Genomic DNA, 54,878 nt, shown 5'->3' with positions numbered 1-54,878 from the left:
CGGTCGCTTCCCGCGCAGTTCCCCGCGCCCCTGAAAACCCGTTTTCGTCCGCACGCCGTGCGTGGCTGGGCGCGCAGTTCCCCGCGCCCCTTAACCACTCGGTGCGGGGGCACCTACAGCCCGTCCGGCGATTGAGGACGAGCGCCGTTCAGGCGCGACCGGGGTTTGGGGCGGAGCCCCAAGGCGTTTCGGCGGGCCGGGGCGACGGGGTGTCAGTTGCCTTGGGGAGCGATCTCGTTCGGGGCCTTGATCTGTCGTGCCCATGTCGCCACCCTGTTACCTGGCGCCCATCCCCAGGCAACCCGGCGCCGCCACGCTGACCGAGCCGCCCGTCCTGTGGCCGGTCAAGTTCCCCCCACGTCAAGGGAGTTCGGATGTCAGCCGCCATAGAATCGCGCACGCCCCGCGTCTACGCGCGTCGCTCGGCCGTCCTCGCCGCCGCCGCCGCGCTCGTCGCGGGTGCCGCGCTCGTCACCGCGCCGGCCGCCGAGGCCTCCCCGCCGACCCCGGTGAGCGCCGCCACCGCCCGCACCTACCTGGGCGAGTTGACCGTGCGGGCGGAGGGTTCGCTCACCGGTTACAGCCGCGACAAGTTCCCGCACTGGATCACCCAGTCAGGCACCTGCAACACCCGCGAGGTCGTCCTCAAGCGCGACGGCACCAACGTCTCGACCGACTCCAGTTGCGCCGCCACCAGCGGCAGTTGGTACTCCGCGTACGACGGCGCCACCTGGTCCGCCGCCGCCGACGTGGACATCGACCACATCGTGCCGCTCGCCGAGGCCTGGCGCTCCGGCGCCAACACCTGGACCACGCCCCAGCGCCAGGGCTTCGCCAACGACCTGACCCGCCCCCAGTTGATCGCGGTCACCGACAACGTCAACCAGGCCAAGGGCGACAAGGACCCGGCCAAGTGGCTGCCGTCCCTGACCTCCTACCGCTGCACCTACGCCCGGATGTGGGTGGACGTGAAGCACTACTACAGCCTCACGGTGGACTCCGCCGAGAAGTCGGCGCTCCAGGGCATCCTCAACGGCTGCTGACAACCGTCGGCCCGGCCAACTGCCTTGCAGCACACAGGTGTTGAAACCTGTCGCACCCCTCCGTCGTTCCGTACCGTACGAACGGACCGGCGACGGAGGGGGCACCACATGGCCGGGCTTCGACTGGGGCCGCTGCTGCGACACCTGGACCCGCAGGGGTCCGCCACGGTGTGGGTGGAGGCCGACCGGCCCTGCACCGCCCGGGTGCGCTGCGCCGACGGCACCACGGGCCTGGCCCCCACGTTCCAGATCGCCGGGCACCACTACGCGCTGGTCCCGCTGGCCGGCCTGACGCCGGGCACCGCCACCGCGTACGAGGTGCTGCTCGACGAACGACCGGTCTGGCCGCCGCCGCACTCCCGCTTCCCGCCGAGCACGATCCACGTCCCGGCGCCCGACGCCGCGCTCCGGGTCACCTTCGGATCCTGCCGCCGCGCCCCCGACGCCACCGCGACGGACGCCCTGGACGCCCTCGCGGCGGGCCTCGCGGCCGACGCCGGGGCCGAGCGGCCCGACATCCTGCTGCTCCTGGGAGACCAGGTGTACGCGGACAGCGTCTCGGCCGGCACCCGCCGCTGGCTGGCCGCGCGCCGGGACCTGCGCGAGGCCCCGGGCGCCGAGGTGGCGGAGTACGAGGAGTACACCCGGCTCTACTACGAGTCCTGGCTCGACCCCGAGGTGCGCTGGCTGCTCTCGACCGTGCCGAGCTGCCACCTCTTCGACGACCACGACGTGATCGACGACTGGAACACCAGCGCCGCCTGGCTCGCCGAGATGCGTGCCACGCCCTGGTGGCAGGAGCGGCTGGTCAGCGGCCTGATGTCGTACTGGGTCCATCAGCACCTCGGCAACCTCTCCCCCGCCGAGCTGGCCGCCGATCCGCTGTACGCGGCGGTGCGGGGCACACCGGACGGCACGGAGGCGCTGCGCTCCTTCGCGGCCCGGGCCGGTGCCGATCCGGCGGCGGCGCGCTGGAGCTACCGGCGCGACATCGGCCGCACCCGGATCCTGATGGTGGACAGCAGGGCCGCCCGCGTCCTGGACGAGCGGCGGCGGGCGATGCTCGACGAGGGCGAGGAGCGGTGGCTGCGGGCCCAGTTGCCCGGTCCCGGAGCGTGCGACCATCTCCTGATCGGGACCTCCCTCCCGTGGCTGCTCCCTCCGTTCATCCATGACGCGGAGGTCTGGAACGCGGCCCTGTGCGCGGGTTCCCGGGGCGCGCGCTGGGCGCGGGTGGGCGAACGGCTGCGCCGGCGGGCCGACTTGGAGCACTGGGCCGCCTTCCCCGGCTCGTTCGCGTTCCTCACCGAACTGATCACCCGCGCGGGCTCCCGTCCCGGGGCGCCGGCCACCGTCAGCGTCCTGTCGGGTGATGTACACCACGCCTATGTGGCGGAGCCCTTCTGGCCAATTTCGGGGCCCCAACCCACCGCATGTGTACGTCAGTTGACGTGCTCGCCGATCCACAACTCGGTACCGGCCCCCGTACGGGCCGGATTCCGCCTCGGCTGGAGCCGGATGGGGCGCGCTCTCGGCCACGCGCTGGCGCGGCACGGAGGGGTGGTACGGCCGCTGTTCGAGTGGCGCAGGGCGGGCGGACCCTGGTTCGGCAACCAGCTCATGACCCTTACGCTGCAAGGCCGTTCGGCCCGGCTGCGGCTCGATCAGGCACGCCGGTCGCGCCGTCCGCGCGGTGGTCCAGTCCGCCTCACGACCGTCATGGACCGGCCGATCACCCCCGAAGCCACACCTGGCTCAATTCACCGAGCCGAAACAAGACATTAAGAATGTTGAACTTGCAAGCACTACTGAGGCCTGCCTAACCTGTGCACCCCATCGGTCACGTCCCCCACCGAAGGAGCCCCCCATGGCCTCCCCCACGCTCGACGCCGAGCGCGCGCGCCCCTACGCGCTCGCCCTGTTCCGCATAGTCATCGGCCTGCTCTTCGCCTGCCACGGCGCGGCCTCCCTGTTCGGCGTCTTCGGCGGCGCCATGGGCGGCGGCTCGATCCCGGCGGGCACCTGGCCCGGCTGGTACGCCGCCGTGATCCAGCTCGTCGGTGGCGTCCTGGTGCTGACCGGCCTCCTCACCCGCCCCGCCGCCCTGATCTCCTCCGGCTCGATGGCGTACGCCTACTTCAGCGTCCACCAGTCGAACGCGCTGCTGCCGTTGCAGAACGGCGGCGAGGCCTCCGCCCTGTACTGCTGGGCGTTCCTGCTGCTGGTCTTCACCGGTCCCGGCGCGCTCGCGCTCGACCAGCTCCTCGGCGCCCGGCGCACCGCCCGGCCGGCCGCCGACGCCCAGCGCGAAAGCGTCGCCGCCTGAGCCGACGGCCCCGCACCCGGCACCCACCAGCCCGTACCGCGAGGCTCGTACCGCCAACGCCCGTTCCGCTGCCCGGAGTTCAGTCCCCGAACTCCGGGCAGCGGCATGTCATGACGCGGGCCACGCCGACCCGACCGCGCGCTCGACCGTCTCCCCAGCGGGACACCACCCGCCCCTGGCAGAAACGTCCCGAGGCCCGGGCGTACGCTGTACGGCTGTACCGCCGCCCCCTGCCGCTTCCCCGCGACACCGCGGTATTCACCGTCCGGGGAACCGACAAGCCGCAGAGGAGCGCACGTGTTGGAGAGTGTGGGGGCGTTGACGTCCAGCCCCTGGATCTACGCCGTCGTCACCCTCTCCGTCCTTCTCGACGTCTTCCTTCCCGTGCTGCCCAGCGGGGTGCTCGTGATCACGGCGGCGACCGCGGCCGCGGGGTCGGCTACGGTGGCCGGCGCCGGAGCGGTCCCGGCCACCGGCCACGCCGACCTCTTCGCCCTCGCCGCCTGCGCCGCCACCGCCTCCGTCCTGGGCGACCTGATCGCCTACCGTCTCGCCCGACGCGGCGGCGCCCGCCTGGAACGCGCGATCGGCCGCTCCCGCCGGCTGACCCGGGCGCAGGAACGACTGGGCCTCGCGCTCAGCCGGGGCGGCGGCGGCCTCGTCGTCATCGCGCGCTTCGCGCCCGCCGGGCGCTCCGTCGTCTCGCTCGGCGCGGGCGCGGCGCAGCGCAAGATCCGGGAGTTCCTGCCCTGGTCGGCGTTGGCGGGCGTGGCGTGGGCGACGTACAGCGTGGGGCTCGGCTACTTCGGCGGCCAGTGGCTGGGCGCGACCTGGCTGGGCACGGCGGTGTCCCTGCTCGCCCTGTTCGCGGCGGGCGCGCTGGCGGCGTACGTCGTCAAGCGCCCGATACCGGCGCCGGCCCCGGCTTCCTGACCGAGGCCGCCGGTGTCTCCCGCCCCGCGCCCCCGAGCGGGCCGGTCACGCGGGCTTCCGCGCGCCCGCGCCGCGCACCTCCAGGTGGGCGAGGAGGGCGCGGGTGGCGTCGGCTATCTCGTCCACCGCGCGCTCGAAGACCTCCCTGTTGTGTTCGGCGGGCGCCCGGAAGCCGGACACCTTGCGCACGTATTGCAGGGCGGCGGCCCTGATGTCGTCCTCGGTGGCCTCCTCCGGCATGGCCGGCGGCCTCAGCGTCTTGATGCTTCTGCACATGCCCTCAGTGTGACCGACACCACTGACAACGGGCCCGGAACGCCTTGTCCGCCCGCCCCTGCCGGGGCCTACACCCCCCGCTGAGGCCCAGGACGCTGCCGCCGTGCCGCGCGACGATCCACCGTCCGTGTCCCAAAACCGCGAGGCTCCGCCGCGCCCGCCGATTAGAGTCGGGGGCATGGCCCAAGCAGCGAACGGCACCACCACCGGCACAGGTACCGGCCCCGTGCGCGTCGACAGCTGGATCTGGTCGGTCCGGCTCACCAAGACGCGCTCCCAGGCGGGCACGGCCTGTCGGGCCGGCCACGTCCAGGTCAACGGCGAGCGCGTGAAGGCCGCCCACCAGGTGAGGGTCGGCGACGAGGTGCGGCTGCGCATGGACGGGCGGGAGCGGATCGTCAAGGTCGTCCAGCTGCTGCGCAAGCGGGTCGGCGCACCGGTCGCCGTCGAGGCGTACATCGACAACAGCCCGCCGCCGCCCGCCCGCGCGGACGTCCTCGCCGCCGGCGTACGCGACCGCGGCCTCGGCCGGCCCACCAAGCGGGACCGGCGCGAGATGGAGCGTCTGCGCGGCCTCGCGGAGAGCCGCCGCACCGCGGGCTGAGGGCCCCGAACGGGGTGGGGACCAGGCTCGCGGTGACGTCCAGCGGATTCGCCCCGCAGTAACTCGGAGGCCAACTCCCCCTGGGGCGGAGTAGCTTGGAGGCTTGAAATCGGCGGCCAGGGGAAGCCGCCGGTCCGTCCCTCAAGGACCCACCATGATCCTCTGGATGATCCTTCTCGCCCTGATCCTGTACGGATTCGGCCTCAGCCTCGGCAGTGTCCTCCTCTGGGTGGCCGTCGCGGCCCTCCTGATCACCTTCCTGCGTCCCTCCCGCGGCGGCTCGGCGTCGGGCTCGGGCGGCCCGGCCGGAGCCGGCCGGGCGGACTCCGACTACCGCTCCTACCGGGCCCGCCGGGACCGGATGGAGCGCTGGGAGCGGCGCTACCGGCGCGAGCGCCAGGGCCTGTTCTCCCGCCACCGCAACTGACGCGCCCTGTACGGCAGTTGCCGTGCGGGCCCGCACCGCCCGGCCCCGTACCGCCGCCGGACCCCGCTCTACAGCCAGCCGTTGCGACGGAAGCCGCGGTGGATGACGAAGCAGGCGACCGCCATGAGCCCGAGCGCCATGAAGTAGCCGTAACGCCAGTGCAGTTCGGGCATGTTCTCGAAGTTCATGCCGTAGATCCCGCAGACCATGGTCGGCACGGCGACGATGGCCGCCCACGCCGTGATCTTCCGCATGTCCTCGTTCTGGGCCACCGTGACCTGGGCGAGGTGGGCCTGGAGAATGGAGTCGAGCAACCCGTCGAAGGCCGCTATCTGTTCGGTGGTGCGGAGCAGGTGGTCGGTGACGTCCCGGAAGTACGGCCTGACCTCCGGGTCGATGCCGGGCACCTCCTCGCCGGCGAGCCTTTGCAGGGGCCGGGCCAGCGGCGCCACCGCCCGCTTCAGTTCGAGGAGTTCACGCTTGAGCTGGTAGATCCGTCCGGCGTCGCCCCGGCCCGCGTTCTCGGCGAAGACGGCGGTCTCGACCGCGTCCATGTCGCTCTGCATGGCCTCGATGACGGCGAGGTAGTCGTCCACGACGTGGTCGGCGACGGCGTGCAGCACCGCCGACGGCCCCTTGGCCAGCCGCTCGCGCTCACTCTCCAGCTCTTCCCGCAGCGGTCCGAGCGAGCCGTGGCAGCCGTGCCGCACGGTGATGACGAAGTCGGTTCCGGTGAACACCATCAGCTCCCCGGTGTCCACCACCTCGCTGGTCGCGGTGAGTTGCTCGTGCTCGACGTAACGGCACGTCTTGAAGACCGAGAACAAGGTGTCGTCGTACGGCACGACCTTGGGGCGCTGGTGCGCGGTGACGGCGTCCTGCACGGCCAGCCGATGCAGCCCGAACAGCTCCGCGAGCCCCGCGAACTCCTCCTGGGTCGGCTCCTGGAGCCCGATCCAGACGAAGGCCCCCTCGCCCAGCCGGCGCACCCGCCGCAGCGCCTCCTCGGCGGGGCAGTCCTCCTTCTGCCGTACGCCGTCGACGTACACGGCACAGTTGACGACGGCGCTCCCCAGGGGCGAGCGCACCGGATGGCTGAGGTCGACGGTCCGCCGGTAGGAGCGGCGCACCGCCCTCCGCAGGTTCCGCATCATCGCCACGACCAGCTTCCCTTCACCGAACGAGCGGCCAGTGTGTCACCGCCTCCTGTACGTCCTCGCACCTCCCGGAGAGACGAGGTGGACCCCGCTCGCGTTCCCTTCAGTGGGCTCGCTCACGCACGGCGGCGGCCACCGCCCGGAGATAGCGCCGGGTGGCGAGGTCCTGGAACAGGCGGGTGAGGGGCCCGCCGAGGCGGGCGTACCAGCGTGCGGGCCGGGAGAACGCGGCGACCTCGAACCAGACGAGCCCGTCCGCCTCGCGCCCCACGACGAACGACTCCTCGCCGCGCTCCGGGTGACCGGGCAGGGTGCCGTAGGCGAAACCGATGCGTTCGGCGGCGCGTACGGTCCACACCACGCGGCACGGGATGACCAGGCGGGGCCACGGCAGCCCGGGCGGTCGCAGCACGACCAGAGCGGTGGCGCCGGGCACGGCGGGCACACCGGGGTACACCCCGAACCCGGCGCCGCGCTGAACCCCCCAGCCCAGCACGTACGCGCCGGCCCGCTCGAAGGCGTCCTGCCCGCACCCGACGCGGATCCGCCGCCGGAACACCCGGTACCCGCCGGGCAGCGCACCCTCGCCGGTGGCGCCGACCTCCCGGTAACTGGGCGCGTCCCCGCACGCCCGGGCATACGCCCGCCGCAACGCCCTCTTCCCGCCCACCCCGCACCCCCTCCACTCGCCCGCCCGCCGCCACGGCCCACGGCTCACCGATCGTCCGCCCCGGCGTCCCGTCAACCCATCGGGGCCTCATCATGCACAGGGGTTACGTTCCAGCCAAACACGGGCGTAATCTCAGCCATCCGGCGGAGTCCTCCCCGCTCCTGACCCGCCGGACCCCGGCGCCGGGCGTGAACCCCGAGCACGCCACGCCGCCGGCCGAGAAGCCCCGTCCGCACCCGACGGGGCTTCCCGCTGCGGGCCGGCCGGCCGGGCCGTACGACACGGAGCAGCCCTAACCGGCGACCCCCGGCTTGACGGCCACGATCGAGTACGCCGCGTCGCGAGGCGTCCGGGGCGGCCCGTCGGCCGTGTAGTGGAGGTGCAGCACGGTGAAATAGGCCTGGCTCTGCTGCCCCGGCCTGGCGCGGACCGTGTCGAGGCGGACCGTCACGGGGAACGTGTGGAAGTGCCCGGCGGCGCAGTAGGGGAGGCAGTCGTTCACCACGTTCGAGCCCCGGGCCTCGGCGGAGGTCGCCCCCCACCGCGTCCAGTGCAGCGAGACGAGCCCGTTGTTCCCGTCACCGCAGGCGATCAGATAGCTGCCCGGCCGGACCTGGGCATCCCCGGAACAGTCGACCACCACGGTTGGGGACGCTCCCTGTCGGCCCTCGGGGGCGGCGGCCCCGGCCGGCAGGGGCGCCCCCTGTCGGCCCTCGGGGGCGGCGGCCCCGGCCGACCCGAGGGCGGCGACCGTGGCCGCGACCGCGCCGATGAGGACTGCTGACTTGACCTTCCGCCGACGCATGTCTGCTCCTCGGACACTTCGGCTCAGCTAAGAGCGGGTACGCCGCGCGGTGCCGTGCCGACGCACTTCCCATTGTCCGCCTCCCTCGCTACGCCGCGACCGCAGTACGCGGGGTGGTCGCGCGGCACGGGCCCCCACTGAACGCTGGGCCGCCGAAACGGTGCCGAGAGCGTTCGCGTCCAACCCGCGCTGTAGCCGCACGCACGAGCGCCCACTGCTAGGCCTACGGGTCCGGCAGATGGCGCTTCGTCGTGGCCGATTGCTCGCAAGCGGCAGCCCCGTCAGCCGCTTCGCAATCTGCCGCAATCATCGAGCGCTCGCCTCCCAGCTCCCGCATGCTGGACCTCCAACAAGCGCGGATGGAGGGCGAGATGACGCTCAGGTTCATCGGCACCACCAGCGACGACGGCGACTGCCCCACGCTGTACGAAGTCGAGGGGACCGGAGAGATCCTCGTCCAAGGCGAGCGAGTTACCGACCCCGAGCACCTGGCCCAACTGCGCGACGTGAAGGAGTCCGAAACCTTCGTCACTGTGCCACGGGACCTGCTGACCCGGTTCGCTCCCCGAGCCATGACGAATGCCTTGATCCCGTTCGCCGAAGTGGCCCACATGTTCGCTGACTTCAAGCACACAGCCTGGCGCCTGGAGACACGACGCGGCTACGCCTCCGACCGCAAGAGCCGGAAGTGGCAGCGCTGGCAGGCTGGCGAAGGCATCGCCGACGAGCCGTTCGACGCCTGGCGCAGCAATGTGCGCAAGCAGACGGAGCAGGGCAAACGCTTCGAGCGCGTCCGGCTCGTCGACGAGCCGGCCACCGAGGGGCAGGCGTACCTCCTGGCCTCCGGGCTCGGAAACGTCGCGGCCGGCGAGGACATCCGCAACATGACCCGGGCAGAAGCCGGTCGGCTCGGACTGCCCGACTGGGACTTCTGGCTCTTCGACTCCCGCGTTCTGGTCCGCTTCGTCTTCGACGACGAGGACAACACCCTCGGTGTGATCGTCAGCGAAGATCCCGCCGAAGTCCTGGCCGCCTGCCAGGCGCGGGACAGCGCATGGCACTGCGCGACCCGTACCGAGGAGTTTCAGAGGCAGGTACGTTCCCCCGTGTGAGCACGGACTTCCAGAACGCGAGGGTCGCCTTGGGTGCGCGGCTGCGTGAGCTGCGCATCGCGGCCGGCCTCGACGGGAAAGGCGTCGCGGAGCGGCTCGGCTGGCAGCGCTCCAAGGTATCCCGCCTGGAGCTTGGGAAGCAGACCCCTACTCCAGGTGATCTCGGCGCATGGGCGCAGGCCGTCGGGCGGCCGGAGCTGACGGCCGAGCTGACCGGACGCCTGTCGGGGGTGGAGACCAAGTACCGGTCCTGGCGTCGCCAACTCGTAACCGGGCACCGTGCCAGACAGGAGCTGGCGATCGCGGAAACGGCGGACACCAAGGTGATCCGCGGGCTGGAAGTCGCCCGCATCCCGGGGCTGTTCCAGACGCCGGACTACGCGCGGGCGACCTTCGCAGCGAACTCCGAGTTTCGGCAGGTCGTCAAGGACATCGACGACGCCGTGCGAACCAGGATGCGCCGCCAGCAGGCACTGTACGAACCGGGTAAGAGTTTCCGCTTCCTCGTATGGGAGGCCGCCTTGTACGTGCGCATGTGCTCGCGCGAGGTTCACGCGGCTCAACTGGATCGGCTCGTCAGCCTGATCGGTCTCGACACGATCGAGCTCGGCATCGTCCCTCTCGGCGCGCAACTGCGGCGCACCCCGGCCCACGGGTTCTGGATCTACGACAGGCGTCTCGTGATCGTTGAGACGATCGACACCGAGATGTGGCTCGACGACGAGGATTCGATCCGACTGTACGAGCGCGCATGGGACTGGCTGGCCGAGTCAGCCGTGTATGGGCCGCAAGCGCACCGCGCCATCGCCCGGGCCCGGGCATCTCTCGACACCATGTGAGCAATCCCCACGAACGCGCCTTCCCCCGTGCGCAATTGCGCGCAATCGCCGAGCGAAACCGCCTCCTGCCTCCTTACTTTGCTGGTCACGACGGCGCACGCGCCGCTTCACCAGCCGACCGCGGAGGCCCCCATGAGCACCCTGCCCCACCCCCTCACCACGTCCGAACGGGACGCGATCTCAGACTGGCTCGCAGGCAGTCTCAACCGGCCCCACCTGGCCAAGGAGCAGTGGAAGCAGGGCGGCATCGCCACGCTGGCGCTCGGCCGCCGCTTCTCGGCCGTTCGCCTCACCGAGACCCTGGTGTACGCGATCACCAAAAGCACGCTGCCCGTCCAGGTGACCCGGGTGCTGGCGGGCACCCTGCAAGGCCCCGTCCTCCACGCCCCCTCGACGCGCAGGTTCTACGCCCTCACTCCCCCCGCCGCACCAACCTGGGGGCACAGTCCGCACGCCGAGTACCTGGGCCGCGACCACTACCTCGGCGTGCCCCCCATCGAACTCCGCGATCCCGATGAGGGCGTCGACGGTTACTGGGCTGTCCCCCTCACCCGCCCCGGCGACCTGTGCGATCCCTCCCGGCTGGCCGCCTTGGTCGCAACCGGCTCCCTGGAGTTGCAGGGGGCCGAGTCGTGAAGCAGTGGGACTACGTCGTCGTCGTGCGCGAGGGCCGGACCGGGCTCATCACCCGGGACCTGGACAGCAGCGCGTACTTCCCCGGGGACGACATGAAGCGGGTGGCGTTCGTTCCCTCCACTCGGCCCGGTGAGCTCCCCGACGCCACGTTCAAGACCCGCGAACTGCGGCATGCGACAGCCGAGGAGGCCGCCGCCGTCAAGGCTCAGGGCCTCACTCGGGAATCACAGTCCTTACGAATTCCTGGGACACGCCCATCGCGTCGGCGATCAGGATGAGACTGTCGAGGCAGGGCGAACCAGGAGGCAGGCATGGAAAACCAGGAGTGGACGGACCCGCGATACGCCGAACTCGTCAAGCAGTGGCACCGCCAACAAAGTTCCGAGGACCGCCCGGTACGCGGCTTCCTCGTCCCGCGGACCGAAGCCTGACGTTCACCACCCCGGCCGGCCGACGAGCCCGCCGGGGCATCCTCCCCCCGTGGCGCTGGTGGACTCCGATCACGGAAAAGACCGCTAGTCATGATCGACTGGAGGGCGGCGCCAACAGGCTCGCACCTGCTGCATACCACCGGTGGGATGAACGGTTTCGAACCGCCAACATCTGCTTTGTAAGTTCTCCCCGTACCCCGCTCCAGCCGCGCGCCCGCCTCGACTGTGACCCTGCGGCGAACCGCCGAGACCGCTCCGGTCCGCCTTCGTTGATGTCACCCGTGGACGTCAGCCGAGCGGGTCGGCGCCCCGGCTCACCGCTTCTTGCGAAGCTTCTTCAGCTTCGCCTCGGCTTCCTTCTTCTTCCGCTGCTGGACCCCGTAAGCAGACAACGGCCCCTGGTGCTTGGAGCACCGCGAGGTCCCAATGACTGCCTTGTTCTGGCACCGCTGCCCGCTCTGCGTCGGCGCTCCACACTTCGACTGCGTCACGTGCCCCTCCTGCGTACGGATCGCTGTGGACGGAACACGCATCGTCCCAGGGAAGACCGTCGTCGGGTAGGCGCGCATGAGAGGCACCGGCGCACGGGCGAGGGGCACCTAGGACGGCTGGACAGCGAGCCGCATCATCCAGCACTAGGGCCTGTCCGGCGGATCTGGTCGCCGTCGGGGTGCCTTGGCCTTGTGGTGCTGGTGAGCGGGGGGCTGGTGCGTCCAGCTGCAAGGCGGAGGAGGGCGGCGACGCGGAGCGTCGGCAACCGACGACAACGCCGCAGATGGGCGTGGCAGCCCCCCGCGTCCCAGACAAGATCCGCCGGACAGGCCCTAGGGCTCGGGCCCACCCCGAGGGGGTCGCCGGACCACCCTCGCGCGGGATCTCACGGAACCGATCACCGGATTGAACGGCCACGTCCTGGATTCCCCGGGCCTACGTCTCGTACTGGTCCGAGCGGAACGGCAAGACGTTCGGCGCCACCCGGACCACCAGCGGCGACGCGAAGCCGAGCACCGTCGGTCGCGCCATCTGGGACGCGGTGAACCGATGACCGAGAGGCCGGACGCCTGCTCCCGCTGCACTCGGGAGCAGGCACAGCTGCGCTGCCGGATCTGCCACTGCCCGCTCTGCCCCGGCTGCTTCACCGACCACCACCACGAGGGCTACGGAACTCCTGCCTCAGAGGCGTGAGTTCGCATCCGAACCAGCCCGAGAAGGGGACAATCAGCCCATGACCACTACGCTCGTCTCGGCCGCCGCGCGCCCCGCCGCCACCCCGCAGGCCCGCCGGATCCCGCTCGCCGACCGGGCCGCAGCTCAGCACACCGGCCGCATCCCGGGCGCCCTCGACCGCATCACCACGGCCGCCGACAACGTGCCGAGCGCCTCGACGTTTCAGTCCGCCCTGTAGCTACCCACGCGCGAGTGCGCCCCCTGTCTGGCCTCCGGGCCGGCAGGGGGCGTCTTCGTCATTCCCGGCCAGCGTGTCCCGCCGTACGGTGGGCGTATCGCATTGTCACGGCACTGCATTAGAAGGGGCACCATGGACATCCCCGCAGACCTCAGCGCTGGTGAGCGCATCCGACTCCTCCGTGAATCACGAGGCAAGACCCGCGAGATGCTCGCGAGCATGTGCGGCCGCGGACCTGACTGGCTGAAGAAGATCGAAAGCGGCGAGCGCGAACTGCACAACACTTCGTTGACGCTGAAGATGGCGGCCGCGCTCCAGTTGTCGGACGCATCGATCCTGACGGGAGCGGCTACGCCGATGACCGTCCCGACGGGGCGCCTTGAGCACCCGGGGATGCCTGCGGTGTGGGACGCGGTGATGACACGGCGGCTCAGCCCTCCCCCGGCGGGCGGGCCGGTGAACGTCGCCGATCTGCAAAGGCGCGTGGACCGTACGTGGATTCAGTGGCATTCGACCGGCGAGAACCGCACCGAGGTGTCCAAGGTGCTTCCGCGCATGATCCGGGACGCTGAGGCGGCCGTACGCCTGACGACAGGAGAGGACCGGCGGGCTGCGCTCGTCGCTCTGTCCGACGTCTACCGTCTCACTGGGCAGGCGACGGCCTACGTGGCGCCGGCCGAGATGGCGTGGGTCGTTGCGGACCGGGCGATGTCTGCCGCGCAGGACGCCGACAACCCGGCGGCCATCGCAGCCGCGGCCTGGAACATGGGCAACATCTTGCGGGAGACCGAGTATCCGGAGGAGGCGCTCCGTGTGGTCTTGGAGGCCGCGGACCTCATCCGGCCGCACCTGGACACGGCGCCCGACGACTGGCGTGGCGTGTACGGGGCGCTGCAACTGCACGCCGCAGTCACGGCGGCGCGGGACGCTCGCGCTGGCGACGCGTGGCGGTACTGGGAGGCGGGTGACCAGGTCGCCAAGTCGTTGCCGACCGCGTACGTCCACCCCTCTACGGTGTTCGGCCGCGCGAACGTCGACTTCCATCAGGTCAGTGTCGCGACGGATCTGCGCACCGCTCGGGCCGCGCTCGCGGCGGCCGACGAGATCGACCCGGACTCCATGCCGTCGATCGAGCGGCGGGCCCGGTTGTGGGTCGAGGTCGGCCGCGGGCATCTCCAGCGCGGCGACCGCACGGCCGCCCTGCACGTCATGAAGTTGGCCCACGAAATCGGCGCCGAGACGGTCCAGTTCACGCCGTCCGCGCGGACCGTGATCGCCGAGCTGTGGCGGCAGGCTCCTCGGGCACTGCGGCCCGAGGCCGCTCAGCTTGCCGAGAAGGTGGGGCTTCGCGAGGTCAGCTAGGGGGACAGGGTGGGACACGGGGACAATCTGTCCCAGTTACCTACCAGCATCTCCCTTACGGTGGCGCCTCCTGACGGATCCTCACCACCCGGGAGGCACCATGCCCCGTCGGCACGCGTCACCGCGCGACGCGAAACCCACATGCGACGACAGCACCGGCGAGGTCCGCGTGCCGCTCGGCGTCTGGAACGTCGACCGCCTCGACGAGGACGTCGACCTCGTTCTCTCCTACGGTGAAGCGCAGCGGCTACACGCTGCCCTCGACGTGCTGCTCGACCGTTGCGCCCGAGCCCTGCGCCGAGCGGTGCCGGTCCAGTGATGCGCACAACTGCCGATCGAGACGCCGCCGTTGCGGTGTGGCTGGCCGACAGCCTCAACCGCCCGGCCGGCGCGCGTGAGCAGTGGGAGGAGTACCACCTTGCGGTCCTTGCGTTGGGGCGCCGGTTCTCCGCCGTCCGGCTGGCCGATGATCTCGTGTATGCCGTGGCGGCCACCGCGGGGCCGGTAACTGCGACCGCCGCGCTCCGGCGCCTGCGAGGCCCTGTCATCCACGATGTCCGCGGGCACCGCTTCTACGCCCTCGTGCCGCCTTCTCCGCCGAGTCAGAGCCTCGGCCCGTACGCCACGTACCTCGGCCTCGGAAACTACATCGGGGTGCCCCGGGTCGGGGACGCCGAGCCGGTCGAGCGGCTCGCGGCTTACTGGGTTGTACCCATGGCCACGCCGGGTGCGCTGTGCGATCCGATGCAACTTGCCGACCTGATCGAGACAGGCACGGCCATCCTTGGAGTGGAGACCACGGCATGAAGCAGTGGGACTACGTCGTCGTCGTCTGCGAGGGCCGGACCGGACTTATCCCCCGCGATCTGGACAGCAGCGTCACGTCGCCCGGGGACGACATGAAGCGTGTGGCGTTCGTTCCTTCTGCTCGGCCCGGCGATCTGCCCGACGCCACGATCAAGACCCGCGAACTCCGTCGCGCCACACCTGAGGAGGCCGCGGCCGTCAAAGCGCTGGGCCTCACCCGGGAATCGCAGCGCAGCTACCTCTCGCCGCGCAGCTGAGACTCCGGCCCCTGCCGCCGCCGACCCGGCAGGGGCCGGACCCCCAAAGCCACTGACTCCCCGCCCTGGCTGACACTCCCTGGCAGGACCGCGGCCGGGGCGGGGGCGGAGCCAGCACGGGCGCCGCTCATAGACTGGCGCATCCGCCGCGACGAGAAGGAATGATCACAAATGCGCATCGAGAGGTTCCACGCGTTCGCCACCGAGGCACTGGCCAAAGCACCCGACGTCCAGACCGTGGACCGCTGGGACCGCGGCGAAGACCACCTGTACGGCTGGCAGATCACCCTCACGTCCGGGGCCCGCATCTGGGCAGGCCTCACTGCCGTGGCGCCCCCCGGCGAAAAGAGCGACCAGCCCGAGACGCCGGTCACTGGCGAGGCCCCCGCAGAGTCGCCGTACCCGGAGCTGTACACGAACGGCAAGACGACCCCGCGGGTTGCTGCGCACTACCTCGCCGCCGCTCTGACGAACTCGGGGAACACCGAGATCCTCCGGGCCGAGGCCTACGCGGAGGACGCACAGAACCCCGGGTTCGGCGTGATCTTCCACTCGACGGGCCGGGCCCACTGCCTGTTCCACCACACGGCCCGGCCTGGGCAGGACAAGGGGACCAACGCGTTCTCCCTGCAAGGCGAGTTCTGATCTTCCCCGGCCGACAGTGGCCGGGGAGTGCACCATCACCAGCACCACCCCTATCGAAGGGATGTGTCGAAATGGAATGCACCTGTCGTCACCGAGGAGAGCGGTTCGATCCGGCCCGGGTCGCTGGCGGCTGCCCCGTCTGCGGCTCGATCAACGGCGCAGAGCCGGGCCAGCCCACGCCATCGCACCAGGCGGAGGGAAGCCGGGAAATGTGTCCGGGATCGGGGCAGCCTGCCAGCTGAGTAGCGCCTGAGCGCCCCGGCCATCAGCGCTCCCCCGCGGTGGTGGCCGGGGCTTTCTACTGCCGCACTAGGTCTGCCAGGGGTACGCCGATGGCGTCGGCAATCAGGATGAGGATGTCGAGGCCCGGCGAACTGTGGCCCTGCTCGATGCGGTTGTACGTCGCCCGGTCTATGCCGGCGCGCAAGGCGACCTTCTCTTGCGTGAGGTTCGCGTAGAGACGTGCGGCGCGGATCCGGTCGCCGATGGCCCGGCGGCGGGTGTACTACCCAGTCGGGCGATGGAGCGGAGCGTGGCACGTGTCCACGCTTACGGCGCCATGATCGAATGTATGTCCGCCCGTCGGCGCCGCCTCGTGCGCGCCCGGCCGGGCGGGACGGTCGACGGCGTACGTGGATCCGCCGTAACTGACCGTCCTGCGTTCTGATTCAGTCAGAGCGCGCCGCCTCGCCCCTCCCGAGGGGCGACGCGGTTTACTGTGCAAGAAGGCCCCCCGCCGACTGATGCGGCAGGGGGCCTCTCCCCGTGGACCGGACCTCCCCGTCGCGGCACCACAGGATCTGACCGGCGTAGATCTGGCGCGCGTGGGGGAGACGCGCCGGCCCCGGTCGGACTGCACTCTAACCAGTTGTTGACGCCACGCAAGCCCCCCGAAAGAGTGATGGCGGAGGCCTCGACTAGCAAGATCGCGGGGGGATGTGGACTCTTTGTGGACTTCGATCACAGAGAAGGCCCTCCAGTCGATCATGACTGGAGGGCCAAAGCAGGCTCTCACCTGCTCCTATCTCGTCGGTGGGCGTGGACGGTTTCGAACCGCCGACATCTGCTTTGTAAGAGCAGCGCTCTACCCCTGAGCTACACACCCGTGGATGAGGGACCAGCGTACATGGCCCACGGGGTGCCGCCGCAAACCCGATTGCGGACCCGATTGCGGGCGGGGGGAAGGAGGGGGTGGGGGTAGCACCCCCTCGGATTCGGTAGCAGGCTCCAGTCCGTGTTCACGTGCGGCTTCGTACCGTGGAGAGGTACGGCCATCGCACGTCATCGGGGGATCATCACCATGGGTTTTCACTGTCGCACCGCGCTGCTCGCCACCGTCGGGGCCGGCGTCGTCGCCCTTGCGCTGACGGGGTGCGCGAGTTCTGATCCCGCGAACGCGCCCGTGGAGCACAAGAACTTCGCCTTCGCCGGGAAGGCGCTGACCATCGAGGGCAGTAGCTCCACCGTCGTGGTGCGGTCGGCGGACGTGCGGGACGTCGAGGTCGCGCGGCAGGTCGACGGCTGGGTCGCCTTCGGCAGCGGGCCCGATGCCGACTGGCGGCTCGAACAGGGCACGCTCAGCCTCTCCGTGAAGTGCAGCGGGGCCGTCAAGGACTGCGGCGCCCGCCACGAGGTGACCGTGCCGCGCGGGGTCGCCGTGACCGTGCGCAGCGACGACGGACGGATCGAGGCCAGCGGGTTCGACACCCCGCTGACGATCGCCTCCGACAACGGGCGGGTCAGCGTCACCAACTCCTCCGGCCCCCTGGACCTCACCTCGCACAACGGGCGGATCGAGGGCGAGGGCCTCCGAGCGAAGACCGTCCGGGCCGCCTCCGACAGCGGCCGGGTGAGCCTGGCCTTCGCCGTCGTACCGGACAGCGTGGAGGCCACCAGTGACGACGGGCGCGTCGACCTCGCCGTGCCGAAGGACACCTACAAGGTCACCGCCGGCTCCGACGACGGCCGCGTCGCAGTCACCGTCGCCCGCTCCGATTCCAGTACGCATGCCCTGACCGCCCGCAGCGACAACGGCCGGGTCACCGTTCGCAACGGGTAAGCCGCGACGGGTGAGCCGCAACGGGTGAGCCGCAACGGGTGAGCCGCAACGGGTGAGCCGCAACGGGTGAGCTGAAGGTGGCCACCTCCGAGGCGGCCCCCTTGGCGGCGGCCACCATGGCGGCGGCCACCTTCGACGTGGCGGACGCCGCCGGCTCCCTGGGCCGCGAGGAGAACCCCGAGGAGAACCCCGAGAGGAGCCCTCAGAGGAACCCCCGAGAAGAACACCCCCAAGAACAACAGGGAGAACCGTGAACTGACCGGGCCGTGTGTTCGTCCTTCCCTGGTGGGAGAATGGACCCGCAGGGCGACACAGCACGGGAGAGGGATGTGACGGGGACACACGCGCGGCCTGACAGCAGAGCGGGTGCCACCGTCCGGGACGTGCTGGCGCTGATCGCGTTTCCCGTGGTGCTCGGCGCCGTGGCGCTGCCGGGCGCCTTCGCCGGGGGCGGTACGCGCCGCTGGTTCGGGGGGCGCGGCGAGAGCGTGCGCGCGGACGCGCAGGCCGCCAAGGACGCCGCGGCGGCCGCCTTCTACGAACTCGACACCGCCCAGCGCGATCTGCGGATCTCCATCGAGACGATCATGGCCGTGGACAGTTCGCCCGGCGCGCGCCGGGCCGTCGACGACTTCGCCGCTCTCGGGCGCCGTATCGACGAGGTCTCCAACCAGTACATCAACGCCGTGGACGCGCACGACCTGGACCGGGACGACCTGGACGCCTCCGTCGCCGCACGGGCGCGCACGGAACTCGCCGCCGCCAAGGACGAGCTCGTCCGGGTCAAGGGCGAGCTCGACCGTTTCGAGCAGAACCTGCGGCCGCTCCTGGACACCGCCGAGACCCAGCTCGCCCGGCTCGCCCCCGCCGTCGAGCGGGCCCGGCACGCGCTGCTGGGCGCCAGCACCGCCCTGGACGCGGTACGCGCCTCGGGGCTGCGCGCCGACGACCTCGCGGCCCGGCTCGCCTCCCTCGGACCGGAACTGACCAAGCTCAACCAGGGCGCGGGGCAGCACGGTGTGCCCGAGACGCTCCAGCGCGCGGACCGGGTGCTGCGGGACGCCGAGGCGGTGCGGGCCGAGGCCGAGCAGCTGCCCGCCAGGGCCGCCGAGATCGACCGCAGGCTCGTCTCGCTGCGCACCCGCGCCCAGGCGCTCACCACCCGGGCCGGCAATGTCGACCCGATCCTGAGCGAGCTGCGCCGCCGCTTCACCGCCGCCTGCTGGCAGGACCTCCAGCAGGTGCCCGAGCAGGCCGCCGTCTCCGTACGGCAGGCGGAGGACAAGCTCAAGGAGGCCGCCGCGGCGCGCGACGAGCAGCGCTGGGCGGACGCGACGTCGCGGCTCAGTACGGTACGGGCGCTGCTCAACTCCACGGACGAGGCCGTCTCGGCCGCCGGTGACCGGCTTCAGCGGCTCAACGCCGTCTCCAAGGACCCGCAGCAGGAGATCCAGCGCACCCGGTTCGCGATCCGCGACGCCCAGCGCCTCGCGATGTCCGGCCGCACCACCCCCGACCCCCGGCACGCCCGGCCGCTCGACGACTGCGTGGCGCGCCTGGACCGGGCGATCGCCACGCTGGAGGGCCGCCACCCCGACTACTGGCACTTCCTGACCGAGACCGAGGCGGTGCGCCGCGCCGTGGCGCAGGTGGTGGCCGACATCCGGGAGGAGCTCGGCCACGGCTCCTGAGCCGCCAGCCAGGTACTGCGGCTCCTGACCCGCCCACCCGGGTACCACGGCTCCTGAGCCGCCGCCCCGGGCCGACCAGGCCGGGCCCGCGCCCCGCCCCCGCCCCGCTGAGTTGTTGCGGGCCCCGCCCGGGCGGATCCTTGAGTACGTACGCCCTGCGTGCCCAGGGACGAGGAGGGCTCCCACTATGGCCACCCATACGATCTCCCAGCGCATCAACCACAGCCGCGTCTCGCTCAACGAGCACCTGCCGATCGATCACCGTCTCAACAGCGTCTACCGCTTCGGTGCCGGCGCCATGGGCATCGTTCTGCTGATCTTCGGCATCCTCGGTCTGATCCATCGGATCGGCTTCTTCGACACCGGCGGTGACACCGTCGCCGGGCTCAGCACCAACGGCGCGCTGAGCGTGCTGTCGATCGTCGTCGGCCTGCTGCTCCTGTACGGGATGGTCAGGGGCGGCAACTTCGCCTCGACGCTCAACATCGTGCTCGGCGTCCTGTTCTTGGTGAGCGGCTTCGTGAATCTGGCCCTGCTCGACACCTCGCGCAACTTCCTGGCCTTCCAGATGCAGAACGTGCTGTTCAGCTTCGCGGTCGGGCTGCTCCTGATGGTGTTCGGGATGTACGGGCGCGTCACCGGCTTCCTGCCGTACGACAACCCGTACTGGAGGGCGCGCCACGAGCACCTCGACGAGGAGCGCCCCTAGGCCGGGTCACAGGGCCCACGGAAGACGGACCTCCGGGCCCGGGGAGCGCTTAGTCTGGGCCCATGCCTCGTTACGAATACCGCTGCCGCTCCTGCGGCGACACCTTCGAACTCAGCCGCCCGATGGCCGAGTCCTCGGCCCCCGCCGCCTGCCCGGCCGGTCACGACGACACCGTGAAGCTGCTGTCCACGGTGGCCGTGGGCGGCGCCGCCACGCCCGGCCCTGCCCCGTCCGCGGGCGGCGGCGGAGGCTGCTGCGGGGGCGGCTGCTGCGGCTGATCCCGGCGCACTGGCCCCGGCGCCCCTATCCCGGCGCACCGATCCCGGTCAGATCTTGCGGGACAGCGTCAGGCCGTCCGCGACGGTCAGCATGACGCTGTCCATCCGCGGGTCCTTGGCGACGTGTTCGTTGAAGGCGCGGATCGCCGCGGGCGACCCGGTGGCCTCCGCGTCGAGGACCGTGCCGTGGTACAGCACGTTGTCCGCGGCGATGAGGCCGCCGGGCCGCATCCGGGGCACCAACTCCTCCCAGTACGCGATGTAGTTGCCCTTGTCCGCGTCCAGGTAGGCGAAGTCGATGTGCGGTTCGGCCGGCATCGCGCGCAGGGTGTCCAGGGCGGGCGCGATCCGCAGCTCGATGCGGTCGGCGACCTCGGCCCTCGCCCAGGCCTCCTTGCCGTACGCCGTCCACTCCTCGGAGATGTCGCAGGCGATCAGCTTGCCGTCGGCGGGCAGCGCCTGGGCCATGGCGAGGGCCGAGAACCCGGTGAAGGTGCCCACCTCGACGACATGGCGGGCGTTCACCAGGCGTACCAGGAAGGCGAGGAGCGGTGCCTGCTCCTCGGCCGACTGCATCCCCGCGTGGTCGGGCAGCCGGGCGTAGGTGGTCTTCACCAGGTCCCGCTGGACCTCGTCCAGGGGCGGGTTGTGGGCCAGCATGTAGGCGTACAGCTCATCGGTGATCTTGGTGCTGTTTCCCTTGCTCATGCGGCGACCGTACCCGCTGCCGCGCGGCGCGGAAACGCTCCTCAGCGTGCGGCGCGGGCCAGGAAGCGGCGCAGGATCTCCTCCCCCGCCAGCACCCCCCGCTCGACCAGCGCCTCGGTGCCCGGGGCCAGCCAGCCGGCCTCGGCGAGCTCGCCGTGGCCCGGCCGCCAGCCTTGGTCTGCGGCGAGCAGCAGGTCCGCGTCGAGGAGCGAGTCCCCGGCGGCGAGGGTGAGCTCGGCGCCGGTCCTGCGGGCCACTTCCCGCACCGCGGCGCTCTTGGTGAGCGGCTTCGGCACGGCGTAGATCTTGCGCCCCTGGAGCGAGACCGTCCAGCCGAGCGGGTCGGCCCAGGCGGCGAGCTCCTTGACCCACTCCCCGGGCAGCAGCTCCCGCTCCACCACGAGATAGACGAACAGGTCCTCGGCGATCCGCTCCTTGCGCAGCCAGTGCGGATCGGCGACGGCCCGCACATGGGCGCGGACCTCGTCGAGGGGAGCACACTCGGTGGCGATGCGGTCCGTCACCGAACGGGCCCACTCCACGTCGGACACCCCGTCCACGAGCAGGTGGCCGCCGTTGGCGCAGATCGCGAACTTCGAGGGCGGGCCGGGGAGTTGGATGCGCTGGTACTGCTTGCGGGTGCGGGTGGTGGTGGGCACGAACACCGAGGACGACTTCAGCTCGGCGAGCAGCCGGGCCGCTTCCTCGGTGACGTACGACAGGGGCTTGTGCTCGTGCACCTCGACGCAGAGCAGCCGCGGCGCCCGGTGGTCGGGCATGGTGAGGGCGAGGGCGGCGGCCGAGTAGATCAGGGTGCGGTCGAGATCGCTGGCGACGAGCGTGCGGGCGGCGTTCACTGCGCGACCACCGCCGTGCCGTCGGCGCCGGTCGCGCCCCGGGTGTACTGGGGGTGGATGAGGCCGACACAGCTGTACGGCAGGCCGTCCACCTCCTCGACCGGTACGCCGCGCTGCTCGGCGAGGAGCCGGATGTGGTCGAGGTCGGCTCCGGCGCCGCGCCCGGCGAGGATCTTCCAGGGGACCCGGCGCAGCAGCACCCGGGTGGTCTCGCCCACGCCGGGTTTGACCAGGTTGACGTCGTGGATGCCGTACTCCTCGCTGATGCGCTCGACGGCGGCCCAGCCCTCCCAGCTCGGGGTGCGGTCGGTGTCCCGCAGGGCCTTGGCATCGCGCTCCACCTCGGGGGCGACCTCCTCGAAGCGCGCGGCGACGGAGTCGAGGAAGTGGCCCGAGACGTCGGCGCCGGCCAGTTCCCGGTAGAACTTCGCGCCGTGGAAGTCACCCGGGCCGATGAGGTCGCCGCGCAGCACGGTGCGCGATATCAGGCCGGACACCGTGGAGTTGAGACAGGCGGAGGGGATCAGGAAGTCCTCGCGGGTGCCGTAGGTGCGCACACAGGAGCCGGGGTCGGCGAGCACCGCGATCTCCGGGTCGAAGTCCGCGAACTCGGGGAACTCGCCCAGGGCGGCGGCCAGTTCACGGGTGATGGCGCCCTTGCCGGTCCACCCGTCGACGAAGACGACGTCGGCGGGGTCGTGGTGGGCGGCGAGCCAGCGCAGCGCGTTCGGGTCGATGCCCCGGCCGCGCACGATGGAGACCGCGTAGTGCGGCAGGTCCAGGCCGTGGCGGTACTGGGCCCAGCGGCGCATCAGGACGCCGACGGGCGTTCCGGCGCGGGCGAGCGAGACCAGCACGGGGCGCGGATGGGGGTCCCCCAGGCGCTTTCGGCGTTGGGGGAGCTCGGCCAGGATCGTCTCGGTCACCACTCCGACGGCCCGCGCGATCCGTCCGGCCGAGCCGTCCAGCGCGGCCCGGAACAGCTCCTGGTACTGCGGGCTCGGCTGGTACTCGACCGGCAGCGACTCCGCGTAGTGTGCGCCGCCGCTCTGGATGGCCTCCTCGCGCTCCTCGGTCGGCGCTTCGAGCGCGACCGAGGAGAGGTCCTTGAGCAGCCAGCCCACCTCGTCGGGCGCGTAGGAGGAGAAGGCGGGGCCGCGCAGCGGCTCGGGCATGGGGGCACCTTGGGGTACGTACGAGGGCACGACGGCGAGCACGACGTGCGGTAGGTGGGCGGCGAGCTGGGCCAACAGGCCGCCGGGGGCGTGCAGTTGGGGGGTGTCGGCGGCCGAGTCCACGACCACCACGACGGCGTCGAAGCCGCCGCCCGCGACGTTGTAGGCGTACCGCTCGCCTGGCCCGTCGGCCGGGTCGTCGTGCGCGGGGAAGGCGAGGCGGGTGCGGATGGCGTAGCCGGGGTCGTCGACCGCGAGGACGGGCGAGCGGGTGGTGGTGGAGTAGCGCACCTCGGCGCCGCCGCGCTCTTCGAGAGCGAGGGCGAGGCGCAGCGGCGCGTACATCAGCTCCTCGAAGCCGAGCACGAGGACGCGCGGCGTTCCGGTGGCGCGGGGGAGATCGAGGGCCCCGGCCAGGCGCGCGGCCATGCCGGGCAGAGCGGCCTCCAGGGTGGCCCGGTGCGCGGGGGTGAATCCGTGACGGGCGCCGTCGGGCAGGCCCTGGGGCCAGTCCAGGTCGACGCGGCGCGCGGGGCTCGGGGAAGGAGCGCTGCTCTTACAAAGCAGATGTCCGGGGTTCGCCGTCTCGTACTCCTCGACCAGCGCCCGGCCCTTGTCGAGGACGCCCTCCGGGAGCCGGACCGTGCCCGACGCGGAGGCGATGAGGTCGATGCGGGCGCCGATCTCCGCCGCGAAGGCGGTGAGGCGGTCGCGGTCCCGCGGGGAGCGCATGTCGACGAGCGCGACGATGACGTAGTGGTCGCGCGGATGGCGCGCGTGCAGGTCACGGATGGTGTTGAGGACCGTGTTGCCGGTGGAGAACTCGTCGTCGACCAGCACCAACGGGCCCTGCCCTGCGAGGAGTCGGGGGTCCTCGGGGAGCAGCAGATGGGAGGTGGCGTGGGAGTGGGACTCCTCGAAACCGCCCGCCGTCGCGACGCCCGCGACGGGGCGGCGGGTGGAGTGGAGACAGGGAGCGAGGGACAGGCCGTCGGCGACCGAGTGCCCGAGGCCCGTCGCGGTCTCGGCGTAGCCGAGCACCACGGCCCGTCCGGCCGCCTCCCTTCCCAGCAACTCCCTTACGCGCAGGCCCAGTTCGTACCCGGCGCCCCACACCACGGACGGCCGCTGCGGTACGTGCTTGCCCAGGACATGGGAGACGAGCAGATGGGCGCGCTTGGGGTTGCGGCGCAGGGCGAGGCCGAGCAGGGAGCTCAGCCGCTCGTCCCCGACGAGCTCGACTCCGAGCCGCTCGGCGACCCACGTTCCCGACCACTCGACCACGGTGCTGTGTCCCTCTGTTCGTTCGGTCATTCGGCGAGGCCCGCCGTCAGCAGGTCCACGAAGCCGACGTCCTCGGCGGCGACGCCGAACACCTCTGCCCGCAGCAGGGTGCGCTCGGCCCAGGCGCGGTGTGGCTTCACCTCGTTCATCTTGTTGGTGTACGCCGAGCGCAGCACCCCGCCGCCGCCGCGCTCGGGCCGCAGGATGTCCGCCGCGTCGCTGAACTCCTCGTGGCTGACCACCGACAGGGCGTGGACGGGCATCACGTGCGTGGGGTGGATACAGGTCTTGCCGAGCAGCCCGTTGGCCCGGTCGAGCTCGATCTCGCGCAGCAGCCCGTCCAGGTCGTGCTCGATCAGCGCGGTGCGCAGCTCCTCGGCGCGGCCCTCCAGGAAGGGGCTGCGGCGCAGTTGGGGCTTGAACATCCGCTCCTGGAGCCGGAAGTACTCCCACACGGGGCCCGTGATGGTGAAGCCGCTGCCGTCGGCGCGGCCCAGCACGTTCACCACGTCCGCTATCACCCCGGCCACGATCTTCACGTCGTACGCCGTCATGTCGGGCGAGCGGCGCAGTCCGTAGGCGGAGCAGAAGTCGGTGACGCCGAGGCGGAGGGCGAGGATCCGCTCGCGGTACTTCTCCACCGTGCGCGCGATTCCGGCCAAGGTCTCGGCCCGGGTCTCCAGGTGGAGCAGTTCGGGGGACTCCAGGACGGGCATGGCGAACAGCCGGCGTCCGCTCGCGGACTCGGCGGCGGTGAGCGCCTCCAGGAAGCCCATGCCGCGCTCCTCGGTGAACTTCGGCAGGACGAAGCCGCACAGGAGGCGGGCGGAGGTGCCGAGGCGCCGCACCAGGTCCGGGATCTGGAGGGGGTCGCGGACCCGCACGAACAGCAGCGGGACCTCTTCGCCGCGGGCGTCGAGGTCGGCGAACTGGCGCACCAGGTTGGCTTCGGCGGCCACCACCTCGGCGTCGTCGATCGAGTCCTCCAGGCACAGCACCATGGACGTGACGCCGCGGCGGGCCTGTTTCAGGACGTCGCCGGCGAGCGTGGGCCGGGTCGCGGGGCTGTAGAGCGTGGCACCGAGGGCGGCCGACAGCACGCGTGCGGACGAGCCCGCGGTGAACTCACAGGGCTCCTGATGGAAGAGGCTCTTCCGCACAGCCGGCGGGACGTGCCCGAAATGCCGCATCTACATCCCCTGTACTGCCAGGACGGCCGAGACTTTGGGTGGCCGGTAATAGTACGTAGGAACACGTGTCAAGAGTTCCCCAAGTGCATGAAATTCCGGTAACTCATCTGCATCGTTCGCCCCGCTCACGCCGCCGCGTACGTCGTGGGACGTACCCGGCCGCGCCCCGCGTTGTCCGAGGGGGCCGCGGGGAGGCAGGATGACCGGCATGACGCACGCGATGCTGAAGGGATCGAACGTCCCGCTGGAGGCCCCGGCCGTACGGGCCGTGCTCCGCTGGTCGCCCGGCGCCGACGTCCCGGACGTGGACGCCTCGGCGCTGCTGCTCGCCGCCGACGGCCGGGTGCGTTCGGACGAGGACTTCGTCTTCTACAACCAGCCGCGCCACCCGTCGGGGCTGGTGCGCAGGCTGCCCAAGAAGCGCGTCGCGGAGGGGCTCACCGACACCGTCGAGGCCGATCTGGCGGCCCTCGACCGCTCCGTGGACCGGGTGCTGATCACCGCGTCGTCGGACGGCGCGACCTTCCGTGCCGTACGGGACCTGCGGATCCTGCTGTTCGACGCGGCGGCCTCGGGGGCCGAGCCGGTCGCGCTGTTCGACGTGAAGCCGGAGACCGGCGAGGAGACCGCGATCATCTGCGGCGAGCTGTACCGCCGCGGCGAGGGCTGGAAGTTCCGCGCGGTCGGCCAGGGCTATCCGACCGGCCTGGTGGGTCTCGCCACCGAGTACGGCATCTCGGTGGACGACGGCGAGGGCGCCGACAGCGCGTCCAGCACGCCGAGCGCCCCCAGCGCGCCGTCCGTGCCCAAGCCGCTGCCGCGGCACGCGGCCGAGCCGGCCTACGGCTACCCGCACCCCGCTCCCCCGGACCGGCCGCCCCTCGCGCAGCCGTCGTACGGCTATCCCCAGCCGGCCTCGCCCCAGCCCGCCTACGGCTACCCGCAGAGCGCTCCCGCGCCGGACCCCGCGTTCGTCCTGCCGCCCATGGGGCCGCAGTTCATCCGCCCGTAGCCCGCGGGGGGCGGCCGCGGCTCAGGCCTTGGTCTTGTAGCCGCGGCCCCACTGGAGCCCCCAGCCGTACAGCCGGTCCAGCTCCGCCTGGAAGCCGTACACGAACTTCACCTCGCGTCGCACGATCATGTCGCCCTTGACGTTCTCGATCGACACCACCGCGCAGGAGCGGGCCTCGGGGGCGCGCTCGTCGAGTTCGATCTCGATGCGCGGGCCGTTGCTCGGATAGAGCGTCACCTTGGCGTGGGTGCGGTCGAAGGCCGGGGTCTGGTCGTAGATGTAGACGAAGACCAGCAGCCGCTTTATCTCGTCGCGGTGGTCGAGGTTGACGAAGACCGTCTCCCCGGAGGCCGACCCGAAGCGGTCGTCGCCGCTGCACTCCACGTAGGGCGGCTTGTTGGTCGCGCCGAAGAAGTTGCCGAGCGGCTGGACCACGCCCTTGGTGCCGTCCTGGAGCTCGTACAGACAGCCCAGGTCCAGGTCGACGTTGACCATGGAGTGGGTGTGGCCCTGCACCATCTCCGGCTTGAAGAACTTCAGCGGATGGCGCAGCAGCAGCCCGCTCTGGTCGGGCTTGCCCCCGAAGTCCGAGGTCCGCATCCGCCAGGACAGGTTGACCCGCAGGCTGCCGGTGTTGGCGCCCTGCTTGCCGAGCGAGACCGTGTTGTGCCGTCGGGTCAGCTCGATCGTGTTGGTCGCCGCGCTGCCCGAGTCGAACTGTGAGGCCCTGCCCCGCCACAGGCCGTCCCAGAACGCCATTGCCCCCACCCCATAGGTCAGTGAACCGTCCCCGCACACCATGCCGTCATGACACCGCGGGGCGGCCGACGAGGCCGGAGCCTCGTGACCGCCCCGCAGGAAGCGTTCCGCAATCGACGGCGGATCACACGCGTCGGGGCGTGCGCTCCGGAAGCACCGGGGTCACACCCCGGAGCCGACTTCCGCCCTCTCGCCCGCGTCCTCGCCGCCGGCCGCGGCGATCCGCCGGTTGCGGCGCACAGAGGAGAAGAAGGACCACGCGATGAGGACCACGCCGACCAGACCCGTGATCACGTCGTTGATCTCGTACTGGATGGTGACGAGCAGAATCACGGCCAGCGCACCGATCGCGTAGTGCGCTCCGTGCTCCAGGTAGACGTAGTCGTCCAGGGTGCCCTGGCGGACCAGGTAGACGGTGAGCGACCGTACGTACATCGCGCCGATGCCGAGGCCGAGCGCCATCAGGACGATGTCGTTGCTGATGGCGAAGGCGCCGATCACGCCGTCGAAGGAGAACGACGCGTCCAGCACCTCCAGGTAGAGGAACATGAAGAACGCGGCCTTGCCGGCCATGGCGACGGCGGACACCGCGCTGCCGGTGCGCCTCGCCTCTTCCTCCTGCTCGTGCTCGCGCTCCTCGTCCTCTTCGAGGCGGTTCTCGAAGTAGCCCGAAAGGCCGCCGACGACGAGGTAGGTGATGAGGCCGGCGATGCCGGAGATCAGGACCGTCTGCGCCTTGTCCACGTGCGCGCCGCCGTGCTGGTGGGCGTGGGTGGCGACCGTCATGGAGGCGATGAGCAGCGCGACCAGGGCGATGCAGACCGACAGCATGTCGATCTTGCCGAGCTTGGCCAGCGGGCGCTCCAGCCAGGCGAGCCACTTGATGTCACGGTCCTCGAAAATGAAGTCGAGGAAGATCATCAGGAGGAACATGCCACCGAACGCGGCGATCGAGGGGTGCGCGTCGGTCACCAGCTGCTGGTAGCGGTCGGCGTCGTTGAGCGCGAGGTCGACGGCGTCGACCGGGCCGATCTTGGCGCTGATCGCGACGATGACCACGGGGAAGAGCAGGCGCATGCCGAAGACGGCGATGAGCACGCCGATCGTGAGGAAGATCTTCTGCCAGAAGGCGTTCATCTTCTTCAGGATTCCGGCGTTGACCACCGCGTTGTCGAAGGACAGCGAGATCTCGAGGACGGCCAGGATGGCCACGACCCCGAGGGCCGTCCACCCGTCGTAGAGCACGGCCAGGGCCAGGCCGATCGCGGTGATCACGAATGACCAGCCGAAGGTTTTCAGAACCACTGACTTCCCCATCGTGTAGAGCGGGCCGACCCTACGTAGAGCGGGTGTCCCCCCGCACCGCGCACGGCTTCACGCTGCTGTCTCCCGGGGGGCCACCCCCGGACCCCCGGCAGGGACCGTCCCCGACGGCACTCGACTTGAAGGCAACCGGGCGATCTCTTTAGGAGACGTTGACCCCGAAGTCTAGAGCGATGCCCCGCAAACCCGACGCATACCCCTGTCCAACCGCACGGAACTTCCACTCGCCGTTGTAGCGGTACAGCTCGCCGAAGATCATCGCGGTCTCCGTCGAGGCGTCCTCGCTCAGGTCGTACCGGGCCAGCTCCTGGCCGTCGGCCTGGTTGACCACGCGGATGAAGGCGTTGGCGACCTGTCCGAAGGTCTGGCCGCGGTTGTCCGCGTCGTGGATCGAGACCGGGAAGACGATCTTGTCGCAGCCGGCGGGCACCTTCGTGAGGTCGACGATGAGCGACTCGTCGTCGCCCTCGCCCTCACCGGTCAGGTTGTCGCCGGTGTGCTCGACGGAACCCTCGGGGCTCTTGAGGTTGTTGTAGAAGACGAAGTACTCGTCGCCGAGCACCCGCCCGTTGGCGCACAGCAGGGCGCTGGCGTCGAGGTCGAAGTCGGCTCCGGTGGTGGAGCGCGCGTCCCAACCGAGGCCGACGAGCACCTGGGTCAGGTTCGGTGCGGCCTTGGAGAGGGAGACATTGCCCCCCTTGGCGAGCGTGACGCCCATGATCGTGTCCTCCCCGAGAAGTGGAACAGGTGGCGAGCGCGTCCGGCGCCGCACCGAAGGGGTGCGGCGCCGGACGGAAGAGCGGCTCGGCTCAGACGTTGACGCCGAAGTCCTGCGCGATGCCGCGCAGGCCCGAGGCGTAGCCCTGGCCGATGGCGCGGAACTTCCACTCCGCGCCGTTGCGGTACAGCTCGCCGAAGACCATGGCGGTCTCCGTCGAGGCGTCCTCGCTCAGGTCGTACCGGGCGAGCTCGCTGTTGTCCGCCTGGTTCACCACGCGGATGTAGGCGTTGCGCACCTGGCCGAAGGACTGCTGGCGGGACTCGGCCTCGTAGATCGAGACCGGGAAGACGATCTTGGCGACGTCGGCCGGGACGCCGGACAGGTTCACCTTGATCACCTCGTCGTCGCCCTCGCCCTCACCGGTGAGGTTGTCACCGGTGTGCTCGACGGAGCCGTCGGGGCTCTTGAGGTTGTTGAAGAACACGAAGTTCGCGTCGTTGGTGACCTTGCCCTGGTCGTTGGTGAGCAGGGCGCTGGCGTCCAGGTCGAAGTCACCCCCGGTGGTGGTGCGTGCGTCCCATCCCAGACCGACGATGACCGCGGTCAGGTTGGGGGCGGCCTTGGTCAGCGAGACGTTGCCGCCCTTGCTGAGGCTGACTCCCACGAGTCCTCCCAATGGTGTGAGGGGGCCGGCTTGGTCAGCGTCCCCGTCGTGCGTTGGCATCGGATCAACGAATGGATCCTAGTGACCGGTTCCCGGGACAAACAGACGATTCGGCCGAACGGCCACCCGGTGTCGGCCGGGCCCCGGGCCGAGGCGCGCCCCGGTCAGATGGTGTCGAGCACCTTGAGGTACTCGTTCAGGTCGCGCGCGTCCGGCAGACCGTTCACGACGGTCCAGCGGACCACGCCCTCCTTGTCGATGATGAAGGTGCCGCGCACCGCGCACCCCTTGTCCTCGTCGAAGACACCGTAGGCACGGCTGACCTCGCCGTGCGGCCAGAAGTCGGAGAGCAGCGGGTACTCCAGGCCCTCCTGCTCGGCGAAGACGCGCAGGGTGTGGATGGAGTCGTTGGAGACGGCGAGCAGCTGGGTGTCGTCGTTGACGAACTTCGGCAGGTTGTCGCGCAGTTCGCACAGCTCGCCCGTGCACACGCCGGTGAAGGCGAACGGGTAGAAGAGCAGCACCACGTTCTTCTCGCCGCGGAAGTCGCTCAGCCGCACGGTCCGGCCGTGGTTGTCCTTGAGCTCGAACTCCGGGGCCAAGGTGGCGACCTCGATAGCCATGGAAACGCCTTCCCTTCACTGGGCCGTATCGGTGACACCCACCCTACGCACCCCCTCATGCACGGGACCCCCTCAGGCTGGTGCCTGAGGGGGTCCCGTGGGGCGTGAGGGGCGGATCAGCGCTTGCCGGACTTCAGGCGGGTGCCCGACCAGTCCTTGCCGACGCTGACGCTCTTGGCCGGCGACAGGCCGGCCGTCTGCGCGGCGTCGTTGATGTCGCTGGGCTCGACGTATCCGTCCCGGCCGGTCTTCGGGGTCAGCAGCCAGATCGTGCCGCCGTCCTCGAGGAGACCGATGGCGTCCACCAGGGCGTCCGTAAGGTCGCCGTCCTCGTCGCGGAACCACAACAGCACGACGTCGGCGACGTCGTCATAGTCCTCATCGACGAGATCCTGGCCAATCAGGGACTCGATGCCCTCGCGGAGATCCAGGTCGACGTCGTCGTCGTAACCGATCTCCTGGACCACCTGTCCGGGCTCGAACCCCAGCCTCATGGCCGGGTTGGTCCGCTCCTCCGCGTGGTCCGCGGTCGCGCTCACGGCTTGCCTCCTGATCTTGATTCGGTAAGTTCTTCAGCCGCGCGCATACGCGTGGCATTGGGCGTAGTCCACACGGGCGGGACGAATCTCGCAAGTACCCGGTCTCCGAACCCGCCCTTTGGGGGCCAGTGTGGCCGTGTTCAGGGACATCCGCATCCCCGCCGGTGATTCATCCCACACCATTGGTGACTGTTTGCACCGTTGTGTTCCTTCGGGTACTCCAATCGGGGCCGAACACCCTTCGGGAACGGATGGCCGGGTTGAGCGTAAGGTTGCGATTTGGCCCGACCCGTCCAGGCCCTGAGCCTACTTCCTGCTCCGGGGACGGTTACCTCTGAGTTACCTCTCGGTAGAGATGACGTTTGCGCCCCAGCGGTACACGATGGGATGCGGCGCAGAATTGGCGTTCTCCGCATCCCCCGACAGTGAAGGAACAGCGTGGCTTCCGGATCCGATCGCAACCCGATCATCATTGGCGGCCTGCCGAGCCAGGTCCCGGACTTCGATCCCGAAGAGACCCAGGAGTGGCTCGACTCCCTGGACGCCGCCGTCGACGAGCGGGGCCGGGAACGGGCCCGCTATCTGATGCTCCGGCTGATCGAGCGGGCCCGCGAGAAGCGCGTGGCCGTGCCCGAGATGCGCAGCTCGGACTATGTCAACACGATCGCCACCAAGGACGAGCCGTTCTTCCCCGGCAACGAGGAGATCGAGCGCAAGGTCCTCAACGCGACCCGCTGGAACGCGGCCGTGATGGTCTCCCGGGCGCAGCGCCCCGGCATCGGCGTCGGCGGCCACATCGCCACCTTCGCCTCCTCCGCCTCGCTGTACGACGTGGGCTTCAACCACTTCTTCCGCGGCAAGGAGGAGGACGGCGGCGACCAGATCTTCTTCCAGGGCCACGCCTCGCCCGGCATCTACGCCCGCGCCTTCCTCCTCGACCGCCTCAGCGAGCAGCAGCTCGACGCCTTCCGCCAAGAGAAGTCGAAGGCCCCGTACGGGCTTTCCTCCTATCCGCACCCGCGGCTCATGCCGGACTTCTGGGAGTTCCCGACCGTCTCGATGGGCCTCGGCCCCCTCGGCGCGATCTACCAGGCGCGGATGAACCGTTACATGGAGGCGCGCGGCATCGCCGACACCTCCAACTCCCACGTGTGGGCCTTCCTCGGCGACGGCGAGATGGACGAGCCCGAGTCGCTGGGCCAACTCTCCATCGCCGCGCGCGAGAACCTGGACAACCTGACCTTCGTCGTCAACTGCAACCTCCAGCGCCTCGACGGCCCGGTACGCGGCAACGGCAAGATCATCCAGGAGCTGGAGTCGCAGTTCCGCGGCGCCGGATGGAACGTCATCAAGTTGATCTGGGACCGCAGTTGGGACCCGCTGCTCGCCCAGGACCGGGACGGCATCCTGGTCAACAAGATGAACACCACGCCGGACGGCCAGTTCCAGACGTACGCCACCGAGACCGGCGCGTACATCCGCGACCACTTCTTCGGCGACGACCAGCGGCTGCGCGCCATGGTCGAGAACATGACCGACCAGCAGATCCTGCACCTGGGTCGCGGCGGCCACGACCACAAGAAGATCTTCGCGGCGTTCGCGGCGGCCAAGGCGCACAAGGGCCAGCCGACGGTGATCCTGGCGCACACCGTCAAGGGCTGGACGCTCGGCCCGAACTTCGAGGGCCGCAACGCGACCCACCAGATGAAGAAGCTGACGGTCGACGACCTCAAGGGCTTCCGTGACCGGCTGCACATCCCGATCACGGACCGGGAGCTGGAGTCCGGCGCGCCGCCGTACTACCACCCGGGCCGCAAGTCCGAGGAGATCCAGTACATGCACGACCGCCGGCTCGGGCTCGGCGGCTATGTGCCGACCCGTGTGGTGCGTGCGAAGCCTTTGGCCCTGCCCGAGGACAAGACGTACGCGGTCGCCAAGAAGGGCTCCGGGCAGCAGTCGATCGCCACGACGATGGCGTTCGTACGCATCCTGAAGGACCTGATGCGGGACAAGGAGATCGGCAAGCGGTTCGTGCTGATCGCGCCCGACGAGTACCGCACCTTCGGCATGGACGCGTTCTTCCCGAGCGCCAAGATCTACAACCCCCTGGGCCAGCAGTACGAGGCGGTCGACCGCGAACTGCTGCTCGCCTACAAGGAGTCGCCCACGGGGCAGATGCTGCACGACGGCATCTCCGAGGCCGGCTGCACCGCGTCGCTGATCGCCGCGGGTTCGGCGTACGCCACGCACGGCGAGCCGCTGATCCCGGTCTACGTCTTCTACTCGATGTTCGGCTTCCAGCGCACCGGCGACCAGTTCTGGCAGATGGCCGACCAGTTGGCGCGCGGCTTCGTCCTGGGCGCGACCGCCGGACGTACGACGCTGACCGGCGAGGGGCTCCAACACGCCGACGGGCACTCCCAGTTGCTCGCCTCCACCAACCCGGCCTGTGTCGCCTACGACCCGGCGTTCGGCTACGAGATCGCGCACATCGTGCAGGACGGCCTGCGCCGGATGTACGGCCCGAACAGTGAGGACGTCTTCTACTACCTCACCGTCTACAACGAGCCGATCCAGCACCCGGCCGAGCCGGCCGACGTCGACGTCGACGGCATCCTCAAGGGCATCCACCGCTTCGCGCCCGGTACTGCGGGCTCCATCCCGGCGCAGATCATGGCGTCCGGCGTGGCCGTGCCGTGGGCCGTCGAGGCGCAGCGGATCCTCGCCGAGGAGTGGAACGTACGGGCCGACGTCTGGTCCGCGACCTCCTGGAACGAGCTGCGGCGCGAGGCCGTCGAGGTGGAGGAGCACAACCTCCTGCACCCCGAGGAGGAGCAGCGCGTCCCCTATGTCACGCGCAAGCTCCAGGGCGCGCAGGGTCCGTTCGTGGCCGTCTCCGACTGGATGCGGTCCGTTCCCGACCAGATCGCGCGCTGGGTGCCGGGCACGTACCAGTCGCTCGGCGCGGACGGGTTCGGCTTCGCGGACACGCGGGGCGCGGCGCGGCGCTTCTTCCACATCGACGCGCAGTCGATCGTGCTTTCCGTTCTCACGGAGCTGGCGCGTGAGGGGAAGGTCGACCGGTCGGCGCTGAAGCAGGCGGTTGACCGGTACCGGTTGTTGGATGTGGCGGCGGCGGAGCCGGGGGCGGCGGGGGGCGACGCGTAGGCTCTGCGAGGCTGTTGGGTGCGGGGTGGCGGGGGTGCTGCGGGGTTTTTCCCCTGGCCCCCTTCGCTTCCGCGGGTGGTGGGTTCTGTGCGGGGCGGCTGTGGCTGGTTGCGCAGTTCCCCGCGCCCCTGAACCCGCTCTCGTCTGCGGGCCGTGGGTGTGCGCCGCTGGAAACCCGTTTTCGTCCGCGGGTCGTGCGTGGTTGCTCGCGCAGTTCCCCGCGCCCCTCAACCCGCTCTCGTCCGCGGGTCGTGCGTGGTTGCTCGCGCAGTTCCCCGCGCCCCTCAACCCGTTTTCGTCCGCGGGCCGTGCGTGGCTGGGCGCGCAGTTCCCCGCGCCCCTCAACCCGTTTTCGTCCGCGGGCCGTGCGTGGCTGGTCGCGCAGTTCCTCGCGCCCCTCAACCCGCTCTCGTCCGCGGGTCGTGCGTGGTTGCTCGCGCGGTTCCTCGCGCCCCTGTGGGGGTCCGTGCAGTGAAGGGTGGCGGCTCTCTTGGGAGCTGCCACCCTTCTCTGTTGGGGTGGGGTCAGAACATGCCGTTGCCCAGGGTTGCTGTGCCTATCAGCCAGACGATGGCCAGCAGGGTGTCGATGGCACCGAGGACCACGGCCACCAGGGCCGGGACCGAGCCGGAGTTCCAGCGGCGTCCCATGGCCAGCCAGCCGCAGATGATCGCCACGGGTCCGAGCACGATCCCGAGGACGAAGAATCCCGCGATCGCGCAGACCAGTCCGATGATGCCCAGCGTCGCGCGGTCCGGCCCGGTCCGGGGCCCCATGCGGTTCCGTGACCGGGGGGTCCTGCGTGTACGCGTACTGTGTCCGAAGCCCGCCATCATCACTCCCTGAGGTTGGTCGGCTCGGCCTCAAGGATTCGGGTACCACGTCTCAGCGCTCCCACACCTTGAACGCCCGCATTCGGTACGGCACTTGGGGCGCCCAGGTGCCCTTGCCCGGATAGGTGTCGAACTCGGCCGTCTCCTCGCACTCGGCCGACTGGTACGCGGTGACGGGCCGGCCCGTGCGGTTGGCGAGGGACTGGACGTCGGTGCCCGGCGGCAGTGCGGTGCAGCTCTCGATCTCGATGCGCGTCAGGTCGTACACCTGGCGCGGTCCCTTGAACGCGGGCCTGGTCCACAGGCAGAGCTCGCCCGGCGCGCAGTCGCCCAGGCGCGGGGCCGCTACGGCCTGCGGGGCGGTGGGCAGCAGGAGGGCGGTGGCGGCGAGCAGGGCCGCCACCGTGGTGGTGGCCGTGGCCGCGCGCGTTGGTGCGCTCGTGGTCGTGGTCGTGGGTGCGGTCGTGGTCGTGGTCGTACGCATGTGAGTCAACCCCCGTGTTGATTCGATCAGTTGGACTCGGAAAACGCCCGGCATCCAGTGCCGGTTCCGGCATGTGGGCCACGGCGTGCACAACCATCCGAATAGGTGAAAGCCCCGCCGGATCACGCCCGGCGGGGCTTTCGTACAACGGAGTTGACGGGGTGGGGAGGGGTCAGATGTGACCCACGCCGGCGCCCGCCTCCGCGTTCACACCGCGCTTGGTGAACATCGCGACCGCGGCGGCGAGCACCGCGACGATGCCGGCGACGGTGAACGCGGTGCTCATGCCCGACACGAACGTGTCGTGCGCGACGCCCGCGATCCTGGCCGCGACCTCCGGCGGGGTGCCCGGCTGGACCGGGCCCATGCCGACCTCGACCGCCTTCGACAGGCCCGAGGACTGCTCGGGGGTCAGCGGCGGCAGCTTGGCGGCGGCCCAGTTGTCCGGAAGCTTGGAGGTGACCTGCGAGGACATCACGGCGCCGAGGACCGCGGTGCCGAGCGAGCCGCCCACCTGCATACCGGCCTGCTGGAGGCCGCCCGCGACACCGGACAGCTCCAGGGGCGCGTTGCCGACGATGACCTCGGTGGCGCCGACCATGACGGGCGCCAGGCCCATGCCGAGCAGCGCGAACCAGATCGACATGGTGACGGTGCCGGTGTCGATGGTCAGGCGGGACATGCCGAACATGGCGACGGCGGTGCAGACCATGCCGCCGACCAGCGGGATACGCGGGCCGAGCTTGGTGATCAGGATGCCCGCGACCGGCGAGGCGACGATCATCATGCCGGTGAGCGGCAGCAGGTGGAGTCCGCTGTCGACGGCCGTCATGCCGTGCACGTTCTGGAGGTAGAAGGTGACGAAGAAGAGGCCGCCCATGAAGGCGAACGCCATCAGGATCATCAGGATCGTGCCCGCGGACAGCGGGACCGAGCGGAACAGGCCGAGCGGGATCAGCGGCTCCCTGACCTTGGTCTCCCAGAGGGCGAAGAGGACGAAGCCGACCACCGCGACCCCGATGAACGCCAGGGTCCTCCAGCTTCCCCAGCCGTACTCCGAGCCCTTGATGAGCGCCCAGATCATGCAGAACATCGCGACCGACAGCAGCACGATGCCGACGACGTCGAAGGACTTCGGGGCGTTCTCCGCGCGGTGGTCGCGCAGGATCAGCAGGCCGAGGGCGAGGGCGATCGCGCCGACGGGCACGTTGATGAAGAAGACGGACTGCCAGCTGACGTGCTCGACGAGCACACCGCCGAGGATCGGGCCGCCCGCGGTGGAGGCGCCGATGACCATGCCCCAGATGCCGATCGCCATGTTGAGCTTCTCGGCGGGGAAGGTGGCGCGCAGCAGGCCGAGCGCGGCCGGCATCAGGAGTGCGCCGAACAGACCCTGGAGGACGCGGAAGGCGATGACGAAGGTGACGCTGTGGGAGAGCCCGATCGCCCCGGAGGCGGCGGCGAAGCCGACCACGCCGATGAGGAACGTCTGGCGGTGGCCGAAGCGGTCACCGAGCTTGCCCGCGGTGATCAGGGAGACGGCCAGGGCCAGCATGTAGCCGTTGGTGATCCACTGGACGTCCTGGAGCGAGGCTCCGAGGTCCTTCTGGATGGCGGGGTTCGCGATGGCCACGATGGTGCCGTCGAGCGCGACCATCATCACGCCGATGGCCACGGCGAAGAGCGTCAGCCAGGGGTGGCCCCGCAGCCCTTTGGCCGGCGCCGATATCTCGTCCTGTGGCGCCTTTTCGACGGCGGTCTGACTAGTCATGCGATCGAGGCTAGTGTCAGCGACTGACAGTTGACAAACCATTTCGGGGAGCTGGTAGCTGTCTGGTCGCTCACAGTTAGACTGAACACGCCAAACTGACCGAAAGAGGACCACGACGTGACGGTGGATCAGCGACCCCTGGCGCCCGTGGGCGGCCTGCGCGAGCTGAAGAAGCAGCGCACCCGCGACGCGCTGCTCCGGGTGGCTCTGGAGCTGTTCACGACCCAGGGGTACGAGCAGACCACCATCGACGAGATCGCGGACGCCGTCGACGTCTCGCAGCGCACCTTCTTCCGCTACTTCGCCAACAAGGAAGCGGTGGTCTTCGCCGCACAGGACACGGTGGAGTCGCACTTCGTCGACGCGCTGCGCGAACGGCCGCCCGCCGAGGGCCCGTTCACCGCCATGCGCCGGGCGGCGCTCTCGGCCTGGGACACCCTTGAGGAGCTCCTGTCCCCCGTGGTGCCGGTCGGCCTCTACATGCGTACGTACCAGGTGATCGAGTCGACGCCGGCGCTGCTCGCGGTCCATCTGCGCCGCTCGGCGGAGGTGGAGGAGCGGGTCGCGCGGCTCGTCGCCGAGCGCGAGGGGCTCGACATCGACTCCGACCCGCGCCCCCGGGTGGCCGTGGCCGCCTTCACCGGTGTGATGCGGGTGGCGGGCGGGCTCTGGGGCCAGGGCGGGGACCCCAGCGTGGCGGCCATCCGCGCGCTGACCGCCGACTACCTCGACCACCTGGGCCCGGCCCTGGCCGACGACTGGCGCACCTGATCGCGTACGGGCGGACCGCCGGACCACCCGTTCCCGCCACGCCGATCTCGTACGGAGCGTGCGCCCGCGCGCGCTCATGGTGAGACCACTCCCCGTCTAAACGTGATCTGAGTCACTGTCAGCCCAGTGGACCTTCGGGGTCTCCTATCGTGTTCAGCAGTGACTTCCTTCGACTCCTCCCCCACCTTGAACGCCTGGCGCGCGCTGCTCGCGCTCGCCGTCGTGTTCGTCATGCTCGCGACCTCCGGCTGGACGGCGATCCGCGGCCACTCCGGCGACTTCGAGCCGCGTTCCAAGGCCCTCGCCGCGTGGGCGCGCGACACCCTGGACGGCCACAAGCTGCCCAAGCCGGACGCCGGCGCCGCGGAACTCGCCCGCTTCTTCGGCTCGGTCGGTGCCGCCGAGCGCGACCGGCTCGCCGACCGCTATCCGCTGGTCGTGGGCAATCTCGACGGCGCCCCCGTGTCGCTGCGCTACCGGGCCAACCGGGCCGCGCTCGCCGACGCGCGCGCCGTCGAGCAGAAACGCATGGTCGACCCCCGGCTCTCCGCCGACGGCCGCCAGGAGGCGAGCCGCCGGATGCACCGGTTCGAGTCGCTGCTCGACGACGACCGCCAGATCCTCGCCTTCGACCCCTCCGACACCGGCCGGGTCGCGGAGGTCTTCGGCGATCTGGACCGCGCTCAGCGGGTCTCGGTGATCGTCCCCGGCGTCGACACCAACGTCCTCACCTTCGAGAAGACCAACCGCAAGAACACCGCCCCGGTCGGCATGGCCGAGTCGCTGTACGAGGCCGAGCACGCGGCGGCGCCGAACGTGCGGACGGCCGTGATCGCCTGGGCCGACTACACGGCACCGGCCGGTCTCGGCGTGGACGCGGCGATCGGCAGGCTGGCCGAGGAAGGCGCGGTGCGGCTCTCCGCGATGGTGCGGGCGCTGCCCGGAAAGTCCTCGGTCGAGCTGTTCTGCCACAGCTACGGCTCGGTGGTGTGCGGGGTCTCGACGCATGAACTGCCGCCCCGCGTCAGCGACATCGCGGTGGCCGGCAGCCCCGGGATGCGGGTGCGCAACGCCGCCCAGCTGGGCACCAAGGCCCAGGTCTGGGCGATGCGCGACAAGGACGACTGGATCCAGGACGTGCCGTATCTGGACGTCGCGGGTCTGGGCCACGGCGCCGACCCGGTCTCGGCGGCCTTCGGCGCCCGGGTCCTGTCGGCGGCCGGCGCCATCGGTCACACCGGCTATTTCGAGCCCGGCACCCAGAGCCTCGCCAACTTCGCCGCCATCGGAGTTGGCGCGTACCGGACGGTCGGCTGCGCCGCCTCCGACACCGACTGCGGCAGTGGAATCTCCTACGCATCGGCGGCCTGACGGGCCAACGACGAGCGGACACGCGTAGAGACCGTGTGATCGCCCGGGGACCCGCGTAACGACGGGGTTTTCTCCGAAGGGGGACGCGCGGGCGTGCGCCGCCTACGATGAGGCGCATGGGTGATGTGCTGGCCGGAATTCATGCCACCTGGGAGTTCGAGTCCGACTCCGTGCTCATCCGCTTCGAACGGGGGATCCGTGCGCCCAAGCTCTACCAGGCGCTGCGTGAACGACGCATCCCCCACGAGGCGTTGGAGTCGGTGTCGCTGTCCCAGGGCAAGCGCGGCACGGTGGTGCTGCACGCGGTGCCCAGGCCGGGCGCCGATCCGCTGATGGACGCCGCGGCGGGCCAGTTGAAGGAGTCCTGCGACCCCTATCGCCTGGTGCTGCCCGCCGAACGCGAGACGCTCGCCGAGTACTACGCGGACGAACTGCGCACCTGTCTGACGCCGTACGCCTCGAAACCCGCCGACCGCCATCTGGTGGCCGCGCCCGAGGCGCCCCTGAATTTCAAGGCGTACGACGGCAGGGCCGGGTTCGACGGACGTCAGGTGACGTTCCGCTGGTTCTGGACGGGTGCCTCGTCGGAGAAGTGGAAGGCGGGCGACCAGACCTTCCCGGTCGCCGCGCTCAGCGGCGTCGACTGGCGCTCCCCCGAGGTCTTCGACGGGCATCTGCGACTGCTGCGCCGCGACGCCGACGGCGGTCCGGCGCAGGCCGACCGCGATCCGGCGGCCGTGATCTTCGGCCTCGGCTACGGCCCGGTGCACGAGTCGCTGCCGTTCGCGGCGGCGGTCCTGGCGGCCGTACGGGGCGGCGCGAGCCCGGCGATTCCGCACCAGCCGGTGCCGGTCGCAGCGGGCCGGCGCGACCCCGCCGACATCGCGGAAAGGATCCGCCACCTCGGGGATCTGCACCAGGCGGGCCTGGTGACGGACGACGAGTTCAGCGCGAAGAAGGCGGAGCTGCTGGCGGAGCTCTAGGGGTGCGGACCGGGCCCGCCCCGGGGGGGTGGGTCGGGCCTGGACCGACCCGGGGTCGGGCGGGCGGCTCGGGGCCGGGGCTGTCTGGGCTCGGCTTGGCGGCCCGACTGATACTCCGGTCCGGGGTGCGGGTGGCACCCCGGTATGACGCGCGGCGGGTCCGGTGCTGCCTACGCTGGCCGGGCCATGAAGATCACACCCGTCTCCCACCGCGCGCTCGCCCTGCTGCGGCCTCCCGTCGAAGCCACCCGGCCCCTGTTCTGGCAGGCGCCCCGGCGCTGGCAGCGGTGGAGCCCCTACGCCGTCGCCGGCTGCTTCGTCGCGGCGCTCCTTCCGATCAGCATCACCGTGCTGGCCGACGACTACCACCTCGCCGGGGGCTGGGCCGGGGCGCTGGGGGTGGCCCAGACCGTGCCGCTGCTGCTCGCGGTCACCCGGCCGCTCCAGGCATGGATGATCATTTTCGCCGCCGACGTGCTGGGCGCGGCCTTGCTGTACGGCGCCGACACCGCCTCCCGCTCCTGGCCGTGGACACCGCCGGGGATCGTCGGCTTCCTCGCGCTGATGGCCTGCCTCGGGCTGCGCGAGTCGACTCGTACGCTCGTCACGGTGTGGCTGGTGTCGGGCGCGGCCGGCCTCGTGTTCGGCGCCTTCCCGCCCGCCGGCTCCAGCAGCACCCATGCGCTGCTGATCGTCCTGTCGGGCGTGATGCTGGCCTTCACCGGCGTGCTGCGCCGACGCGAGGAGGCCGAACGGGCGCTGGCGGAGCAGGAGACCATCAGCGTGGCCGAGCGCGCCCAGCGCACCCTCCTGGAGGAGCGCGCCCGGATCGCGCGCGAGCTCCACGACGTGGTGGCCCACCACATGTCCGTGATCACCGTGCAGGCCGACTCGGCGCCGTACCGGCTGACCGGGCTCGACGAGGAGAGCCGGGAGGAGTTCGCGTCCATCGCGTCGAGCGCCCGGGAGTCGCTGAGCGAGATGCGACGGCTGCTCGCGGTGCTGCGCAGCGACGGCAGCGATCAGGGGGGCGAGCGCACGCCCCAGCCCGGCGTGGACCGGCTCCAGCAACTGGTCGAGGCGACCGTACGCTCCGGACAGCCGGCCGCGCTCTCGCTCGCCGCGGACCTGCCCGTGCTGCCGCCGGCGGTCGACCTGTCGGCGTACCGGATCGTGCAGGAGGCGCTCGCCAACGTCGTACGGCACGCGCCGGGCGCCACGACCCGTATCTCCGTCACCTGCGACGGACGCCATCTGACGGTGGTCGTCGTCAACGGCCCGGCGGCGGGCCCCACTTCGGCCCTTGAGGACTCGGGGACGGGGCACGGGCTCGTCGGCATGCGCGAACGCGTACGGTTGACCGGTGGCTCGCTGGACACCGGGCCCCTGCCGGACGGCGGCTTCCGGGTGGCGGCCCGCCTGCCCCTCGACCCCGACGACGCCTCGAGTACCGCCGCCCAGTTCCACGCCAACTCCTCATCCAAGGACGTCAGTTGACCATCCGCGTGATCATCGTCGACGACCAGGCCATGGTGCGCGCGGGGTTCGCCGCGCTGCTCTCGGCGCAGGCCGACATCGACGTGGTGGGCGAGGCGCTCGACGGCCGCCGCGGGGTGGAGGTGGCGCGCTCCACCCACCCCGACGTGGTCCTGATGGACGTCCGCATGCCCGAGATGGACGGGCTCGCCGCGGCCCGCGAGATCCTGGACCCGCCGGTGGGAGTGGTGCACCGGCCGAAGGTCCTGATGCTGACCACCTTCGACGTCGACGACTACGTGTACGAGGCGCTGCGCGCGGGGGCGTCCGGGTTCCTGCTCAAGGACGCGCCGCCGGCCGACCTCATCGGGGCGGTACGGGTCGTGGCGGCGGGCGAGGCGCTGCTCGCACCGTCCGTGACGCGGCGCCTCATCGCGGAGTTCGCGGCGCAGCGGGCGGCTCCGCGGGCGGGGGTGGCGGCGGCGTTGCGGTTGAACGGGCTCACGCCGCGGGAGGGGGAGGTGTTGGAGCTGATCGCCCGGGGGCTTTCCAACCAGGAGATCGCGGGGCGGTTGGTTTTGGCGGAGCAGACGGTCAAGACGCATGTGGGGCGGGTGTTGGCGAAGCTTGGGCTTCGGGATCGGGCCCAGTTGGTGGTCTTCGCCTACGAGGCGGGTGTCGTACGCCCCGGAGCCCCGGGCTAGCCCCCGTCCCGCTTCCCCACCCACCCGCCCGTGACGGGGGTCGGCTGGTTCCGGCCCCCTGGGGCACCTCGCCCACCCACCCGCCCGTAGGCGCAGAGTTGGATGGTGCGGGCCTTCCTGGGGCTCCGCCCCAGACCCCGTTCGCGCCTGAAGGGCGCTCGTCCTCAATCGCCGGACAGGCTGAGGTGGCCGACGCGGGCCAGCACCGAGTAGCTAGGGGCGCGGGGAACTGCGCGACCAGCCACCCACGGTCCGCAGACGAAAACGGGTTTCCAGGGGCGCGGGGAACTGCGCGAGCAGGCGCCTGCGGTCCGTAGGCCTGAATGGCGTTCAACGGGGTCCGGCGAAACCGCACGCGAAAAGGTATGCGCAGCCCACCCCCACCCCCCGGAGGGTCTCGGGAAGGGGCGGGGTGGGGGAAACCCCCCATCCACCCCCTACCCGGGTAGCACCCCCCACCCAACCCCCCGGTGTGACGCCAAGCCCCCCACCCCCTACCTACCTTCCACCTCGTCAAGGAACGGACAGGGAACGGACGAGGAAGGGAAGTCGCGCCATGCGTGGGTTGGGGAGGGCGTTGGTGGCCGGGGCGTTCGTGGCCGTGGCCGTCGCGGGTACCGCGGGGTGGGCCGCGGCCGATGCGCAGGAGGCGGTGACCGGCCCGCCCCCCGGCACCGCCGCCTGGCGGGCCGACACGACGACGGGTCACCGCCTGCCCGACCCCGCGAGCGCGGCCCCCCGCGAAGTCGCCGCGTTCTTCGCCCGGTTGGGCGAGGAGCAGCGGCAGACGCTGGCCCGCCGGCACCCCCAGGTCGTGGGCAACCTGGACGGCGCCCCCGTACCGCTGCGCTACGAGGCGAACCGGCGGGCCATCGCCGCCACCCACGCCCCCCGCTACCTCCGACTCGCCGCCCCCGGCCACCAGATCCTCGCCTTCGACCCGCGAGGCCGGGGCCAAGTCGCCGAGGTTTATGGGGAGTTGGAGGGCGCCCGTCACGTCTCCGTCATCGTCCCCGGGTCCGACATCGACGCCCGTACGTTCGACCGCCGCAGCGATCCCTATGGAACCCCGGCCGGAATGGCGACCGCCTTGCGGAAGGCCGATCACGGCGTGAGCGCCGTGATCGCCTGGGTCGGGTACACCACCCCGGTCGGCGTGGGGGTCGACGCCGCGTCGGGCAGGCTCGCCGAGGCGGGGGCCGAGCGGCTCACCCGGCTCACCGAAGGGCTCGACGCGGTAGGCGCCCCGGACCCCGTGCTGTTCTGCCACAGCTACGGCTCGGTCGTCTGCGGGCTCGCCGCCCACCGCACCGACGCCTCGGACATCGTCGCGCTCGGATCGCCCGGCATGCGGGCCGACACCGTCGCCGACCTGGGCACCGAGGCCCGGGTGTGGGCCGCCAAGGACCCCTCGGACTGGATCGACGACGTGCCGCACATCGAGTTCGCGGGCCTCGGCCACGGCGCCGATCCCACCGACCCGGCGTTCGGGGCCCGCCGCGTACCCGCCTCCGACGCCAAGGGCCACACCGGCTACTTCGCCCCCGGCACCGAGTCCCTCAAAGCCTTCGCCGCCATCGCCACCGGAGATGTCCGATGAGTACGTCCACCAGTACGGCCGTGCGTACGGCCACACGCCCCGCGTCCCCCGCGCGCCGCGCCCTCGGCAGGACCGTCGCGGACATCGAGCGACGCACCCCCGCCCACCGCGACCGCGCCATCGACGGGCTGCGCGCGCTCGCGCTGCTCGCCGTGCCGACCGGGCACTGGCTGCTCGGCGGGTTCACCCGTGACGACGCCGGCGCGCTGCACAACGCCAGCCCGCTGTCCTCCTTCGCGGGGCTCGCGCCGGCCAGTTGGGTCCTTCAGATGTTGGGGATCTTCTTCCTGGTGGGCGGCTATGCGTCGGTCCTGTCGTTCCGTCGCAGGAAGGGGTCGACCGGGCAGTGGCTGCGGGGAAGGATCGCCCGGCTGGGGCGGCCGGTGCTCGGTGTCACCGCCGTCTGGGCCGCGATGATCCCCGTGCTCGGCACCCTCGGTGTGCCCTACGACACCCTACGGACCGGCTCCACGCTCGTCATCCAACCGCTGTGGTTCGTGGGGGTGTACACCGTCGTCACCGCGCTCACGCCGTACTGTGTGCGCTCCGCGCGTCGGCTCGGCGGGTGGGCGGCTGCGCCGCTGCTCGGCTCGGTCGCCGTCGTCGACGCCCTGCGCTACGGCCCGTACGCCGACGCGATGCCGTCCTGGCTGTCCCTGGTCAACATCCTGCCGGGCTGGATGTTCGCCTACCAACTCGGCGTCTGCTGGGGCGAGAAGAGGATCGGACGCCGGGGTGCGTGGCTGCTGCTCGGCGGCGGGGCGGTGCTGTTCGCGGCGCTGCTCGTCCTCTTCCACTACCCGGCGTCGATGGTCGGGGTGCCGGGCCAGGCCCGTACCAACTCGCATCCGCCGTCGCTGCTGGTGCTCGCGCTCGCCGCGGCCCAGTCGGGCGCCGCGATCCTGCTGCGCGACCGGATCGCCGGCCGGCTCAGGCGGCCCGCGCTGTGGGCACCCGTCGTGGTGGTCAACCTGTCCGCGATGACCATCCTGTGCTGGCACCAGACGGCGCTGCTCGCCGCCGCCGTCCCGGCCTCCTTCGCGGGGCGGGTGCCGGGCCTCACCACCGCGCCCGAAAGCTGGGCCTGGATCGGCGAACGGCTCGCCTGGATGCCGGTGTTCGCGGCGCTGCTGGTGGTGATCGCCCGGTACGCGCGGGGCTTCGAGGCGCCCTGGACCAGGGCGACGAAGGCCCGCCGGGCAGCGGCGGGGCTGCTCGCGGCGGGCTTCGCGGTGTTCGCGCTGGGGCTCGCGTGACCCCTCGGGGCGGGCACCCCACCCCTCGGCGCGTGCCCCCTCGGGCCGGGCACCCCTCGGCGTGGGCACCCTCGGGCCGGGTCCTACTGTTCGCGGGCCGCCGAGGTGGAGGACATGTCGGGGTAGCGGTCGCCCGCGACCTGCCCGGCGATGGGTTCGAGGAGGGCCAGCTCCTCGGCGCTGAGCGTGATGCGGGTCGCGCCGGTGTTCTCCAGGAGGCGGCTGCGCTTGCGGGTGCCGGGGATCGGCACGACGGTGAGGCCGTGCACCTGCGCGCGCTGCTGCACCCAGGCGAGCGCGATCTGCGCGGTCGTCGCGCCGTGTGCCGCCGCGATCTTGTGCAGGGGTTCGAGCAGGGCGGCGTTGGCCGCGGCGTTGTCCCCGGTGAAGCGCGGCTGGAACTGGCGGAAGTCGCCCTTGCTCAGCTCCTTGCCCGCGTCGGCGAAGGCGCCGGTGAGGAAGCCCCGGCCGAGCGGCGAGTACGGCACGAAGGTGACGCCGAGTTCGGCGGCGGCCGGCACGGCGCTGCGCTCGACGTCCCGGCTGAAGACCGACCACTCCGACTGGAGGGCGCTGATCGGGTGCACGGCGTGCGCCTCGCGCAGCTCGGCTCCGGTGACCTCGCTCAGGCCCAGGTACTTGACCTTGCCCTCGGTGACCAGCTCGGCCATCGCGCCGACGGACTCCGCGAGCGGCACCTCGGGGTCGCGGCGGTGCATGTAGTAGAGGTCGATGGTCTCGATGCCCAGGCGGCGCAGGCTCGCTTCGACGGCCTTCTTGATGTAGGCGGGGCTGTTGTTGATGCCCCGGTACGTCGGGTCGTCGGCCCGGCGCTCGATGGCGAACTTGGTGGCCAGGGTCACCTCGTCGCGGTGGGCGGCGAGGAACGGGGCGAGGAACTCCTCGTTGGCCCCGGAGCCGTAGATGTCGGCGGTGTCGATGAGGGTGACGCCCGCCTCGACGGTCGCCTCCAGGGTGTCGCGTGCGGCGCTCTCGTCGGTGTCGCCGTAGAACTCGCTGATGCCCATGGCGCCGAATCCCTGGACGCCGATCATCGGGCCCTCGGTGCCGAGGCGGACGGTGCTGATCTTCTCAACCGGGTTGCTGCTCATGGGCGTTCAGGCCCTTTCCGACGCCTTGCGGGCGTCCGCGTAAAAGTCGATCTTGTAGTCGAGTACGGCGAGGGTGTCCTGGAGCTCCGCCATGCGCGCCAGGACGTCGCGCCGGGTCTGCTCCAGGAGTTCCTGGCGCGCCTCGAAGGTGTGCTGTCCCTCGCGGACGAGTTCGGCGTAGCGGACCATGTCGGCGACCGGCATGCCGGTCAGCCGGAGCTTGCCGACGAAGGCCAGCCAGTCGAGGTCCTTGTTGGTGAACCGGCGCTGGCCGGTGTGCGAGCGGTCCACGTGCGGCATGAGGCCGATCCGCTCGTACCAGCGGAGGGTGTGCGCGGTGAGTCCGGTGCACGTCACGACCTCGCTGATCGTGTAGCGGTCCTGGCCGTCGGGGCGTGGATGGGCCGGCTCCGTGGCGCAGATCTCCTGCTGGACCCGGGCCACCGTCACCGTCGTGCTGTCGATCACCGTCATGACCTCCACGCTAGAACCCTGGAGTGCACTCCAAGCAAGCGTAGGGCGTGACCGTTCTCGTGTCGTGGCGCGTCATCGCGCCCCGCGGGCCGATCGCGCGGGCCCCACGGCCCCCGACCGGGTCAGGGTCGGCCACGGCTTCCGGCCTATTAGGCTCATACGCATGGAGAGCCTGCGGATCATCGAGACCTGGCCCGTACCGACCGCCGCGGCGGCCGTGGTGCGGGCCGACGGAACGCTTGCCGGCACCTACGGGCCGCTGTCCCAGCGGTTCCCGCTGGCCTCCGTCACCAAGCCGCTCGCCGCGTACGCGGCCCTCGTCGCGTACGAGGAGGGGGCGGTGGAGCTCGACGAGCCGGCCGGCCCTCCCGGCGCCACCGTCCGCCATCTGCTGGCGCACACCTCGGGGCTCGCCTTCGACGAGCAGCGGGCGATGGCGCAGCCCGGCGACCGGCGGCTGTACTCCAACGCCGGGTTCGAGGTCCTCGGCGACCACATCGCCAAGCAGTCCGGCATCCCCTTCGCCGACTATGTGCGCCAGGCCGTGTTCGAGCCGCTGGGCATGGCCTCCAGCATCCTCGAAGGCTCCCCCGCCAAGGACGGCGTCTCCACCGTCGAGGACCTCGCGCGCTTCGCCGCGGAACTCCAGGCGCCCCGGCTGATCCACCCCGCGACGGCCGCCGAGGCGACGCACGTGCAGTACCCCGGCCTGAAGGGCGTGCTGCCCGCCTACGGCCATCAGAACCCCAACGACTGGGGCCTCGGCTTCGAGATCCGCGGCGCCAAGTCCCCGCACTGGACGGGCAGTTCGTCCTCGCCGCGCACCTACGGCCACTTCGGCCAGTCCGGTACGTTCCTGTGGGTCGACCCGGACGCGGGCCTGGCCTGTGTCGTCCTGACGGACCGGGCGTTCGGCAGTTGGGCGGCCGAGGTGTGGCCGTCCTTCACCGACGCGGTCCTGGCCGAATTCACCCGGCGCTGAGCCCCGGGAGCCGAGGGCGCACCGGCCGCGTTCCGCGGCTCACACGGCGCTGAGCTCCCACAGCAGCAGCTCGGCGCTGTCGGACGCCGTCACTTCGAGCCCGCTCGCCCCGGTGATCCGCGCCGAGTCGCCGGGCCCGAGCCTCTCCTCGGCCAGGCCCACCCGGCCGCGTACGACATGGACATAGGCGCCCGGCGCGTCCGGGACGGCCGTGCGCTCGCCGGGCGCCAGGCGCCGCACGTGCAGCAGGGCGCCCGCGGCGAGCACCGCGTAGGGCGTGGAGTCCGCGATGCCGCGCACGATGTCGTACGCGGGGGTGCCGCCGGGCTTCTTCGGGGCGAGCCACATCTGGAGGAAGACCAGCGGGAGCTGGCCCTCGTTGCGCTCCTCGTGCCGTACGCCGCCCGCGGAGCTGAGGCACTGCACATCGCCGGGGCGCACCACGGTGGCGTGGCCGGCCGAGTCGCGGTGGGTGAGCTCGCCCTCGATCACCCACGTCAGGATCTCGGTGTGGCTGTGGGGATGTTCGTCGAAGCCGGCGCCGGGCGCGAGCCGTTCCTCGTTGCAGGCGAGGACCGGGCCGAAGCGGAGGTTGTCCGGGTCGTAGAAGCGGCCGAAGGAGAAGGCGTGCAGGGACTCGATGCCGACGTCCGGGTCCCCGCCCGGATAGCGCTCGTCGCCGCGCCTGACTGAAATCACGCCCACCACGGTAGACCCGGCGGCGCCGGCCGCACCCGTTTGTCGCCCTGCCTCACCCCGGCCCGGCGGGGAAGGTTCCCGATAAGGCAGTCTTGTCCCCGTGCCAGCACCGGATCCCGTACACCCCGCGAAGAATGCCCATCCGCATGCCGCGACCCTGAAGCGTCTTGAGCAGTCCTCGGGGCGGCTCGCCGCGAACGCGATCGCCCGCATGGACGCGACGCTGCCGTGGTACCGGGCGATGCCGCCGGAGAACCGCTCCTGGATCGGTCTGGTCGCCCAGGCCGGCATCGCGGCCTTCACCGAATGGTTCCGGCATCCCGAGACGCCCCAGGCGATCTCGACCGACGTCTTCGGCACGGCGCCGCGCGAACTGACGCGGGCGATCACCCTGCGCCAGACCGTCGAGATGGTGCGCACCACCATCGAGGTCATGGAGACCGCGATCGAGGAGGTCGCGGCGCCCGGCGACGAGTCGATCCTGCGTGAGGCGCTGCTCGTGTACGCCCGCGAGATCGCGTTCGCGACGGCCCAGGTGTACGCCCAGGCCGCCGAGGCCCGCGGCGCGTGGGACGCCCGCCTGGAATCCCTGGTCGTCAACGCGGTGCTCTCCGGCGAGGCCGACGAAGGCGCCGTCTCCCGGGCCGCCGCGCTCGGCTGGAACTCTCCCGAGCACGTGTGTGTCGTGCTCGGCACCGCGCCGGACGGCGACAGCGAGCTCACCGTGGAGGCGATCCGGCGGGCCGCCCGGCACACCAAGCTCCAGGTGCTCACCGGGGTGCTCGGCAACCGCCTGGTGGTCATCGCGGGCGGCAGCGACAACCCGCTCCAGGTCGCCAAGGGCCTGATCGGGCCGTATGCCGCAGGGCCCGTGGTCGCCGGACCCGTGGTGCCGGACCTGCTGGCGGCGACCCGGTCCGCGCAGGCCGCGGCGGCCGGCTTGAAGGCGTGTTCGGCCTGGCAGGACGCTCCCCGGCCGGTCCTCGCGGACGATCTGCTGCCCGAGCGCGCGATCGCCTCCGATCCTGCCGCGCGGGGGCAGTTGGTGGAGGAGATCTACAGACCGCTGGAGGAGGCGGGCTCGGCGCTCCTGGAAACCTTGAGCGTTTATCTGGAGCAGGCGAGCAGCCTTGAGGGCGCGGCCCGGATGTTGTTCGTCCACCCCAATACCGTTCGCTACCGGCTCCGACGTGTGACGGACGTCACCGGGTGGTCGCCGTCGGATGTGCGCTCCGCGTTCACGCTGAGGATCGCGCTGATCCTGGGGCGCCTGGCCGACGGAGATTCACAGTCCTAGACTCTTTTGTCGGACACCCACAATTCCCCCGACGGTTCTTCGTCCCTGTCCCCACGGGCGTGCGGAGCCGTCCACAAGAGAGAGTGTGAGAGTGCTCGTACTCGTCGCTCCCGGCCAAGGCGCTCAGACGCCCGGCTTCCTGACTCCTTGGCTCGACCTTCCCGGCGCTGCCGACCGGCTCGCCGCGTGGTCGGACGCCATCGGTCTCGACCTCGTCCACTACGGCACGCAGGCCGACGCCGACGCGATCCGCGACACCGCCGTGGCCCAGCCCCTGCTGGTGGCCGCCGGTCTGCTGTCCGCCTCGGCCCTCGGCGACTTCGCGCCGGGCGCGGTGGCCGGGCACAGCGTCGGTGAGATCACCGCCACCGCTTTCGCGGGCGTCCTGTCCGAGGAGGCCGCGCTCGGCTTCGTCCGCAAGCGCGGGCTCGGCATGGCCGAAGCGGCCGCCGTCACGCCGACCGGCATGGCCGCGCTGCTCGGCGGCGCGCCCGCCGACGTGCTGCCGCACCTGGAGAAGCTGGGGCTGACCCCGGCCAACGTGAACGGCGCGGGCCAGATCGTGGCCGCCGGCACCGCCGAGCAGCTCGCCGCCCTGGAGGCCGACAAGCCCGAGGGCGTGCGCCGCGTGGTGGCCCTCAAGGTCGCCGGCGCCTTCCACACGCACCACATGAACCCGGCCGTGGCGGCGCTCGACGAGGCGGCCAAGTCGCTCGCCATCGCCGACCCGAAGCTCACGTACGTCTCGAACGCGGACGGCAAGACCGTGGCGAGCGGCCAGGACATCGTGGCCCGCCTGGTCAACCAGGTCTCCAATCCGGTCCGTTGGGACCTGTGCATGGAGACCTTCACGGAACTCGGCGCCACGGCGCTGGTCGAGCTGTGCCCGGGCGGCACCCTGACCGGGCTCGCCAAGCGCGCGATGCCCGGGGTCAAGACCGTCGCCCTGAAGACCCCCGCCGACCTCGACGCGGCTCGCGCGCTCATCGCCGAGCACGCATCCGCCTAAGGAGCCGAGCCATGTCGAAGATCCGTCCCAGCCAGGGCGCCCCGTATGCGCGCATCTTGGGCGTGGGCGGCTACCGTCCCGTGCGCGTGGTGCCCAACGAGGTGATCCTGGAGACGATCGACTCCTCCGACGAGTGGATCCGCTCGCGTTCCGGCATCGCCACCCGGCACTGGGCCTCGGCCGATGAGACCGTCTCGGCGATGTCGATCGAGGCCTCCGGCAAGGCGATCGCCGACTCCGGCATCTCCGCCGACCAGATCGGCGCCGTGATCGTCTCCACCGTCTCGCACTTCAAGCAGACTCCGGCGGTGGCGACCGAGATCGCCGACAAGCTGGGCACCGGCAAGGCGGCCGCCTTCGACATCTCGGCCGGCTGCGCGGGCTTCGGCTACGGTCTGACCCTGGCCAAGGGCATGATCGTCGAGGGTTCGGCCAAGTACGTCCTGGTCATCGGCGTGGAGCGGCTCAGCGATCTGACCGACCTCCAGGACCGTGCGACGGCGTTCCTGTTCGGCGACGGCGCGGGCGCGGTCGTCGTGGGTCCCTCGGACGAGCCGGCCATCGGCCCCACCATCTGGGGTTCGGAGGGCGACAAGTCGGAGACCATCAAGCAGACCGTGCCGTGGACCGAGTACGACAGCTCGGGCAAGTTCCCCGCGATCACGCAGGAGGGCCAGGCGGTCTTCCGCTGGGCCGTGTTCGAGATGGCGAAGGTCGCCCAGCAGGCGCTGGACGCGGCCGGAATCAGCCCGGACGACCTGGATGTCTTCATTCCGCACCAGGCCAACATGCGGATCATCGACTCGATGGTGAAGACTCTCAAGCTGCCGGACCACGTCACGGTCGCCCGTGACGTGGAAACCACCGGCAACACCTCGGCCGCCTCGATCCCGCTCGCTATGGAGCGGCTCCTGGCGACCGGACAGGCGAAGAGCGGCGACACCGCGCTCGTCATCGGCTTCGGGGCGGGTCTCGTGTACGCCGCGACGGTCGTTACCCTCCCCTAGGCACTCCGGATCTCCGGAAGCCCGCAAAAGCCCGTAATTCGAAGCGTCACAAACGAAGGAGCGCCAACATGGCCGCCACGCAGGAAGAGATCCTCGAAGGTCTCGCCGAGATCGTCAACGAGATCGCTGGTATCCCGGTCGAGGACGTCCAGCTGGACAAGTCCTTCACCGACGACCTGGACGTCGACTCGCTGTCCATGGTCGAGGTCGTCGTCGCCGCCGAAGAGCGCTTCGACGTCAAGATCCCGGACGAGGACGTCAAGAACCTCAAGACCGTTGGCGACGCCGCCGGCTACATCCTGAAGCACCAGGCCTGATTCAGGACCTGAATTCGGGCTGCCACCCAGCGGTGGCGCCGCTGATTCACGTCCCTTACACACGTGGAGAAACTTCCTGTGAGCTCGACCAATCGCACCGTGGTCGTCACCGGTATCGGCGCAACCACACCGCTGGGTGGCGACACCGCCTCGACCTGGGAAGGTCTGCTGGCGGGACGCTCCGGTGTCCGCCCCCTGGAGGGCGAGCGCTTCGCCGAACTGCCGGTCAGGATCGCGGCTCCGGCCGCGGTCGACCCCGGTGAGGTGCTGCCCCGCCCGCTCGCCCGCAAGCTGGACCGCTCGGCGCAGTTCGCGCTGATCGCGGCCAAGGAGGCCTGGGCGGACGCGGGCTTCACCGCTCCGGCGGGCGACGAGGCCGGCATCGCACCCGAGCGGCTCGGCACGGTCATCGCGTCGGGCATCGGCGGTGTCACCACCCTGCTCGACCAGTACGACGTGCTGAAGGAGAAGGGCGTACGCCGCGTCTCCCCGCACACCGTGCCCATGCTCATGCCGAACGGCCCGTCGGCCAACGTCGGCCTGGAGGTGAACGCCCGGGCGGGCGTCCACACCCCCGTCTCCGCGTGCGCCTCGGGTGCCGAGGCCATCGGGTACGCCGTCGAGATGATCCGCACCGGCCGCGCCGACGTCGTGGTCGCCGGCGGTACCGAGGCGGCCATCCACCCGCTGCCCATCGCGGCGTTCGCCAACATGATGGCGATGTCCAAGAACAACGACCACCCCGAGCACGCCTCGCGCCCCTACGACAAGGGCCGTGACGGCTTCGTCCTGGGTGAGGGCGCCGGTGTGGTGATCCTGGAGTCCGCCGAGCACGCCGCCAAGCGCGGGGCCCGGGTCTACTGCGAGGTGCTCGGCCAGGGCCTGTCGGCCGACAGCCACCACATCGCGCAGCCCGAGCCGACCGGCCGGGGCGTCGCCGCCGCGGTGCAGAACCTGCTCGACTCCACCGACCTCAAGCCGGCCGAGGTGGTCCACCTCAACGCGCACGCCACCTCGACGCCGCAGGGCGACATCGCCGAGATCAAGGCGCTGCGCAAGGTGCTCGGCGACGACCTGGACCATGTCGCGATCTCCGCGACGAAGTCGATGACCGGCCACCTCCTCGGCGGCGCGGGCGGCATCGAGACCGTCGCCACGGTGCTCGCGCTGTACCACCGCCTGGCTCCGCCGACCATCAACATCGAGGAGCTCGACGACGAGGTCGACCCGGCTCTGGTCAGCAGCGAGGTGCGCAAGCTCCCCGAGGGTTCGATCTCCGCGATCAACAACTCGTTCGGCTTCGGCGGCCACAACGTGGTGCTCGCCTTCCGCTCGGTCTGAGCGCGGCCCCTGCCGGGCTGACCCGTACACGGCTGAAAGGGCCCCACCGTCCGGTGGGGCCCTTTCGCATACGCGGGTGGTGGTGTCAGACGACCTGGTGCAGCCAGCGCACCGGGGCGCCCTCTCCCGCGTAGCGGAAGGGCTCCAGTTCGTCGTCCCAGGGCTTGCCGAGCAGCTTGGCGATCTCGGCCTCCAGGTCGGTCTCGCCCTGGACGGAGCGGGCGAGCGCGGCCCGCAGCCGGTCCTCGGGGATCAGGATGTCGCCGTGGATGCCGGTCACGGCGTGGAAGATGCCGAGGTCGGGCGTGGCGCTGTAGCGCTCGCCCTCGGCGGTGGCGCAGGGCTCGGCCGTGACCTCGAAGCGCAGCAGGTGCCAGCCGCGCAGCGCGGAGGCGAGCTTGGAAGCCGTCCCCGGTTCGCCCCGCCAGGAGAACTCGGCTCTCCAGGTGCCGGGCGAGGCGGGCTGGCGGATCCAGTCGAGCTGGACGCGCACCCCCAGAACGCCGGCCACCGCCCATTCGACGTGCGGGCACAGCGCGCGCGGGGCGGAGTGGACGTAGAGAACTCCACGTGTCGTCACCGGGACCTCCAGTGCGGTTCGAGGTTCGCCTTCCCCAGCGGCCTCGCGCCCCTGCCGTTCCCGGTCAGGACAGCACCTGACATTCTGCCCCTGGGTTCAACAGTAAACAGCATCGGGAGCTAATCTCCTGAAATGGGACAGTATGTGACGTGATGTAATTTACCGGAGTCGTCTGGCGTGGTTCCTCTGGCTGGACGGGCCAAAGCTACCGCGCGGAGCTGTGCCAAGGGTGTCGTACTGTCGGTCGGGGCGCCCCGAGAACACCAAGCTTTCACTCGCGAGGACGCCGCGATGGCCCAACGACCGACACACACAG

General features: G+C 71.1%; 59 protein-coding genes and 1 tRNA gene. 36 read left to right on the top strand and 24 right to left on the bottom strand.

Annotated features, from left to right (window positions below; translation table 11 throughout):
- Positions 1-374 precede the first annotated feature (374 nt).
- From DWB77_RS26575 to DWB77_RS26560, 4 genes are all read left to right on the top strand, one after another.
- A complete protein-coding gene (locus tag DWB77_RS26575) occupies positions 375-1,043 on the top strand; it encodes an HNH endonuclease family protein (RefSeq protein ID WP_120723777.1) in 669 nt (222 codons plus the stop codon).
- Positions 1,044-1,151: 108 nt separating this feature from the next.
- Positions 1,152-2,828: an alkaline phosphatase D family protein gene (locus DWB77_RS26570; protein WP_120723776.1), complete on the top strand. Its 1,677-nt coding sequence runs from the start codon at positions 1,152-1,154 to the stop codon at positions 2,826-2,828.
- 82 nt (positions 2,829-2,910) lie between these two features.
- A complete protein-coding gene (locus tag DWB77_RS26565; protein WP_120723774.1) occupies positions 2,911-3,369 on the top strand; it encodes a DoxX family protein in 459 nt (152 codons plus the stop codon).
- Between the two features lie 297 nt (positions 3,370-3,666).
- A complete protein-coding gene (locus DWB77_RS26560) occupies positions 3,667-4,302 on the top strand; it encodes a DedA family protein (RefSeq protein WP_120723772.1) in 636 nt (211 codons plus the stop codon).
- 45 nt (positions 4,303-4,347) lie between these two features.
- Here the strand turns inward: DWB77_RS26560 and DWB77_RS26555 are convergent, their stop codons facing one another.
- Positions 4,348-4,578 (bottom strand): DUF2277 domain-containing protein, encoded by a 231-nt coding sequence (locus DWB77_RS26555; protein WP_120723770.1) that lies wholly within the window; start codon positions 4,576-4,578, stop codon positions 4,348-4,350.
- 163 nt (positions 4,579-4,741) lie between these two features.
- Between DWB77_RS26555 and DWB77_RS26550 the strand changes: the two genes are divergently transcribed.
- Both DWB77_RS26550 and DWB77_RS26545 read left to right on the top strand, forming a co-directional pair.
- Complete coding sequence (locus tag DWB77_RS26550; protein WP_428985196.1) at positions 4,742-5,182, top strand: RNA-binding S4 domain-containing protein; 441 nt, start codon at positions 4,742-4,744, stop codon at positions 5,180-5,182.
- Between the two features lie 154 nt (positions 5,183-5,336).
- On the top strand, positions 5,337-5,609 hold the full coding sequence (locus DWB77_RS26545; protein ID WP_246033646.1) for a hypothetical protein: 273 nt from the start codon (positions 5,337-5,339) through the stop codon (positions 5,607-5,609).
- Between the two features lie 68 nt (positions 5,610-5,677).
- On the opposite strand, the gene corA is transcribed toward DWB77_RS26545, so the two are convergent.
- From corA to DWB77_RS26530, 3 genes are all read right to left on the bottom strand, one after another.
- Positions 5,678-6,763, bottom strand: a complete 1,086-nt coding sequence (gene corA / locus DWB77_RS26540) for a magnesium/cobalt transporter CorA (RefSeq protein ID WP_120728285.1) — start codon at positions 6,761-6,763, stop codon at positions 5,678-5,680.
- A gap of 106 nt (positions 6,764-6,869) precedes the next feature.
- Positions 6,870-7,436 (bottom strand): DUF1990 family protein, encoded by a 567-nt coding sequence (locus DWB77_RS26535; protein WP_246033645.1) that lies wholly within the window; start codon positions 7,434-7,436, stop codon positions 6,870-6,872.
- 292 nt (positions 7,437-7,728) lie between these two features.
- Positions 7,729-8,241, bottom strand: coding sequence for a hypothetical protein (locus DWB77_RS26530; protein WP_120723764.1), 513 nt, complete (start codon positions 8,239-8,241; stop codon positions 7,729-7,731).
- Between the two features lie 371 nt (positions 8,242-8,612).
- Between DWB77_RS26530 and DWB77_RS26525 the strand changes: the two genes are divergently transcribed.
- From DWB77_RS26525 to DWB77_RS26510, 4 genes are all read left to right on the top strand, one after another.
- A complete protein-coding gene (locus DWB77_RS26525; protein WP_120728283.1) occupies positions 8,613-9,353 on the top strand; it encodes a DUF6879 family protein in 741 nt (246 codons plus the stop codon).
- The gene (locus DWB77_RS26520; RefSeq protein WP_120723763.1) at positions 9,350-10,192 is read left to right on the top strand and encodes a helix-turn-helix domain-containing protein; all 843 of its coding nucleotides are present in this window, start codon (positions 9,350-9,352) and stop codon (positions 10,190-10,192) included. Before DWB77_RS26525 ends, DWB77_RS26520 begins: the two co-directional genes overlap by 4 nt.
- A gap of 132 nt (positions 10,193-10,324) precedes the next feature.
- Positions 10,325-10,828, top strand: a complete 504-nt coding sequence (locus DWB77_RS26515; protein WP_120723761.1) for a hypothetical protein — start codon at positions 10,325-10,327, stop codon at positions 10,826-10,828.
- The gene (locus DWB77_RS26510; RefSeq protein WP_120723759.1) at positions 10,825-11,106 is read left to right on the top strand and encodes a hypothetical protein; all 282 of its coding nucleotides are present in this window, start codon (positions 10,825-10,827) and stop codon (positions 11,104-11,106) included. The genes DWB77_RS26515 and DWB77_RS26510 overlap by 4 nt, the downstream gene beginning before the upstream one ends.
- Before the next feature lie 467 nt (positions 11,107-11,573).
- On the opposite strand, the gene DWB77_RS26505 is transcribed toward DWB77_RS26510, so the two are convergent.
- Positions 11,574-11,750 (bottom strand): hypothetical protein, encoded by a 177-nt coding sequence (locus DWB77_RS26505; protein ID WP_246033644.1) that lies wholly within the window; start codon positions 11,748-11,750, stop codon positions 11,574-11,576.
- 734 nt (positions 11,751-12,484) lie between these two features.
- On the opposite strand from DWB77_RS26505, the gene DWB77_RS26500 reads away from it, so the two are divergent.
- The 6 genes from DWB77_RS26500 (at position 12,485) to DWB77_RS26475 (ending at position 15,735) form a co-directional block, all read left to right on the top strand.
- Positions 12,485-12,664, top strand: a complete 180-nt coding sequence (locus tag DWB77_RS26500; protein ID WP_120723757.1) for a hypothetical protein — start codon at positions 12,485-12,487, stop codon at positions 12,662-12,664.
- Between the two features lie 132 nt (positions 12,665-12,796).
- Positions 12,797-14,026, top strand: a complete 1,230-nt coding sequence (locus DWB77_RS26495; protein WP_120723755.1) for a helix-turn-helix domain-containing protein — start codon at positions 12,797-12,799, stop codon at positions 14,024-14,026.
- A gap of 100 nt (positions 14,027-14,126) precedes the next feature.
- A complete protein-coding gene (locus DWB77_RS26490; RefSeq protein ID WP_120723753.1) occupies positions 14,127-14,345 on the top strand; it encodes a hypothetical protein in 219 nt (72 codons plus the stop codon).
- Positions 14,345-14,833 carry a hypothetical protein gene (locus tag DWB77_RS26485; RefSeq protein WP_162952624.1) on the top strand — a complete coding sequence of 163 codons (489 nt, stop codon included), beginning with the start codon at positions 14,345-14,347 and terminating at the stop codon, positions 14,831-14,833. The genes DWB77_RS26490 and DWB77_RS26485 overlap by 1 nt, the downstream gene beginning before the upstream one ends.
- The gene (locus tag DWB77_RS26480) at positions 14,830-15,090 is read left to right on the top strand and encodes a hypothetical protein (protein ID WP_120723749.1); all 261 of its coding nucleotides are present in this window, start codon (positions 14,830-14,832) and stop codon (positions 15,088-15,090) included. Before DWB77_RS26485 ends, DWB77_RS26480 begins: the two co-directional genes overlap by 4 nt.
- 171 nt (positions 15,091-15,261) lie before the next feature.
- Positions 15,262-15,735 carry a hypothetical protein gene (locus tag DWB77_RS26475; RefSeq protein WP_120723747.1) on the top strand — a complete coding sequence of 158 codons (474 nt, stop codon included), beginning with the start codon at positions 15,262-15,264 and terminating at the stop codon, positions 15,733-15,735.
- 298 nt (positions 15,736-16,033) lie between these two features.
- Here the strand turns inward: DWB77_RS26475 and DWB77_RS26470 are convergent, their stop codons facing one another.
- Positions 16,034-16,210, bottom strand: a complete 177-nt coding sequence (locus DWB77_RS26470; protein WP_342778039.1) for a helix-turn-helix transcriptional regulator — start codon at positions 16,208-16,210, stop codon at positions 16,034-16,036.
- 558 nt (positions 16,211-16,768) lie between these two features.
- Positions 16,769-16,840: transfer RNA gene (locus DWB77_RS26465), tRNA-Val, on the bottom strand.
- A gap of 195 nt (positions 16,841-17,035) precedes the next feature.
- Between DWB77_RS26465 and DWB77_RS26460 the strand changes: the two genes are divergently transcribed.
- From DWB77_RS26460 to DWB77_RS26445, 5 genes are all read left to right on the top strand, one after another.
- Positions 17,036-17,794, top strand: coding sequence for a DUF4097 family beta strand repeat-containing protein (locus DWB77_RS26460; RefSeq protein WP_120723743.1), 759 nt, complete (start codon positions 17,036-17,038; stop codon positions 17,792-17,794).
- Positions 17,795-17,871: 77 nt separating this feature from the next.
- On the top strand, positions 17,872-18,048 hold the full coding sequence (locus tag DWB77_RS37980) for a hypothetical protein (RefSeq protein WP_162952623.1): 177 nt from the start codon (positions 17,872-17,874) through the stop codon (positions 18,046-18,048).
- 39 nt (positions 18,049-18,087) lie between these two features.
- Positions 18,088-19,485, top strand: a complete 1,398-nt coding sequence (locus tag DWB77_RS26455; RefSeq protein WP_428985152.1) for a hypothetical protein — start codon at positions 18,088-18,090, stop codon at positions 19,483-19,485.
- 187 nt (positions 19,486-19,672) lie between these two features.
- Entirely contained in the window at positions 19,673-20,194 is a 522-nt protein-coding gene (locus tag DWB77_RS26450) for a DUF4383 domain-containing protein (RefSeq protein WP_120723739.1), read from the top strand.
- Positions 20,195-20,256: 62 nt separating this feature from the next.
- Entirely contained in the window at positions 20,257-20,472 is a 216-nt protein-coding gene (locus tag DWB77_RS26445) for an FmdB family zinc ribbon protein (RefSeq protein ID WP_120723737.1), read from the top strand.
- A gap of 48 nt (positions 20,473-20,520) precedes the next feature.
- Here DWB77_RS26445 and DWB77_RS26440 read toward each other — a convergent pair whose 3' ends face one another.
- Genes DWB77_RS26440 through DWB77_RS26425 form a run of 4 tightly spaced genes read right to left on the bottom strand, consistent with a single transcriptional unit; the run spans position 20,521 to position 25,686 of the window.
- Complete coding sequence (locus tag DWB77_RS26440) at positions 20,521-21,180, bottom strand: O-methyltransferase (RefSeq protein ID WP_120723735.1); 660 nt, start codon at positions 21,178-21,180, stop codon at positions 20,521-20,523.
- Between the two features lie 41 nt (positions 21,181-21,221).
- Entirely contained in the window at positions 21,222-22,037 is an 816-nt protein-coding gene (locus DWB77_RS26435; protein ID WP_120723733.1) for an HAD family hydrolase, read from the bottom strand.
- The gene (locus DWB77_RS26430) at positions 22,034-24,526 is read right to left on the bottom strand and encodes a phosphoribosyltransferase (protein ID WP_120723731.1); all 2,493 of its coding nucleotides are present in this window, start codon (positions 24,524-24,526) and stop codon (positions 22,034-22,036) included. The genes DWB77_RS26435 and DWB77_RS26430 overlap by 4 nt, the downstream gene beginning before the upstream one ends.
- Positions 24,523-25,686 carry an HpcH/HpaI aldolase/citrate lyase family protein gene (locus tag DWB77_RS26425; protein ID WP_120723729.1) on the bottom strand — a complete coding sequence of 388 codons (1,164 nt, stop codon included), beginning with the start codon at positions 25,684-25,686 and terminating at the stop codon, positions 24,523-24,525. The genes DWB77_RS26430 and DWB77_RS26425 overlap by 4 nt, the downstream gene beginning before the upstream one ends.
- 199 nt (positions 25,687-25,885) lie before the next feature.
- Between DWB77_RS26425 and DWB77_RS26420 the strand changes: the two genes are divergently transcribed.
- Positions 25,886-26,698, top strand: a complete 813-nt coding sequence (locus DWB77_RS26420) for a TerD family protein (protein ID WP_246033643.1) — start codon at positions 25,886-25,888, stop codon at positions 26,696-26,698.
- A gap of 21 nt (positions 26,699-26,719) precedes the next feature.
- Here DWB77_RS26420 and DWB77_RS26415 read toward each other — a convergent pair whose 3' ends face one another.
- The 6 genes from DWB77_RS26415 to DWB77_RS26390 form a co-directional block, all read right to left on the bottom strand.
- Positions 26,720-27,457: a TerD family protein gene (locus DWB77_RS26415; protein WP_120723727.1), complete on the bottom strand. Its 738-nt coding sequence runs from the start codon at positions 27,455-27,457 to the stop codon at positions 26,720-26,722.
- 162 nt (positions 27,458-27,619) lie between these two features.
- Positions 27,620-28,762: a DUF475 domain-containing protein gene (locus tag DWB77_RS26410; RefSeq protein ID WP_120723726.1), complete on the bottom strand. Its 1,143-nt coding sequence runs from the start codon at positions 28,760-28,762 to the stop codon at positions 27,620-27,622.
- Positions 28,763-28,922: 160 nt separating this feature from the next.
- Positions 28,923-29,498 (bottom strand): TerD family protein, encoded by a 576-nt coding sequence (locus tag DWB77_RS26405; RefSeq protein ID WP_120723723.1) that lies wholly within the window; start codon positions 29,496-29,498, stop codon positions 28,923-28,925.
- 91 nt (positions 29,499-29,589) lie between these two features.
- The gene (locus DWB77_RS26400) at positions 29,590-30,165 is read right to left on the bottom strand and encodes a TerD family protein (protein ID WP_120723721.1); all 576 of its coding nucleotides are present in this window, start codon (positions 30,163-30,165) and stop codon (positions 29,590-29,592) included.
- A 164-nt stretch (positions 30,166-30,329) separates the two neighbouring features.
- Positions 30,330-30,788 carry a peroxiredoxin gene (locus tag DWB77_RS26395; RefSeq protein ID WP_120723719.1) on the bottom strand — a complete coding sequence of 153 codons (459 nt, stop codon included), beginning with the start codon at positions 30,786-30,788 and terminating at the stop codon, positions 30,330-30,332.
- Positions 30,789-30,904: 116 nt separating this feature from the next.
- Positions 30,905-31,327 (bottom strand): DUF3052 domain-containing protein, encoded by a 423-nt coding sequence (locus tag DWB77_RS26390; RefSeq protein WP_120723717.1) that lies wholly within the window; start codon positions 31,325-31,327, stop codon positions 30,905-30,907.
- Positions 31,328-31,765: 438 nt separating this feature from the next.
- On the opposite strand from DWB77_RS26390, the gene aceE reads away from it, so the two are divergent.
- Positions 31,766-34,495, top strand: a complete 2,730-nt coding sequence (gene aceE / locus DWB77_RS26385; protein ID WP_120723715.1) for a pyruvate dehydrogenase (acetyl-transferring), homodimeric type — start codon at positions 31,766-31,768, stop codon at positions 34,493-34,495.
- A gap of 524 nt (positions 34,496-35,019) precedes the next feature.
- On the opposite strand, the gene DWB77_RS26375 is transcribed toward aceE, so the two are convergent.
- The 3 genes from DWB77_RS26375 to DWB77_RS26365 all read right to left on the bottom strand — a co-directional run bounded on the left by DWB77_RS26375 (position 35,020) and on the right by DWB77_RS26365 (position 37,583).
- Positions 35,020-35,331, bottom strand: coding sequence for a DUF4190 domain-containing protein (locus DWB77_RS26375; protein WP_120723711.1), 312 nt, complete (start codon positions 35,329-35,331; stop codon positions 35,020-35,022).
- Between the two features lie 49 nt (positions 35,332-35,380).
- Positions 35,381-35,812 carry a peptidase inhibitor family I36 protein gene (locus tag DWB77_RS26370; protein ID WP_120723709.1) on the bottom strand — a complete coding sequence of 144 codons (432 nt, stop codon included), beginning with the start codon at positions 35,810-35,812 and terminating at the stop codon, positions 35,381-35,383.
- Positions 35,813-35,984: 172 nt separating this feature from the next.
- Complete coding sequence (locus DWB77_RS26365; protein WP_120723707.1) at positions 35,985-37,583, bottom strand: MFS transporter; 1,599 nt, start codon at positions 37,581-37,583, stop codon at positions 35,985-35,987.
- A gap of 123 nt (positions 37,584-37,706) precedes the next feature.
- Here DWB77_RS26365 and DWB77_RS26360 point away from each other — a divergent pair, with 123 nt between their 5' ends.
- From DWB77_RS26360 to DWB77_RS26330, 7 genes are all read left to right on the top strand, one after another.
- On the top strand, positions 37,707-38,354 hold the full coding sequence (locus DWB77_RS26360) for a TetR/AcrR family transcriptional regulator (RefSeq protein ID WP_120728277.1): 648 nt from the start codon (positions 37,707-37,709) through the stop codon (positions 38,352-38,354).
- Between the two features lie 159 nt (positions 38,355-38,513).
- A complete protein-coding gene (locus DWB77_RS26355) occupies positions 38,514-39,725 on the top strand; it encodes an alpha/beta hydrolase (protein WP_120723705.1) in 1,212 nt (403 codons plus the stop codon).
- Positions 39,726-39,841: 116 nt separating this feature from the next.
- Complete coding sequence (locus DWB77_RS26350; protein ID WP_120723704.1) at positions 39,842-40,708, top strand: DUF4429 domain-containing protein; 867 nt, start codon at positions 39,842-39,844, stop codon at positions 40,706-40,708.
- Positions 40,709-40,894: 186 nt separating this feature from the next.
- Positions 40,895-42,205 (top strand): sensor histidine kinase, encoded by a 1,311-nt coding sequence (locus DWB77_RS26345; protein WP_246033642.1) that lies wholly within the window; start codon positions 40,895-40,897, stop codon positions 42,203-42,205.
- Entirely contained in the window at positions 42,202-42,888 is a 687-nt protein-coding gene (locus tag DWB77_RS26340; protein ID WP_120723699.1) for a response regulator, read from the top strand. Before DWB77_RS26345 ends, DWB77_RS26340 begins: the two co-directional genes overlap by 4 nt.
- 556 nt (positions 42,889-43,444) lie before the next feature.
- The gene (locus DWB77_RS26335) at positions 43,445-44,488 is read left to right on the top strand and encodes an alpha/beta hydrolase (protein ID WP_120723697.1); all 1,044 of its coding nucleotides are present in this window, start codon (positions 43,445-43,447) and stop codon (positions 44,486-44,488) included.
- A complete protein-coding gene (locus tag DWB77_RS26330) occupies positions 44,485-45,744 on the top strand; it encodes an acyltransferase family protein (protein ID WP_246033641.1) in 1,260 nt (419 codons plus the stop codon). Before DWB77_RS26335 ends, DWB77_RS26330 begins: the two co-directional genes overlap by 4 nt.
- Before the next feature lie 83 nt (positions 45,745-45,827).
- Here DWB77_RS26330 and DWB77_RS26325 read toward each other — a convergent pair whose 3' ends face one another.
- Together DWB77_RS26325 and DWB77_RS26320 are read right to left on the bottom strand one after the other, a co-directional pair.
- Entirely contained in the window at positions 45,828-46,856 is a 1,029-nt protein-coding gene (locus tag DWB77_RS26325; RefSeq protein WP_120723695.1) for an aldo/keto reductase, read from the bottom strand.
- 6 nt (positions 46,857-46,862) lie between these two features.
- On the bottom strand, positions 46,863-47,330 hold the full coding sequence (locus tag DWB77_RS26320) for a MerR family transcriptional regulator (protein ID WP_120723693.1): 468 nt from the start codon (positions 47,328-47,330) through the stop codon (positions 46,863-46,865).
- Positions 47,331-47,493: 163 nt separating this feature from the next.
- Between DWB77_RS26320 and DWB77_RS26315 the strand changes: the two genes are divergently transcribed.
- A complete protein-coding gene (locus DWB77_RS26315) occupies positions 47,494-48,312 on the top strand; it encodes a serine hydrolase domain-containing protein (protein ID WP_428985151.1) in 819 nt (272 codons plus the stop codon).
- 39 nt (positions 48,313-48,351) lie between these two features.
- Here DWB77_RS26315 and DWB77_RS26310 read toward each other — a convergent pair whose 3' ends face one another.
- Entirely contained in the window at positions 48,352-49,011 is a 660-nt protein-coding gene (locus DWB77_RS26310; protein ID WP_174248626.1) for a pirin family protein, read from the bottom strand.
- 100 nt (positions 49,012-49,111) lie between these two features.
- Between DWB77_RS26310 and DWB77_RS26305 the strand changes: the two genes are divergently transcribed.
- The 5 genes from DWB77_RS26305 to DWB77_RS26285 all read left to right on the top strand — a co-directional run bounded on the left by DWB77_RS26305 (position 49,112) and on the right by DWB77_RS26285 (position 53,982).
- The gene (locus tag DWB77_RS26305) at positions 49,112-50,308 is read left to right on the top strand and encodes a PucR family transcriptional regulator (RefSeq protein ID WP_120723691.1); all 1,197 of its coding nucleotides are present in this window, start codon (positions 49,112-49,114) and stop codon (positions 50,306-50,308) included.
- 91 nt (positions 50,309-50,399) lie between these two features.
- A complete protein-coding gene (locus DWB77_RS26300; protein WP_120723689.1) occupies positions 50,400-51,317 on the top strand; it encodes an ACP S-malonyltransferase in 918 nt (305 codons plus the stop codon).
- Between the two features lie 11 nt (positions 51,318-51,328).
- Complete coding sequence (locus tag DWB77_RS26295; protein WP_120723687.1) at positions 51,329-52,324, top strand: ketoacyl-ACP synthase III; 996 nt, start codon at positions 51,329-51,331, stop codon at positions 52,322-52,324.
- Positions 52,325-52,392: 68 nt separating this feature from the next.
- Positions 52,393-52,641: an acyl carrier protein gene (locus tag DWB77_RS26290; protein ID WP_120723685.1), complete on the top strand. Its 249-nt coding sequence runs from the start codon at positions 52,393-52,395 to the stop codon at positions 52,639-52,641.
- Between the two features lie 78 nt (positions 52,642-52,719).
- The gene (locus DWB77_RS26285) at positions 52,720-53,982 is read left to right on the top strand and encodes a beta-ketoacyl-[acyl-carrier-protein] synthase family protein (RefSeq protein ID WP_120723683.1); all 1,263 of its coding nucleotides are present in this window, start codon (positions 52,720-52,722) and stop codon (positions 53,980-53,982) included.
- Positions 53,983-54,067: 85 nt separating this feature from the next.
- Here DWB77_RS26285 and DWB77_RS26280 read toward each other — a convergent pair whose 3' ends face one another.
- On the bottom strand, positions 54,068-54,562 hold the full coding sequence (locus tag DWB77_RS26280; RefSeq protein ID WP_120723681.1) for a DUF3145 domain-containing protein: 495 nt from the start codon (positions 54,560-54,562) through the stop codon (positions 54,068-54,070).
- Positions 54,563-54,878: the final 316 nt, after the last annotated feature.

This window comes from Streptomyces hundungensis (genome assembly GCF_003627815.1).
In the GTDB taxonomy this organism is placed as follows: Bacteria; Actinomycetota; Actinomycetes; order Streptomycetales; family Streptomycetaceae; genus Streptomyces; species Streptomyces hundungensis_A.
Note: the sequence above shows the minus strand (reverse complement) of the source record. Positions and strands in the feature narration are given on the sequence as shown.

Excerpts from the sequence above, each read along its gene's own strand:
- DWB77_RS26480 (WP_120723749.1), top strand. The coding sequence starts at position 14,830 with ATGAAGCAGTGGGACTACGTCGTCGTCGTCTGCGAGGGCCGGACCGGA.
- DWB77_RS26405 (WP_120723723.1), bottom strand. The coding sequence starts at position 29,498 with ATGGGCGTCACGCTCGCCAAGGGGGGCAATGTCTCCCTCTCCAAGGCC.
- DWB77_RS26570 (WP_120723776.1), top strand. The coding sequence starts at position 1,152 with ATGGCCGGGCTTCGACTGGGGCCGCTGCTGCGACACCTGGACCCGCAG.
- DWB77_RS26495 (WP_120723755.1), top strand. The coding sequence starts at position 12,797 with ATGGACATCCCCGCAGACCTCAGCGCTGGTGAGCGCATCCGACTCCTC.
- DWB77_RS26325 (WP_120723695.1), bottom strand. The coding sequence starts at position 46,856 with ATGAGCAGCAACCCGGTTGAGAAGATCAGCACCGTCCGCCTCGGCACC.
- DWB77_RS26370 (WP_120723709.1), bottom strand. The coding sequence starts at position 35,812 with ATGCGTACGACCACGACCACGACCGCACCCACGACCACGACCACGAGC.
- DWB77_RS26330 (WP_246033641.1), top strand. The coding sequence starts at position 44,485 with ATGAGTACGTCCACCAGTACGGCCGTGCGTACGGCCACACGCCCCGCG.
- DWB77_RS26295 (WP_120723687.1), top strand. The coding sequence starts at position 51,329 with ATGTCGAAGATCCGTCCCAGCCAGGGCGCCCCGTATGCGCGCATCTTG.
- DWB77_RS26345 (WP_246033642.1), top strand. The coding sequence starts at position 40,895 with ATGAAGATCACACCCGTCTCCCACCGCGCGCTCGCCCTGCTGCGGCCT.
- DWB77_RS26460 (WP_120723743.1), top strand. The coding sequence starts at position 17,036 with ATGGGTTTTCACTGTCGCACCGCGCTGCTCGCCACCGTCGGGGCCGGC.
- DWB77_RS26485 (WP_162952624.1), top strand. The coding sequence starts at position 14,345 with ATGCGCACAACTGCCGATCGAGACGCCGCCGTTGCGGTGTGGCTGGCC.
- DWB77_RS26515 (WP_120723761.1), top strand. The coding sequence starts at position 10,325 with ATGAGCACCCTGCCCCACCCCCTCACCACGTCCGAACGGGACGCGATC.
- DWB77_RS26565 (WP_120723774.1), top strand. The coding sequence starts at position 2,911 with ATGGCCTCCCCCACGCTCGACGCCGAGCGCGCGCGCCCCTACGCGCTC.
- DWB77_RS26315 (WP_428985151.1), top strand. The coding sequence starts at position 47,494 with ATGGAGAGCCTGCGGATCATCGAGACCTGGCCCGTACCGACCGCCGCG.
- DWB77_RS26375 (WP_120723711.1), bottom strand. The coding sequence starts at position 35,331 with ATGATGGCGGGCTTCGGACACAGTACGCGTACACGCAGGACCCCCCGG.
- DWB77_RS26445 (WP_120723737.1), top strand. The coding sequence starts at position 20,257 with ATGCCTCGTTACGAATACCGCTGCCGCTCCTGCGGCGACACCTTCGAA.
- DWB77_RS26490 (WP_120723753.1), top strand. The coding sequence starts at position 14,127 with ATGCCCCGTCGGCACGCGTCACCGCGCGACGCGAAACCCACATGCGAC.
- corA (WP_120728285.1), bottom strand. The coding sequence starts at position 6,763 with ATGATGCGGAACCTGCGGAGGGCGGTGCGCCGCTCCTACCGGCGGACC.
- DWB77_RS26555 (WP_120723770.1), bottom strand. The coding sequence starts at position 4,578 with ATGTGCAGAAGCATCAAGACGCTGAGGCCGCCGGCCATGCCGGAGGAG.
- DWB77_RS26455 (WP_428985152.1), top strand. The coding sequence starts at position 18,088 with ATGGACCCGCAGGGCGACACAGCACGGGAGAGGGATGTGACGGGGACA.
- DWB77_RS26500 (WP_120723757.1), top strand. The coding sequence starts at position 12,485 with ATGACCACTACGCTCGTCTCGGCCGCCGCGCGCCCCGCCGCCACCCCG.
- DWB77_RS26525 (WP_120728283.1), top strand. The coding sequence starts at position 8,613 with ATGACGCTCAGGTTCATCGGCACCACCAGCGACGACGGCGACTGCCCC.
- DWB77_RS26335 (WP_120723697.1), top strand. The coding sequence starts at position 43,445 with ATGCGTGGGTTGGGGAGGGCGTTGGTGGCCGGGGCGTTCGTGGCCGTG.
- DWB77_RS26420 (WP_246033643.1), top strand. The coding sequence starts at position 25,886 with ATGACCGGCATGACGCACGCGATGCTGAAGGGATCGAACGTCCCGCTG.
- DWB77_RS26395 (WP_120723719.1), bottom strand. The coding sequence starts at position 30,788 with ATGGCTATCGAGGTCGCCACCTTGGCCCCGGAGTTCGAGCTCAAGGAC.
- DWB77_RS26430 (WP_120723731.1), bottom strand. The coding sequence starts at position 24,526 with ATGACCGAACGAACAGAGGGACACAGCACCGTGGTCGAGTGGTCGGGA.
- DWB77_RS26440 (WP_120723735.1), bottom strand. The coding sequence starts at position 21,180 with ATGAGCAAGGGAAACAGCACCAAGATCACCGATGAGCTGTACGCCTAC.
- DWB77_RS26575 (WP_120723777.1), top strand. The coding sequence starts at position 375 with ATGTCAGCCGCCATAGAATCGCGCACGCCCCGCGTCTACGCGCGTCGC.
- DWB77_RS26350 (WP_120723704.1), top strand. The coding sequence starts at position 39,842 with ATGGGTGATGTGCTGGCCGGAATTCATGCCACCTGGGAGTTCGAGTCC.
- DWB77_RS26365 (WP_120723707.1), bottom strand. The coding sequence starts at position 37,583 with ATGACTAGTCAGACCGCCGTCGAAAAGGCGCCACAGGACGAGATATCG.
- DWB77_RS26320 (WP_120723693.1), bottom strand. The coding sequence starts at position 47,330 with ATGACGGTGATCGACAGCACGACGGTGACGGTGGCCCGGGTCCAGCAG.
- DWB77_RS26425 (WP_120723729.1), bottom strand. The coding sequence starts at position 25,686 with ATGCGGCATTTCGGGCACGTCCCGCCGGCTGTGCGGAAGAGCCTCTTC.
- DWB77_RS26415 (WP_120723727.1), bottom strand. The coding sequence starts at position 27,457 with ATGGCGTTCTGGGACGGCCTGTGGCGGGGCAGGGCCTCACAGTTCGAC.
- DWB77_RS26530 (WP_120723764.1), bottom strand. The coding sequence starts at position 8,241 with ATGCGTCGGCGGAAGGTCAAGTCAGCAGTCCTCATCGGCGCGGTCGCG.
- DWB77_RS26290 (WP_120723685.1), top strand. The coding sequence starts at position 52,393 with ATGGCCGCCACGCAGGAAGAGATCCTCGAAGGTCTCGCCGAGATCGTC.
- DWB77_RS26475 (WP_120723747.1), top strand. The coding sequence starts at position 15,262 with ATGCGCATCGAGAGGTTCCACGCGTTCGCCACCGAGGCACTGGCCAAA.
- DWB77_RS26545 (WP_246033646.1), top strand. The coding sequence starts at position 5,337 with ATGATCCTCTGGATGATCCTTCTCGCCCTGATCCTGTACGGATTCGGC.
- DWB77_RS26450 (WP_120723739.1), top strand. The coding sequence starts at position 19,673 with ATGGCCACCCATACGATCTCCCAGCGCATCAACCACAGCCGCGTCTCG.